Origin of the sequence: Streptomyces sp. NPDC058231 (genome assembly GCF_042882275.1) — a bacterium.
In the GTDB taxonomy this organism is placed as follows: Bacteria; Actinomycetota; Actinomycetes; order Streptomycetales; family Streptomycetaceae; genus Streptomyces.
Genome location: NZ_JBHVWN010000040.1, coordinates 37,199 through 78,536, shown reverse-complemented (window position 1 = coordinate 78,536; position 41,338 = coordinate 37,199). Strand labels below are relative to the sequence as shown.

At 72.2% G+C, this 41,338-nt stretch carries 39 protein-coding genes and 1 pseudogene; 21 read left to right on the top strand and 19 right to left on the bottom strand.

Annotated elements, in window-relative coordinates:
* Positions 1-237: 237 nt before the first annotated feature.
* Positions 238-1,521: a geranylgeranyl reductase family protein gene (locus ACFVXE_RS24630; RefSeq protein ID WP_389674145.1), complete on the bottom strand. Its 1,284-nt coding sequence runs from the start codon at positions 1,519-1,521 to the stop codon at positions 238-240.
* A 97-nt stretch (positions 1,522-1,618) separates the two neighbouring features.
* Here ACFVXE_RS24630 and ACFVXE_RS24625 point away from each other — a divergent pair, with 97 nt between their 5' ends.
* Positions 1,619-2,143 carry a GNAT family N-acetyltransferase gene (locus ACFVXE_RS24625; RefSeq protein ID WP_389674157.1) on the top strand — a complete coding sequence of 175 codons (525 nt, stop codon included), beginning with the start codon at positions 1,619-1,621 and terminating at the stop codon, positions 2,141-2,143.
* 133 nt (positions 2,144-2,276) lie between these two features.
* Here the strand turns inward: ACFVXE_RS24625 and ACFVXE_RS24620 are convergent, their stop codons facing one another.
* From ACFVXE_RS24620 to ACFVXE_RS24600, 5 genes are all read right to left on the bottom strand, one after another.
* Positions 2,277-2,969 (bottom strand): demethylmenaquinone methyltransferase, encoded by a 693-nt coding sequence (locus ACFVXE_RS24620; RefSeq protein ID WP_389674143.1) that lies wholly within the window; start codon positions 2,967-2,969, stop codon positions 2,277-2,279.
* A gap of 92 nt (positions 2,970-3,061) precedes the next feature.
* Positions 3,062-3,715, bottom strand: a complete 654-nt coding sequence (locus ACFVXE_RS24615) for a hypothetical protein (RefSeq protein WP_389674142.1) — start codon at positions 3,713-3,715, stop codon at positions 3,062-3,064.
* A gap of 7 nt (positions 3,716-3,722) precedes the next feature.
* Entirely contained in the window at positions 3,723-4,922 is a 1,200-nt protein-coding gene (gene mqnC, locus ACFVXE_RS24610) for a cyclic dehypoxanthinyl futalosine synthase (protein ID WP_389674140.1), read from the bottom strand.
* A gap of 107 nt (positions 4,923-5,029) precedes the next feature.
* Positions 5,030-6,757 (bottom strand): serine/threonine-protein kinase, encoded by a 1,728-nt coding sequence (locus ACFVXE_RS24605; RefSeq protein ID WP_389674138.1) that lies wholly within the window; start codon positions 6,755-6,757, stop codon positions 5,030-5,032.
* Positions 6,758-7,136: 379 nt separating this feature from the next.
* Entirely contained in the window at positions 7,137-8,015 is an 879-nt protein-coding gene (locus tag ACFVXE_RS24600) for a menaquinone biosynthetic enzyme MqnA/MqnD family protein (protein ID WP_389674136.1), read from the bottom strand.
* A gap of 389 nt (positions 8,016-8,404) precedes the next feature.
* Between ACFVXE_RS24600 and ACFVXE_RS24595 the strand changes: the two genes are divergently transcribed.
* The 4 genes from ACFVXE_RS24595 (at position 8,405) to ACFVXE_RS24580 (ending at position 13,405) form a co-directional block, all read left to right on the top strand.
* The gene (locus ACFVXE_RS24595; protein WP_037693088.1) at positions 8,405-8,608 is read left to right on the top strand and encodes a cold-shock protein; all 204 of its coding nucleotides are present in this window, start codon (positions 8,405-8,407) and stop codon (positions 8,606-8,608) included.
* A 170-nt stretch (positions 8,609-8,778) separates the two neighbouring features.
* A complete protein-coding gene (locus ACFVXE_RS24590; RefSeq protein WP_389674135.1) occupies positions 8,779-9,606 on the top strand; it encodes a MerR family transcriptional regulator in 828 nt (275 codons plus the stop codon).
* 460 nt (positions 9,607-10,066) lie between these two features.
* A complete protein-coding gene (locus ACFVXE_RS24585; protein ID WP_389674133.1) occupies positions 10,067-13,030 on the top strand; it encodes a BTAD domain-containing putative transcriptional regulator in 2,964 nt (987 codons plus the stop codon).
* Between the two features lie 195 nt (positions 13,031-13,225).
* Positions 13,226-13,405, top strand: a complete 180-nt coding sequence (locus tag ACFVXE_RS24580) for a hypothetical protein (protein ID WP_389674131.1) — start codon at positions 13,226-13,228, stop codon at positions 13,403-13,405.
* Positions 13,406-13,525: 120 nt separating this feature from the next.
* On the opposite strand, the gene ACFVXE_RS24575 is transcribed toward ACFVXE_RS24580, so the two are convergent.
* Positions 13,526-14,074, bottom strand: a complete 549-nt coding sequence (locus ACFVXE_RS24575; RefSeq protein WP_389674129.1) for a hypothetical protein — start codon at positions 14,072-14,074, stop codon at positions 13,526-13,528.
* 211 nt (positions 14,075-14,285) lie between these two features.
* On the opposite strand from ACFVXE_RS24575, the gene ACFVXE_RS24570 reads away from it, so the two are divergent.
* Positions 14,286-14,945, top strand: a complete 660-nt coding sequence (locus tag ACFVXE_RS24570) for a hypothetical protein (RefSeq protein WP_389674155.1) — start codon at positions 14,286-14,288, stop codon at positions 14,943-14,945.
* Between the two features lie 37 nt (positions 14,946-14,982).
* On the opposite strand, the gene ACFVXE_RS24565 is transcribed toward ACFVXE_RS24570, so the two are convergent.
* Together ACFVXE_RS24565 and ACFVXE_RS24560 are read right to left on the bottom strand one after the other, a co-directional pair.
* Entirely contained in the window at positions 14,983-17,376 is a 2,394-nt protein-coding gene (locus tag ACFVXE_RS24565; protein ID WP_389674128.1) for a PQQ-binding-like beta-propeller repeat protein, read from the bottom strand.
* 175 nt (positions 17,377-17,551) lie between these two features.
* A complete protein-coding gene (locus tag ACFVXE_RS24560) occupies positions 17,552-18,376 on the bottom strand; it encodes a VOC family protein (protein WP_389674126.1) in 825 nt (274 codons plus the stop codon).
* A 300-nt stretch (positions 18,377-18,676) separates the two neighbouring features.
* On the opposite strand from ACFVXE_RS24560, the gene ACFVXE_RS24555 reads away from it, so the two are divergent.
* Complete coding sequence (locus ACFVXE_RS24555) at positions 18,677-19,324, top strand: TetR family transcriptional regulator (protein WP_389674124.1); 648 nt, start codon at positions 18,677-18,679, stop codon at positions 19,322-19,324.
* Positions 19,325-19,457: 133 nt separating this feature from the next.
* Here the strand turns inward: ACFVXE_RS24555 and ACFVXE_RS24550 are convergent.
* Positions 19,458-19,790, bottom strand: a pseudogene (locus ACFVXE_RS24550) (nitroreductase family deazaflavin-dependent oxidoreductase); the annotation flags it as partial.
* Between the two features lie 29 nt (positions 19,791-19,819).
* On the opposite strand from ACFVXE_RS24550, the gene ACFVXE_RS24545 reads away from it, so the two are divergent.
* The 7 genes from ACFVXE_RS24545 to ACFVXE_RS24515 all read left to right on the top strand — a co-directional run bounded on the left by ACFVXE_RS24545 (position 19,820) and on the right by ACFVXE_RS24515 (position 25,197).
* Positions 19,820-20,083 carry a hypothetical protein gene (locus tag ACFVXE_RS24545; protein ID WP_389674122.1) on the top strand — a complete coding sequence of 88 codons (264 nt, stop codon included), beginning with the start codon at positions 19,820-19,822 and terminating at the stop codon, positions 20,081-20,083.
* A gap of 82 nt (positions 20,084-20,165) precedes the next feature.
* Positions 20,166-20,525 (top strand): DUF805 domain-containing protein, encoded by a 360-nt coding sequence (locus ACFVXE_RS24540; RefSeq protein WP_389674121.1) that lies wholly within the window; start codon positions 20,166-20,168, stop codon positions 20,523-20,525.
* 215 nt (positions 20,526-20,740) lie between these two features.
* Positions 20,741-21,427: a pyridoxal 5'-phosphate synthase gene (locus ACFVXE_RS24535; protein WP_389674119.1), complete on the top strand. Its 687-nt coding sequence runs from the start codon at positions 20,741-20,743 to the stop codon at positions 21,425-21,427.
* Between the two features lie 66 nt (positions 21,428-21,493).
* Complete coding sequence (gene htpX, locus ACFVXE_RS24530; protein ID WP_389674117.1) at positions 21,494-22,402, top strand: zinc metalloprotease HtpX; 909 nt, start codon at positions 21,494-21,496, stop codon at positions 22,400-22,402.
* Positions 22,403-22,414: 12 nt separating this feature from the next.
* A complete protein-coding gene (locus tag ACFVXE_RS24525; protein WP_389674116.1) occupies positions 22,415-22,999 on the top strand; it encodes a hypothetical protein in 585 nt (194 codons plus the stop codon).
* A 176-nt stretch (positions 23,000-23,175) separates the two neighbouring features.
* A complete protein-coding gene (locus ACFVXE_RS24520) occupies positions 23,176-23,766 on the top strand; it encodes a DUF1707 domain-containing protein (RefSeq protein WP_389674115.1) in 591 nt (196 codons plus the stop codon).
* Positions 23,767-24,006: 240 nt separating this feature from the next.
* On the top strand, positions 24,007-25,197 hold the full coding sequence (locus ACFVXE_RS24515) for a flavin-containing monooxygenase (protein WP_389674113.1): 1,191 nt from the start codon (positions 24,007-24,009) through the stop codon (positions 25,195-25,197).
* Positions 25,198-25,269: 72 nt separating this feature from the next.
* Here the strand turns inward: ACFVXE_RS24515 and ACFVXE_RS24510 are convergent, their stop codons facing one another.
* On the bottom strand, positions 25,270-26,592 hold the full coding sequence (locus ACFVXE_RS24510) for a UDP-glucose dehydrogenase family protein (RefSeq protein ID WP_389674111.1): 1,323 nt from the start codon (positions 26,590-26,592) through the stop codon (positions 25,270-25,272).
* A gap of 286 nt (positions 26,593-26,878) precedes the next feature.
* Between ACFVXE_RS24510 and ACFVXE_RS24505 the strand changes: the two genes are divergently transcribed.
* The gene (locus ACFVXE_RS24505) at positions 26,879-28,351 is read left to right on the top strand and encodes a sporulation protein (RefSeq protein ID WP_389674109.1); all 1,473 of its coding nucleotides are present in this window, start codon (positions 26,879-26,881) and stop codon (positions 28,349-28,351) included.
* Between the two features lie 3 nt (positions 28,352-28,354).
* On the opposite strand, the gene ACFVXE_RS24500 is transcribed toward ACFVXE_RS24505, so the two are convergent.
* Positions 28,355-29,695 (bottom strand): MFS transporter, encoded by a 1,341-nt coding sequence (locus ACFVXE_RS24500; protein WP_389674107.1) that lies wholly within the window; start codon positions 29,693-29,695, stop codon positions 28,355-28,357.
* Positions 29,696-29,861: 166 nt separating this feature from the next.
* Here ACFVXE_RS24500 and ACFVXE_RS24495 point away from each other — a divergent pair, with 166 nt between their 5' ends.
* Positions 29,862-30,194, top strand: a complete 333-nt coding sequence (locus ACFVXE_RS24495; RefSeq protein ID WP_389674105.1) for a hypothetical protein — start codon at positions 29,862-29,864, stop codon at positions 30,192-30,194.
* 21 nt (positions 30,195-30,215) lie between these two features.
* Here the strand turns inward: ACFVXE_RS24495 and ACFVXE_RS24490 are convergent, their stop codons facing one another.
* Together ACFVXE_RS24490 and ACFVXE_RS24485 are read right to left on the bottom strand one after the other, a co-directional pair.
* Positions 30,216-30,587 (bottom strand): DUF2809 domain-containing protein, encoded by a 372-nt coding sequence (locus tag ACFVXE_RS24490; RefSeq protein WP_389674103.1) that lies wholly within the window; start codon positions 30,585-30,587, stop codon positions 30,216-30,218.
* Positions 30,584-31,807 (bottom strand): MFS transporter, encoded by a 1,224-nt coding sequence (locus ACFVXE_RS24485; RefSeq protein ID WP_389674101.1) that lies wholly within the window; start codon positions 31,805-31,807, stop codon positions 30,584-30,586. The genes ACFVXE_RS24490 and ACFVXE_RS24485 overlap by 4 nt, the downstream gene beginning before the upstream one ends.
* 159 nt (positions 31,808-31,966) lie before the next feature.
* Between ACFVXE_RS24485 and ACFVXE_RS24480 the strand changes: the two genes are divergently transcribed.
* Complete coding sequence (locus ACFVXE_RS24480; RefSeq protein WP_389674099.1) at positions 31,967-32,956, top strand: GlxA family transcriptional regulator; 990 nt, start codon at positions 31,967-31,969, stop codon at positions 32,954-32,956.
* A gap of 223 nt (positions 32,957-33,179) precedes the next feature.
* Here the strand turns inward: ACFVXE_RS24480 and ACFVXE_RS24475 are convergent, their stop codons facing one another.
* Positions 33,180-33,695, bottom strand: a complete 516-nt coding sequence (locus ACFVXE_RS24475) for an ATP-binding protein (RefSeq protein WP_389674097.1) — start codon at positions 33,693-33,695, stop codon at positions 33,180-33,182.
* Between the two features lie 880 nt (positions 33,696-34,575).
* Here ACFVXE_RS24475 and ACFVXE_RS24470 point away from each other — a divergent pair.
* Positions 34,576-34,986: an HIT family protein gene (locus tag ACFVXE_RS24470; protein ID WP_389674095.1), complete on the top strand. Its 411-nt coding sequence runs from the start codon at positions 34,576-34,578 to the stop codon at positions 34,984-34,986.
* A 98-nt stretch (positions 34,987-35,084) separates the two neighbouring features.
* Here ACFVXE_RS24470 and ACFVXE_RS24465 read toward each other — a convergent pair whose 3' ends face one another.
* Positions 35,085-35,606: an EF-hand domain-containing protein gene (locus ACFVXE_RS24465; RefSeq protein WP_389674094.1), complete on the bottom strand. Its 522-nt coding sequence runs from the start codon at positions 35,604-35,606 to the stop codon at positions 35,085-35,087.
* A 94-nt stretch (positions 35,607-35,700) separates the two neighbouring features.
* A complete protein-coding gene (locus ACFVXE_RS24460; RefSeq protein ID WP_389674092.1) occupies positions 35,701-36,075 on the bottom strand; it encodes an STAS domain-containing protein in 375 nt (124 codons plus the stop codon).
* Between the two features lie 285 nt (positions 36,076-36,360).
* Here ACFVXE_RS24460 and ACFVXE_RS24455 point away from each other — a divergent pair, with 285 nt between their 5' ends.
* Positions 36,361-36,981, top strand: coding sequence for an RNA polymerase sigma factor (locus ACFVXE_RS24455; RefSeq protein ID WP_389674090.1), 621 nt, complete (start codon positions 36,361-36,363; stop codon positions 36,979-36,981).
* Positions 36,978-38,342: a maleylpyruvate isomerase N-terminal domain-containing protein gene (locus ACFVXE_RS24450; protein ID WP_389674088.1), complete on the top strand. Its 1,365-nt coding sequence runs from the start codon at positions 36,978-36,980 to the stop codon at positions 38,340-38,342. The genes ACFVXE_RS24455 and ACFVXE_RS24450 overlap by 4 nt, the downstream gene beginning before the upstream one ends.
* A 49-nt stretch (positions 38,343-38,391) precedes the next feature.
* On the opposite strand, the gene purU is transcribed toward ACFVXE_RS24450, so the two are convergent.
* Together purU and ACFVXE_RS24440 are read right to left on the bottom strand one after the other, a co-directional pair.
* Positions 38,392-39,270, bottom strand: a complete 879-nt coding sequence (purU, locus tag ACFVXE_RS24445) for a formyltetrahydrofolate deformylase (RefSeq protein ID WP_389674086.1) — start codon at positions 39,268-39,270, stop codon at positions 38,392-38,394.
* Positions 39,271-39,298: 28 nt separating this feature from the next.
* The gene (locus ACFVXE_RS24440; protein ID WP_389674153.1) at positions 39,299-39,745 is read right to left on the bottom strand and encodes a hypothetical protein; all 447 of its coding nucleotides are present in this window, start codon (positions 39,743-39,745) and stop codon (positions 39,299-39,301) included.
* A 174-nt stretch (positions 39,746-39,919) separates the two neighbouring features.
* Between ACFVXE_RS24440 and ACFVXE_RS24435 the strand changes: the two genes are divergently transcribed.
* The gene (locus ACFVXE_RS24435; RefSeq protein WP_389674084.1) at positions 39,920-41,200 is read left to right on the top strand and encodes an ABC transporter substrate-binding protein; all 1,281 of its coding nucleotides are present in this window, start codon (positions 39,920-39,922) and stop codon (positions 41,198-41,200) included.
* The last annotated feature ends 138 nt before the right edge of the window (positions 41,201-41,338 follow it).

Genomic DNA, 41,338 nt, shown 5'->3' with positions numbered 1-41,338 from the left:
ACTCGTGGGCGGGTATTTTTTTTTAGACGTCACATGTACCCCGGCGCGTTTGATCACGTCGCCGGGCGGCCGCTCCGGGCCGGGCAGGGCCGCCCCTTCGACGTGCGTGTGCGCGCCGTGGCCGGCCCGGACGGCGTCGTCGTCCGGCCGCTACGGCTCCGCCCCCGGCGCACGGTCCGTGCGCCGGGGGCGGATGGCTGCCGGGGCCCCCGACCGCAGCGGATCAGGGGGGAACCGTCACGAACTCGGAGCGACCTTCGCCAGACCGTTGATGATCCGGTCCATCGCGTCGCCACCCGTCGGGTCGGTGAGGTTGGCGAGCATCTTCAGCGTGAACTTCATCAGCAGCGGGTGCGTCAGACCGCGCTGGGTGGCGATCTTCATGACCTTCGGGTTGCCGATCAGCTTCACGAAGGCGCGGCCCATCGTGTAGTAGCCGCCGTACGTCTCCTTCAGGATCTTCGGGTAGTTGTGCAGGGCCAGCTCGCGCTGGGCCGGGGTCGCCCGGGCGTGCGCCTGGACGATGACGTCCGCGGCGAGCTGGCCCGACTCCATGGCGTACGCGATGCCTTCGCCGTTGAACGGGTTGACCATGCCACCCGCGTCACCGACGAGCAGCAGCCCCTTGGTGTAGTGCGGCTGGCGGTTGAACGCCATCGGGAGCGCGGCGCCGCGGATCGGCATCGTCATGTTCTCCGGGGTGTAGCCCCAGTCCTCCGGCATGGAGGCGCACCAGGCCTTGAGGACCTCGCGCCAGTCCAGCTCCCGGAAGGCGGCCGACGAGTTGAGGATGCCGAGGCCGACGTTGGACGTGCCGTCGCCCATGCCGAAGATCCAGCCGTAGCCCGGCAGCAGCTTCTCCTGGGGGCCGCGCCGGTCCCACAGCTCCAGCCACGACTCCAGGTAGTCGTCGTCGTGGCGCGGGGAGGTGAAGTACGTACGGACCGCGACGCCCATCGGGCGGTCCTCGCGGCGGTGCAGACCCATCGCGAGCGACAGCCGGGTGGAGTTGCCGTCGGCGGCGACGACGAGCGGGGCGTGGAAGGTGACCGGGGTCTTCTCCTCGCCGAGCTTCGCGTGCACCCCGGTGATGTGGCCGGTCCGCTCGTCGACGATCGGGGCGCCGACGTTGCAGCGCTCGTACAGCCGGGCACCCGACTTCTGTGCCTGGCGGGCCAGTTGCTCGTCGAAGTCGTCGCGCTTGCGGACCAGTCCGTAGTCCGGGTACGAGGCGAGGTCCGGCCAGTCCAACTGGAGCCGGACGCCGCCGCCGATGATGCGCAGGCCCTTGTTGCGCAGCCAGCCGGCTTCTTCGGAGATGTCGATGCCCATGGAGACGAGCTGCTTGGTGGCGCGCGGGGTGAGGCCGTCGCCGCAGACCTTCTCGCGCGGGAAGGCGGTCTTCTCCAGGAGGAGGACGTCCAGTCCCGCCTTGGCGAGGTAGTACGCGGTCGTGGAGCCGGCTGGGCCCGCCCCGACGACGATCACATCCGCGCTGTGTTCGGAGAGGGGCTCGGTCACGGTCGGATCTCCTGAAGACTCGAAATCGCGTGCCGCGCGGCACATGTCCCGTGCAGTCTATGGGGGCCTGCTGATCAACCTCCCGAAGGGCTCCCCGATGTCCACCATGCCTTCTGCCGGCCCCCGCGTACAGCTGCGTGTCCCGACCGACGAGGACGCCCTCGCCTGGCACCGGGTCTTCGACGACCCGGAGGTCATGGAGTTCCTCGGCGGCCGGCCGGCGGAGCTGTCGCTGTACGAGGAGTTGACCGCCCGGCAGCGCAGACACGATGCGGAACTGGGCTTCTGTCTGTGGACGGTGCTCGACGAGGACGGCGAGGTCCTGGGCTTCACGGGCGCGCAGCCGTGGCCGCGGACCGAGTACGGCCCGGTGGGCGAGATCGAGATCGGCTGGCGGCTCGGCCGCGCGGCCTGGGGCCGTGGTTACGCCACCGCCGCCGCGCGCCTCACGGTGGACCGGGTGCGCGCGGCCGGAGTCGGGCGGGTGGTCGCGACGATCGACCCGCGCAACGCACGCTCGATCGCCGTCGCCCGGCGGCTGGGGATGGACGGGGCGGAGAGCTTCACGACGCCCCGGGCGGGGCAGGAAGTGCGGTGCTTCCGGCTCGGACTGGACGCCTGAACCGGACGGGCGGCCGGCCGGCGCGGTCCGAGGGCCGGGACGGCGGACGGAGGGCGTTCCGTCACGAGCTGTACGGGGCTTGCGGACGGCACCGGCCGCGAGCCCGGCCCGGCCGCCGGAGACCGCGTCGGAGTCAGGGCCGTACGCCCCGGTGCAGCGCCACCACTCCGCCGGTCAGATTGCGCCATGCCACCTTCGACCAGCCAGCCTTCTGCAGCAGCTCGGCGAGCCCCGCCTGGTCGGGCCAGGCGCGGATGGACTCGGCGAGGTAGACGTACGCGTCGGGGTTGGACGACACCGCGCGGGCGACCGGCGGCAGCGCGCGCATCAGGTACTCGGTGTAGACCGTGCGGAACGGCGCCCAGGTCGGCTGCGAGAACTCGCAGATCACCACACGGCCGCCCGGCTTGGTCACCCGGTGCAGCTCGCGCAGCGCCGCTTCCGTGCCCTGCACGTTGCGCAGTCCGAAGGAGATCGTCACCGCGTCGAACGTCTCGTCGCGGAACGGCAGCTTCGTGGCGTCGCCCGCGGTGAAGGGCAGCCAGGGGTGGCGCTGCTTGCCGACGCGCAGCATGCCGACGGAGAAGTCGCACGGCACGACGTAGGCGCCGGTCGCGGCGAACGGCAGCGAGGACGTCGCCGTCCCCGCGGCGAGGTCGAGGACCTTCTCCGCCGGGCGGGCGTCCACCGCCCTGGCGACCTCCCTGCGCCACAGCCGGTCCTGGCCGAGCGACAGCACGTCGTTGGTGAGGTCGTAGTTCGCCGCCACGTCGTCGAACATCGAGGCGACTTCGTGCGGCTGCTTGTCCAGGGATGCTCGGGTCACCCACCCATTCAAGCAGCCCGGCCCATCTCACCTCGCGCCGGTCGTGCGCAACGAGGGGTTGGTGGGCGCCGCGGGGCCCGTCCGCTCCGCGGCTACCGCCGCCGGTACACCAGCCGCCCGCCCAGCACCGTGGCCACGCACGCCGCCGCCCCCGCCGCGCACAGCGTCCGCTCGTCGGGTACGTCGAAGACGGCGAGGTCGGCGCGCCCGCCGACCACGAGCGGGCCGTGCACCGTGCCGGGCAGGTCGTGGCCCTCCACGAACGGGTCCAGGCTCGGTTCGCCGGTCAGGACACCGGGGGCGCCGAGGGCCGGGACCTCGGTCAGCCCCGCACGGTCCACGGCGGTGCGTACGGCCGGGTCGTGGAACCGGCCGGCGAGGTGCGTGGTGCCGTGCCGCAGCATCCGCTGCAGCCCGCGCCGTACGCTGCCCGCCCGCCGCGCCGTGTCCAGCTCCGGCGCCAGCCGGGCGAACGCCTCGCCCCACAGCGGCTGTCCGCCGAGTTCGTCCGCCTCGCGCGGGTCGGGGTGGTAGCAGCGGGTCAGCAGCCGGACGGCGTGCCACTGCCGGAGACCGGGGGTGAGGACCCCCGGCCACTGGCGGACGCGGGCCGCCGGATGGGCGGCCACGATCTCCTCGTACGGCCCGAGGGCGACGATGCGGTCGCCGTCCACGGCGACCGCGCCGTGCCTGACGGCCGCCGCGCCGACCGGAAGAACCAGCGGCGCGGCGTGAACGGTCAGCAAACCGGCCTCAGTTGGCGTTGAGGAGCTTCAGCTCCGGGTGCGCGGTGCCGCCCTCGATCGCGGTGGACGAGATGTGCGAGGCGACGCGCTCGTCGACCGGGTCGTTCGCCGGGTCGTCGTGGACGACGATGTGCTCGTACGTCGTGGCGCGCTGCGCCGGTACCCGGCCCGCCTTGCGGATCAGGTCGATGATCTCCAGCCGGTTGGAGCGGTGCTTGGCGCCGGCCGAGGAGACGACGTTCTCCTCCAGCATGATCGAGCCGAGGTCGTCCGCGCCGTAGTGCAGCGACAGCTGGCCGACCTCCTTGCCGGTGGTCAGCCAGGAGCCCTGGATGTGCGCCACGTTGTCCAGGAAGAGCCGGGCGATGGCGATCATCCGCAGGTACTCGAAGAGGGTGGCCTGCGTCCGGCCCTTCAGGTGGTTGTTCTCCGGCTGGTACGTGTACGGGATGAACGCCCGGAAACCACCCGTCCGGTCCTGCAGGTCGCGGATCATCCGCAGGTGCTCGATGCGCTCGGCGTTGGTCTCGCCGGTTCCCATCAGCATGGTGGAGGTGGATTCGACACCGAGCCGGTGCGCCGTCTCCATGATCTCCAGCCAGCGCTCGCCGGACTCCTTGAGCGGGGCGATCGCCTTGCGCGGCCGGGCCGGCAGCAGCTCGGCGCCGGCGCCCGCGAAGGAGTCGAGGCCGGCGGCGTGGATCCGCTGGATGGCCTCCTCGACGGAGACCTTGGAGATCCGGGCCATGTGCTCGATCTCGGAGGCGCCCAGCGAGTGGATCACCAGCTGCGGGAACGCCTTCTTGATCGCGGCGAAGTGTTCCTCGTAGTACTCGACGCCGTAGTCCGGGTGGTGGCCGCCCTGGAACATGATCTGCGTGCCGCCGAGTTCGACGGTCTCCGCGCAGCGGCGCAGGATGTCGTCGAGGTCGCGGGACCAGCCCTTGGCGGTGTCCTTCGGCGCGGCGTAGAAAGCGCAGAACTTGCAGGCCGTGACGCACACGTTGGTGTAGTTGATGTTGCGCTCGATGATGTACGTCGCGATGTGCTCCGTACCGGCGTACCGGCGGCGGCGCACGGCGTCGGCCGCCGCGCCCAGCGCGTGCAGCGGCGCCGACCGGTAGAGGTCGAGGGCCTCCTCCGGAGTGATCCGGCCGCCTTCGGCGGCTCGGTCGAGGATGGGCTGGAGGTCGGCCTTCTCGGTCACCGGGCTGTCACCTTTCGGCGGTTTTTCAACGGATCTACGGACGGTTCAGCCTACGCCAGCCCCTTCCGGGGTCACGGCCTCCCCCACTCCCTGCCGCGGAGGGCCCGTCAGCCGCCGGACCGGCTGAGCGTGCCGTACGGAAGTCCCGCGCCCCGCTCCTCGGACCGGAAGCGGAGCGTGCCGTCGTCGGCGAGGGTGAAGACGACATCGGTGGTGGTGTCGGTGCACAGCCCGGCGGTGCCGGGGCGGTCCGGGTCGGCGCGCTCCCGGAGCGTCAGTTCCTCGGCGGTGCCGGAGGAGAGCCGCGCGATGCTGTTGCAGCTGACGGTCACTCCGAGGGTGGAGACGGTCGTGTTCATGCGGACCACGTCCGTGCCCTTCTTCCCTTCGGTGAACACCGCGGTGAGGGTGCCGTGCGGCGCCCCGGTGGTCTTCTCCGTCAGCGGCCCCTTCCAGGTGCCGACGAACGTCCGGGGCAGCGCGGTCACCCGGTCGGTGCCGCCGGGCACCTGGCCGTCCGCCGGGGCGGAGGGCCCGGTGGACGACGTGCCGGGCGCGGGCTGGGCGACGCTGCCGTGGTCCGTGTCGCCGCCGCCGGTGCCCGGCAGCAGGTCGAGGAGGAAGGCGCCGCCGACGGTCACGGCGGCGAGCGCGCCCGCCACGGCGAGGGCGACGGTGCAGCTGAGACTGCGGCCGCGGTTCGGGCCGGCCGGTCCCGAGTCCGCGCTGACGGTGACGGAGACCCGCGGGTCGGAGGTCCGGGGGCCGGGCAGTCCGGGGCTGCTTCCCTCCGCCCCGGACTGCCAGAACGTCCGCGCCGCCGGGGCCGGTTCGACGGGCGGCCCGAACACGCCGAGCGCGGCGCCGTCGCCCGCGGGGCCGCCGGCGTCGAGCGAGGGGTTGCTGAACGGCACCGGGCCCGACTGCACCGGCGCCTCCTGCGGCTCCAGGTCCAGCAGCGCCACCGCCGAGCGGCTGACCTCGCGCACCAGTGGTCCGGGCAGCCAGCCCGCCGCCACCAGCGCGGCCGCTCCGTCCGGCGCCAGCCGCCGGGCGAGTTCCGTCGGGGTGGGCCGCAGGCCCGGGTCCTTCGCCAGGCAGCCGGCGATCACCTCCCGCAGCTCGCCCTCGATGTCGCCGAGTTCCGGTTCCTCGTGCACCACCTTGTAGAGGAGCACCGCGGAGGAGTCGCCGAGGAAGGGGGCGGCGCCCGTCGCCGCGTACGCGAGTACCGCGCCGAGCGAGAAGACATCGGCCTCGCCCGAGATGTCCAGGCCCCGGATCTGCTCGGGTGCCATGTAGCCGGGCGAGCCGACCGAGACCCCGGTGGAGGTGAGCGAGGCGGTGGCGTCGATGGCGCGGGCGATGCCGAAGTCGATCAGCCGGGGGCCGTCGAGGGCGAGCAGGACGTTGGACGGCTTCACGTCACGGTGGATGAGTCCCTGGCCGTGCACGGCGGCCAGCGCCTCCGCGAGCCCGGCACCCAGGGTCCGTACCGACTGTTCGGGCAGCGGACCGTGCTCGGTGACCGCGGCCGACAGCGGCGGCCCGGCGACGTAGCCGGTGGCCACCCACGGCACGGGTGCGTCCGGATCGGCGTCCAGCACGGGCGCCGTCCACTGCGCCCCGATCCGCCGGGCCGCGTCCACCTCGCGCCGGAACCGGGCGCGGAACTGCTCGTCGAGTGCGAAGTGCGGATGGACGACCTTGACCGCGACGGTGCGCCCTCCGGCGCTGCGTCCCAGATAGACCCGGCCCATGCCGCCCGCACCGAGCCGGCCGAGCAGCCGGTAGGCGCCGATGGTGAGCGGTTCGCCGGCTTCCAGCGGCTGCATGCGGACTCCCCCTGTGGACCGGCCGGACCTCGATCCGAAGCCTAGGGGGCGGAGGTCGTGCGCTCACAGAGAAACCATCCACCGATTTCGCCCCTATCGGAACGAACCGCGGTTTTCGACACCGTGAAAGGCGTGAATGCGTCGTTCCCCGGAACGAATCCGGGAGTCGACCGGGACCCGCCCCGGACGCCATCCCCTATTCGGGATACGGCGTGCGGGGCGTCCGGCCGCGGCATTCGCGGCATTCGCCGGAAAGGAATCCGCGGGATGACGCGATAAACAACGGCGGGGGCGCGGAGAAGCCCGAAAAAGGTTCAGGATTCACCTATATCTTCGGCCTTTCCCCGCGCACACCGCCCGGCGCCGGACCGGCCGTGGATCAGTGGTCGAGCAGCTCGACGTCCACGTCCGCCGGGAAGCCGGTCGTGGCCCCGGTCCGGCGGGCGAACTCGCGCACGCCCGACAGCTGGGCGGGACCGAAACGGAAGTCCAGCGTCGTGAAGTACCGCTCCAGCAGCTCCGCGTCGAAGACCTCCCAGCGCGCCGCCGTCTCCGCGACCTTGGCGACCTCTTCGAGGGACAGGTCGCGCGAGGCGAGGAACGCCCGGTGCACCTCCTCCACCATGGCCGGGTGCTCGGCCAGGTAGTCCTTGCGGGCCGCCCAGACGGCGAAGACGAACGGCAGCCCCGTCCACTCCTTCCACATCTGCCCCAGGTCATGGACCTGCAGACCGAGCCGCGGCGCGTCGTGCAGCGAGGCGCGCAGTGCGGCGTCGCCGATCAGTACGGCGGCGTCCGCCTCCTGCATCATCACGCCGAGGTCGGGCGGGCAGGTGAAGTAGTCCGGGGTCACCTCGTACCGCTCGGCGAGCAGTAGCTGGGCGAGGCGTACGGAGGTGCGCGAGGTCGAACCGAGCGCCACCCGTGCGCCGTCGAGCTGCTCCAGCGGCAGCTGCGAGACGATCACGCACGACATGACGGGCCCGTCGCAGCCGACCGCGATGTCGGGGAAGGCGACGAGCTGATCGGCGTTGCGCAGGTACTCGACGAGAGTGATGGGCCCGATGTCGAGGTCACCGCGTACCAGCTGCTCGCTGAGCTTCTCCGGGGTGTCCTTCGACAGCTCCAGGTCGAGCAGGGTCCCGGTCCGTGCCAGGCCCCAGTAGAGAGGGAGGCAGTTCAGGAACTGGATGTGGCCGACGCGCGGCCTGCTGCGACGGTCGTCGCCTGCTGCGGGAGAGACGGTTGAATTGTCCACATCGCGAGGCTAGACCTGTACGGGGATCCGCCTGCCACCGGGGCTCGGGGCCCGCCCCCCGGAGCGCGTCCCGCCCCACCCCCGAAAGTCCGCCCGACACGCCCCAGAGCCGGTTCCGCGGACGCCTCCGCACCACCCGGACGACACCTCCGGGACACCCTCGGACCCCCGTCCCGGCAGGCTCCTCGGCGCGGCAATCAAACATCCGAGTGAAGTGATCTTTCCCTCTACCCTTCCGCGCACACTGCATGCTAGGCTCGGCGCCAAGTTGCAGTTTGGTTTCCCTTGCAGTACAGAGCCTGCGGAGCATGTAACCCGCAGGCTTTTGTAGTTTTCAGACTTCTTTGCAGGTTCTGGAGCAGGGCAACCCTTTGGCCCAAGGAGGGCTTATGGCTACCGGAACCGTCAAGTGGTTCAACGCTGAAAAGGGCTTCGGCTTCATCGCCCAGGACGGCGGCGGCCCGGATGTCTTCGTCCACTACTCCGCGATCAACGCGTCCGGGTTCCGCTCCCTCGAGGAGAACCAGGTCGTGAACTTCGACGTCACTCAGGGGCCGAAGGGCCCGCAGGCTGAGAACGTCAGCCCGGCCTAGTTGCCCGGGTCGGCCGATCGCGGCCGGCATGCAGTACCCAAGGAGCCCCGCTCCTCCGCCTCGGCGGAGGAGCGGGGCTCCTGCCTTTCCCTCCTGGCCGATCCCTTCCCCTCCGCCTCACCGAGGTGCTTGACCTTGACACCGTGTGAAGCCGTGCACTGGGAGACGCCATGTTCACCATCGGAGACTTCGCCAGGTACGGACGCGTGTCGGCCCGGATGCTGCGCCACTACGACGCCGTCGGCCTGCTGACTCCCGACCGCACCGACCCCGCCACCGGCTACCGCTTCTACGGCGCCGCCCAGCTCGCCCGTCTCAACCGCATCATCGCTCTGAAGGATCTCGGCTTCACGCTCCAGCAGGTGCGGGCAGTCCTCGACGAGCAGGTCGGCTCCGAGGAGCTGCGCGGAATGCTGCGCCTGCGCCATGCGGAGCTGGCGGCCGCCATGGCGGAAGCGGCGGCACGGCTGGCACAGGTCGAGGCGAGGCTCCGGTCGATCGAGAGCGAGGGGCGCATGCCCACCGACGAGGTTGTGATCAAGAACGTTCCGGCCGTACGCGTGGCGGAGCTGACCGGGACGGCGGCGAGCTACCGGCCGCAGGACATCACTCCGGTGATCGGACCGCTGTACGACCGGTTGTTCCCGCTGCTGGAAGCGGCCGGCGTCAGGCCCACCGGGCCCGGCGTCGCGCGGTACGAGGACGCACCGGACGGCGCTGGCACCATCGTCGTGCACGCCGGGGTCACGGTCTCCGCACCGGCCGGACCGGTCGGTGACACCGGTGTCACGGTGGTGGAGCTGCCCGCGTTCGAGGCGGCGACCATCGTCCACCGCGGTTCGATGGACGGGGTCCTCGCCACCGAGCAGACGCTGGCCCGCTGGCTGGACACCCACGGGTACCGGTCGCTCGGTTACACCAGGGAGATCAACCTGGAGTGCCCCGAGGACCGGGCGGACTGGGTGACGGAGCTCCAGGAGCCGGTCGCCAGGGTCTGACCGCTCCGGGACGGACCACGACAGCGGTACGGGGAACGGCAAGGGTGCGGGGACGTGGGACCGGGCGGTCCGCGTCCCCGCACATCCGCGTACGGAGCACCCGGGCAGGGCGCCGCTTCGCGTGCGCGCCGGCGTGCCCCCGCGACGGTCCCCGGGACGTCCCCCTCGCACCGCCGCGCGGCGAGCTGACGCGCCCTCACCCGTGGTGCGGCGAACCCGACTTCGAAACGTTGTCGAGGGCTTGTGCAGAGCGTCACCCGCTGCTGACGCGTCCGCCCCCGACAAGGCAGACTGTTGACCGCGATACCAGCGGTAGCCCGTCATCCGGACACACTCGGACCACATCGGCGCAACGACGTCCATTCCGGGCGGGACCACCGGCGAATCATCAGGATCGGCAGCACCAGCGGGACCGGCGCGACCGGCATGACGGGCGGGGCGAGCAGGACAGGGGGCATCAATGGACCGTGACCACGGGCCACGTGTGCGCGTTCCGGAGCAGCGGGCTCCGCAGCAGCCGACGGCCGGGACCGGACTGTGTTTCGCCGTGCTCGGCCCCGTACGTGTCTGGCGCGACGGCGAACCGCTGCCCTCCGGCTCGCCGCAGCAGCGCGCGCTGCTGGCCGCGCTGCTGCTGCGCGACGGACGCACGGCCACCGCCGCCGAACTCATCGACGCCATCTGGGGCGAGGAGCCGCCGTCCCAGGCGCTCGCCGCCGTACGCACGTACGCGTCCCGGCTGCGCAAGATCCTCGACCCGGCGACGCTGATCAGCAACGCGGGCGGATACGCGCTACGGCCCCGGGCCGACGCTCTCGACCTCACCGCCGCGCAGGAACTGGCCGCCGAGGCCGAGAAGGCGCGGGCGGGCGCCGACCGGTCCCGGGCCCGCGCCCTGATCAACGACGCACTGGCACTGTGGGACGGCGAACCGCTCGCCGCCGTGCCGGGGCCGTACGCCGAGAACCAGCGCACCCGGCTGGAGGAGTGGCGCCTCCAGCTCACCGAGACACGGCTCGACCTGGATCTGGAGGCCGGCTGCCACGCGGAGGTGGTCTCCGAACTCACCGCGCTCACCGCGGCGCACCCGCTGCGCGAGCGGCTGCGCGAACTGCTGATGGTGGCCCTGTACCGCAGCGGCCGCCAGGCGGAGGCGCTCGCCGTGTACGCCGACACGCGCCGGCTGCTCGCCGACGAACTCGGTGTGGACCCGCGCCCGGAGCTCTCGCAGCTCCAGCAGCGGATCCTGCGGGCCGACGAGGAACTGGCCCACACCGCGGACGAACCGTCCGCCGCGCCCGCGGCGGTCCGGCCGGCCCAGCTCCCTGCGACCGTTCCCGACTTCACCGGCCGCGCCTCCTTCGTACGCGAACTGGGCAACCGGCTGGCGACGGCGGAGGGTTCGGTCATGGCCGTCTCCGCGCTGGCGGGCATCGGCGGCGTCGGCAAGACGACCCTCGCGGTGCACGTCGCCCACCAGGCGCGCCCGCACTTCCCGGACGGCCAGCTCTACGTCGACCTGCAGGGCGCGGGGGCCCGCGCGGCGGAGCCCGAGACGGTGCTCGGCGCGTTCCTGCGGGCGCTGGGCACCGCGGACTCGGCGATCCCCGACACCCTGGACGAACGGGCGGCGCTGTACCGCTCCACGCTCGACGGCCGCCGCATCCTGGTCCTCCTGGACAACGCCCACGACGCGGCCCAGATCCGCCCGTTGCTCCCCGGCACGGCAGGCTGTGCGGCCCTGGTGACCAGCCGCGTCCGGATGGTCGACCTGGCCGGGGCCCACCTGGTGGACCTGGATGTGATGTCCCCGGAGGAGGCGCTCCAGCTCTTCACCCGGATCGTCGGCGACGAACGGGTCGGATCGGAGCGCAAGGCGGCCCTGGACGTGGTCGCCGCGTGCGGTTTCCTCCCGCTGGCCATCCGCATCGCCGCGTCCCGTCTGGCCGCCCGCCGCACCTGGACGGTCTCGGTCCTCGCGGCCAAACTCGCGGACGAGCGACGCCGCCTGGACGAGCTCCAGGCGGGCGACCTGGCGGTCAAGGCCACGTTCGAACTGGGCTACGGCCAGCTCGAACCGCAGCAGGCCCGCGCGTTCCGTCTGCTGGGCCTGGCGGACGGCCCGGACATCTCCCTCGCGGCGGCCGCGGCGCTGCTGAACCTGGAGATGCATGCGGCGGAGGACGTACTGGAGTCCCTGGTCGACACGTCGCTCCTGGAGTCGGCGGCGCCGGGCAGGTACCGGTACCACGACCTCGTACGGCTCTACGCGCGCGCCTGCGCGGAACGGGACGAAGAGCCGCCGGAAGAGCGTGAGTTCGCGCTTTCGCGGCTGCTGGACTTCTATCTGGCCACCGCGGCGGGGGTGTACGCGCTGGAGCGGCCGGGGGACCGCACGATCAGCCACCTGGCCCGGACGGAACACCCCGGGCTGACGTTCACCGACCACAGCCGGGCTCTGGACTGGCTCTACTCCGAGGCCAACGCCCTTCTGGCGTGCGTCCAGCAGAACGTCGCCCCCGGAACCGTCCGGCGGGCGGTGGACCTGCTGCTCGCCGCCAAGGACCTCGCGGAGTCGGGCGCCAACTCCCGGCAGTTCGAATCGGCTGCGACGACGGCGAGGGACGCCGCGGCGTCCCTCGGGGACTCACGCGCCGAGGCCCGGGCACGCACCACACTGGCACAGGTGCACAGCATGGCCGGCCGCTTCGACCCGGCCGAGGCCGAAGCCCGGCAGGCGATGGTGCTCGCCCCCTCGACCGACGACACGTGGACCCACTGCAACGCCCCGAACGAGCTCGGCATCATCGCCGGTTACCGCAATCAGCTCGACGAGGCGGAAGTCCTGCTCCAGCAGACCATCGCCGCGTTCCGGGCCGACGGCAACCAGGCGGGTGAGGCGAGCGCCCTGTGCAACCTGTCCCGGGTGCACCTGGCCATCGGGCGGACCGCGAGCGCGGTCGAACTGGCCGGCCGGGGCGTCACCCTCTACAACCGGATGGGTCTCACCCTGCGGCTGGCGAACGGCCGCTACGCCCTGGGGCTGGCGCTGGCTCGCGCGGACCGGCAGGACGAAGCCGAGGCGCGCCTCTCGGAGGCGCTGTCCGTCTTCCGGGAGAGCCGGCAGCGCCTGTGGGAGGGGATGACGCTCTTCCGCCTGGCCGAGGTCCATCTCGCCGCGGACCGCCCGGCCCGGGCCGCCACCCTGGCCGAGCAGGCGCTGACCGTACTGCTCCACATAGGAGGGGAATGGCGCCGCGCGAATGTGCTCACCGTGCTCGGCCAGGCCCTGCACGGCATCGGGCAGCCGGACCGGGCGACCGTCTGCTGGCAGGAGGCCCTCTCGGTCTTCGACCGGCTGAAGGCACCCGAGGGCGACACCGTCCGCAAGCTGCTCAGCCCGGCGGCGGCAAACGGACGCTGACCGCGCGTTCATCATTCGTTTATCGGGGCCGGGCACTCTCGTACCTGTCGATGCGTCGCGTCGGGGGGCAGACGATTCGACGGTGGAACCGCGCACTAAGGTGAACGGCTCCGAACAGCCCGTCCGGCAGCCCACGGGGGAGCAGCCGGACGGGCTTCGCCGCCTATCAATGCGCCAAGCAACGGAGTTCACGACATGAGCGACGCCAAGAAGATCGAGATACCCGTACCGACGTCCGGCACCACGGGCGATGCGAAGCCCGAGGACAGCCACATGACCGGCGAGCCCGTGGTCAAGCCCCTGGACAGCCACATGACCGAGGAACCCGAGATCAAGCCCCTGGACAGTCACATGACGGGTGCCGATCCGCGATAAGCCATTCGGCGGGGTACGGGGGAACGGCCGCGGCGGCGCGGAGGGGGAGCCGTCGCGGCCGCCGCACGTCCGCGCCCGCCGGCGCAGTCTCCTCCCCCGCTCCCGCCCGCGGCTGCGTCGTCAGTAGCTGAGCGTGGCCTCGACCCGGCACTTCTTCACCCGGGACACCTTGCCCGGGTTCTCCATCCGCACGGAGAGGGTCCGGCTCGCGCCTCCCTCGACCTCCACCGTCGCCTCGCCGGTGTCGATGGTGTTGCCGGCCGCGTCGAGGAAATCGACGTCGACGTCGTACGTGCGGGTGCCGGACGCGACAGCCGTGAGCCGGACCGTGGAGGAGGTCACGGCGCGCCGCTTGCCCTTGCGGGGCCGGGCGCAGCGGACCACGCCCACCTGGGGCGCCTCGGACGTGGTGGCCTCCGGAGTCGGGCTCTCGTACGAGGAGTTGCCGGACGAGCCGCTTCCGTAGCTGTCGTCGTCATCATCGTCGTCATAGCTGCTGTGGTGGTAACTTCCGTTGCTCTTGTGCGAGTTGGAGCAGCCCCCGCCGCTGCTGCCGCTCGAACCGTGCCTGCCGCCGCGGCTCCTGCCATGGGCCGATGTGGAGAAGCCCGTCAGCGCGAGCACGACCACCACCAGGACGGCCGAGAGTTTCAGATGCTGCCGCATCATCGATGCAGCCCCCCTTGCGTTGTTGTCATGTTGCTGTCGAACGACCGCGCGACACCGTAACGCATGGTGCGTTGGACGGGGCCGTGCGCACGGCCCGCCCCTGGTGGCGGAGGGCAGGAGGCGGGCGTAGCGTCGACGCCGAGAGCGGTGCCGATGCGCGACGCCGGTCCGCACGCCCCCACCAGGCCGATGCACGCCCAGGAGGCCGATGATGATCCGCAGCGTCCTCGGCTCGGTCGTCGCTCTCGCCGGAGCGGCGGCCGCCGCGCTGAGCCCCTTCCGTGGCTGGTACGACGGCCGCCTCGGGCGGCATTACCGCATTGCGGACCTCTTCGACGGCATCGGCGGCACGCACCCCGGGCTGTGGGGGTCGATGTGGCTGCCGCTGCTCTTCGCGGCCGTGGTGACGGTGGTGGGTGTGGTGGTGCGGTCGCGGCTGCTGGTCGCGCTCGCGGGCGTGGTCGCGCTCGGCTTCACGGTGCTGTGGACGGTGCGGCTGGGGCAGGCGACCGGAAGCGTGGCGGTGGCGGCGGACGGGTCCGGGCTGCAGCTGGGGGTGGCGTACGCGGCGGGGGGCGGGGCCCTGATGCTGCTGGGGGCCGCGCTGCTGCCGGGACGGCGGGGCGGGCGGCTGCGGCGCTCGGACCGGAACCGGCCGTACGCGGCGCCGGGGGCGGAGGATCCGGACACGTGGCCCCCCACGCAGGAGCCGGGGCCGTCGGTGCAGACGAGTCCGTGGCCGGAGCCGGAGACCGACCCGTACACCGGGCCGGACCCGTACACCGGTCCGCCCGCGCGGGCGGACCAGGACACGGCGCCGTATCCGGTGCAGGAGGAGGGCCGCGACCCGCGCCACCCTCCCCGGCCCTGAACCGCGCACCGGCCCGCCGGACCGGGCCGGCGAAGCGCTACGCCCGGGCGCGGTTTCCCGTACCCGTCCCCTTGAGCGCGTCCAGCGCGTACACGCAGCGGTCCTTGCTGCATGCGTACACCACGCCGCCCTGGGCCACCGGCGATCCCGTGATCTCCCCGCCCGTGGCGAGCTTCCACCGCAGCTGACCGCCGGCCGCGTCCAGCGTGTAGAGCACATGGTCGGCGGAGCCGAAGTGGACCCGGCCGTCGGCGACCACCGGGGCGCCGACCAGTTCGCCGCCCGCGGCGAACCGCCACTTCGGGGTGCCCGTCACCGCGTCCAGTGTGTAGAGCGCGCTGCCGCTGCCCACATGGACGTTGCCCGCCGTCACCAGGACCGGCTCGACCGACTGGCGCGCCTCCGTCGCGATGCGCCACCGGTCCTTGCCGGTCGTCGCGTCGAGCGCGTACACCGTGCCGAGGTAGTCGGCCAGGTACACCCCGCCGCCGGTGACCGCCGGCCCCGGCGCGAAGGCCGGCGGGGAGAGGAAGACCGCGGGCGACTCGAAGTGCCACCGCACCCGGCCCGACGCGATGTCCACGGCGAGGACCCGGGTGCCGGCGGCGACGTACGCGTAGCCGTCCTGCGCAGGTGTCACGCGCACCGGCACGCCGCCGCAGGAGGCCGCGTCACCGATCGGGTACGACCAGCGCTCGACGCCCGTACGGGCGTCCACCGCGCGCAGCCGGGCGTCCTGCCACAGGTACACCATGCCGTCGTGGATCGCGGGCCCGGCCTCCGGGGACTCGAAGTCGGTCTGCGCCCCGGACGTCTCCCACAGCTTCTCGCCGGTGGACGCCTCCCACGCCTGGACGCCTCCGCCGCGCGTGCCGGTGACGACCGTGCCCCGGTCGGCCTTGAGCGAGTACACCCAGGCATCCGTCTGCAGCCGCCACCGCTCGGCACCGGTCAGCGCGTCCAGCGCGTACAGCGAGGGGCCGTCGGAGCCGTGGATGCGTCCCCCGTCGAGCGCCATCGACCAGGCGACGTCACGGGTCTTGAACTGGCGCCGCCCGTTGCCCACGTCCAGGGCGTGCACCTCGAACGACGTCACGTACAGCAGGTCCCCGGCGACGACCGGCGTACCCCACACGTCGTTCGACATCCGGAACCGCCAGGGCCGCCAGCGGTCCGGTTCGGCGGGGACCGCATCGGGGGCGTGCGCAGGGGCGGGCAGCGGGACGGACGGGGCAGCGCCGTTCAGCCCGGCGGGTGGGCGCACCCACCCGGTCGCGGGACCGGCCTCCGCGCCCGCCCGGGCGCGTGCGTCCACGGCGCGCGGCCCCGGCCCGATCGGCACCTTCGCCCCGGGCAGCCGCACCGGACCGCCCTCGTCCATTGCCGCACCCCGAACGGGCGGGGCGACCGGGGACGGCGGTCTCGCTCCAGCGCCGCTGCGCCACCCCGACTCCCACTCCGCGCCCGGCGGCTGCTGGGGCGGTGGCGGCATCGGGGCGGGCGCCGGAGCGACCTGAGCCGGAGCGGCCGTGCGCCCTCCGCCGCGGCGCTGCTCGATCATCGCGGTGGCGGACATCGGCAGCCAGGCCGACGCCGTACCGCTGTCGTCGCTGCCGGAGGCGAAGAGGTGCGGGGCGAGCTGGGCCTGCAGATCGGCCGGGCTGGGCCGCAGCCCGGCGTCCATCTGCATGCAGGACTCGATCAGGGGCCGCAGATCCGCGGGCAGCCCCTCGACGTCGGGCCCCTCCCGCAACAGCATGAAGACCGTCTCGACGGGATTGGCCCCGTGGAACGGCGCATGCCCGGTCGCGGCGAAGACGAGCGTCGAACCGAGCGAGAACACGTCGCTCGCACCCGTGACACTGCGCGAGTCCCTCGCCTGTTCCGGCGACATGTAAGCGGGGGTGCCGACCGCCACATTGGTCATGGTCAGCCGGGTGTTGGAGACGCCGGACGCGATCCCGAAGTCGATCACCCGCGGGCCGTCCTCGACCACCAGCACGTTCGACGGCTTCAGGTCGCGGTGGACCAGTCCGGCGCCGTGGATGGACTGGAGCGCCTCGGCGATGCCGGCCGCCAGCCAGCGCACCGCCTGCGTCGGCATCGGACCGCACTCATTGACTATCTCTTCGAGCGAGGGAGCCGGCACATACGCGGTGGCGAGCCACGGGACGGCTGCGCGCGGATCGGCGTCCACGACGGCCGCCGTGTAGAAGCCGCTGACTGCGCGGGCGGCTTCCACCTCACGGGTGAAGCGGACCCGGAACAGCTGGTCCTCGGCGAGCTCCGTACGCACGGTCTTGATCGCCACCCGCCGGCCGGACGCCGAACGGGCGAGATAGACCAGCCCCATGCCGCCGGCCCCGAGCCGTCCCAGCACCTCGAACGGGCCGATCCGCCTCGGGTCGTGCTGCGTCAGCTGCTCCACCACTTGCCTGCCACCTCCCCGTACGGACCTCAGGAACAGAGATCCGCGAAAAACCGCCCCTGTGCAGCGTCTCACCACTGGGCACCACCCGGCGGTGCGCACCCCGATTGTTCCTGGCTGGGACGATGGTTGCGAACCCGGGGCCGGATCGGGGTGTCACCTGTCACTCTGCCCTCTGTCAGGACGCCGGGGGCTGAAGTACGGCGAACACGGCGCCCTGATTGTCGTGCAGAACCGCCATCCGCCCGTACGGGATGTCGAAAGGCGCCGCGGGGACCCGGCCGCCGAGCCGGACGGCGCTCTCGGCGATGGCGTCGCAGTCCGCGACGGCGAAGTAGCTGAGGAAGTAGCTGGGCATCTCCGCCGGAAAGGCGTCGGTGATGACGCCGCGCCCGCCGACCGCGGTGTCGGGCCCGGGTTCGGTGCCCTCCGGGGACCACACCCGGAAGTCGACGCCGGACCCGGCGGCCCCTGGATCACCGGTTCCGGGCTCGTCGGCCCCCGGCTCGCCGAGGTCGGTTCCGCGGAAGCCGAACACCGTCTCGTAGAAGGCGTCGACGCGGTCCTTCTGCCGGGTGTAGACCTCGGTCCAGCAGAAGGAGCCCGGCTCGTTCTGCTTCTGGAACCCGCTGCGGTCGCCCGCCTGCCAGAGTCCGAAGACCGCGCCGCCGGGGTCGGCGGCCTGCGCGAGCACCCCGTGCCGCCCGGCCCGTACCGGTTCGGTGATCACCTGACCGCCCTGCTGCCGGATCAGTGCGACGGACGCGACGATGTCGTCGGTGGCGAAGTAGATGCCCCAGGCGGTCGGCATGCGGCCGTCCTGCTTGGCGGCGAGAGCGGCGACGAGCTCGCCGTCGCTGAGGGCGTCCGCGTACGCGCCGCCGGCGACGTCACCGGCCCGGAAGGTCCATCCGAAGAGCTCACCGTAGAAGCGCTTGCCCGCTTCGAGGTCGGGGAGCTGCACATCCACCCAGCACGGCGCGGAGTGCGCGAATGCGGCCATGGGCCCGGACCCTTCCCTGAGAGTGACGCCCGTCACACCCAAAGTAACCGCGCATCGCCTGCACCGCGCAGCGACCATCCACCGTCGAACGCATTCTCGATATCGGAGTTCCTTGCATCCCGCGTCACGGAAAGTTATCCACGGAAGTTGTCCACAGGCTGTTGATAACACAAACGAGGCTGTGGATCGTGCCCGTCGAAAACCGGCCACTTCCGCCACATCCACCCCACCGCACCTGCGGAACTCCCCATTTGCAGTCGGCCGAATCGCGCTCCGATCACCCCTCGGTAAGCTGACGGCATGACAGGACAAGTACGCACCGTCGACGGCCGCGTAGCCGGTCGACGCGGACAGGCGACGCGGCAGAAGCTGCTCGACTGCCTCAGCGAGATGCTCAGCTCCTCGCCGTACCGGGACGTCAAAGTCATCGACGTAGCCCGGAAGGCGGGGACTTCACCCGCGACCTTCTATCAATACTTCCCCGACGTCGAGGGCGCCGTCCTTGAGCTCGCCGAAGAAATGGCCAAGGAGGGTGCCGGGTTGACCGAACTGGTCGCAGGCCGCTCCTGGATCGGCAAGGCCGGATGGCAGACCTCCGAAGAGCTCGTCGAGGGGTTCCTCGACTTCTGGCGGCGCCACGACGCGATCCTGCGCGTGATCGACCTCGGTGCCGCCGAGGGCGACAAGCGGTTCTACAAGATCCGCATGAAGATCCTCAACTCGGTCACCAACTCCCTTACCGATGCGGTGAAGGAGCTCCAGACCAAGGGCAAGATCGACAAGGACGTCAGCCCCGCGGCGATGGCGGGCTCACTGGTCGTGATGCTGGCCGCGGTCGCCTCGCACCAGAAGGGCTTCCAGACCTGGGGCGTCAAGCAGGCCGAACTCCGGCCGAACCTCGCCCTGTTGGTGCATCTGGGCATCACCGGCAAGAAGCCGGCGAGGTAGCGCCGGCCCTCCCGCTTCTCAGCACTTCCCGTACTGAGCACCGCACGGCAACCCCGTGCTGCTCATGTCCTGTCTCACCGGCGGCGGATCACATCGAGTGGTCCGCCGTCGGCGTGTCCGGACACCCTCCGCGTCACGGGGCGTCCCGCCGCCGCAGCCGGAAGAGCCGGATCTCCCGCTCCACCCGCGCCTGATACGTGGCGTAGGGCGGCCAGAACCTCACCGTCGCCCGCCACGCCTCCTCCCGTTCCGCACCCCGCAGCATCCGGGCCCGCACCGGCAGGTCCCGCCCCCTCCAGCTGATGACCGCGTCGTCCGGATGGACGAGCAGGCTGGCGGTCCAGGCAGGATGACCCGTACGGCCGAAGTTGCTGCCGACCAGGATCCAGCCGGCCCCGCCGCCCTCGGTGAGCCACTCAGGGACGCAGGCCGGCGGAGTGGTCGGGCGGCGCGTTCGCCGGGAAGGGCCGCACCGGTACGTCCGGCGAACTTCCGGTGAACACCGACGAAGGTGGGCTTTCGGCCTGCCATCCTGGGATGCGAAGGCTGCTCCTGCTGGCGGAATCGGTCCGCCGACTCCACCGCGGATCAGGCAATCGGCAGGTCAGAAAGGTGGACGGCGGCCTCGCCCACCCGACCGTGACCTCGGGGGACGGGTGGCCGGTTTCTGTTCCCCGGGGACGTCCGCACCAGGACGGGGCCGAGAGGCCGGAATCCGGATCGGCACTGCCCGAGAGCGCTCTCTTCATAACTTTTTGACCCGGGCACTTCAAGCCTCTAGGTTCTGCCGTCCAGGCTCGGTCCAGCGAGGACGAGCTTCCATCGTCCTTGGGGGGACACAGTGCACTGGTATCTCGATGTTCTGAAGAAGTACGTGGTGTTCAGCGGCCGTGCGCGCCGCCAGGAGTACTGGATGTACGTGCTGTTCACCATCATCGCCGCCATCATCGTGGCGGTGATCGACGCGGTGCTCGGCACGTCTCCGGTCATCGTCGCGATCTACTACCTCGCCGTCCTGCTGCCCAGCCTCGCTGTCTTCGTGCGCCGCCTGCACGACACCGGCCGCTCCGGCTGGTGGCTGCTGCTGGTGTTCGTCCCGTTCGTGGGCGGGATCACGCTGCTCGTCTTCGCGTGCCTCGAGGGCGAGCGCAGCGCGAACGCGTACGGCCCGGACCCGAAGTCCGCGTACTCCCCGGCCTAGGGAGTCCCGCGGCCGGCCCACCGTCCGGCCGCCCGGACCACCGCATGACCGCATGACCGTGCGCCCACCGCTCTGGGCGCACACCGCACAGGGCGTCGCCCGGCAACCCACTGCCGGCCGACGCCCTGTGGGCGTTCCGCCCCGGTCGCAGGCCCGGGGACCCTCGTCGCCCCGGCGCCGGGGAAACCCCGCCCCTGCGGGCATGATGGGGCCGCATGACCGATATGACGTCCGATCCGCGCTCCGCCCGGCGGGCCTTCCAGGAGCTGCTCCATGCCCAGCGCGTCTGGGACGTGGATCTCCCCGCCTTCGACGCGGCCGCCGCGCCCCGGACCCCGCTCCCCCTCTTCCACGCCTGGTTCGCGCAGGCGGTGGCCGCCCGGCAGGCCGAGCCGCACACCATGACGCTGGCCACCGTCGACGGCGAGGGGCACCCCGACGTGCGGACGCTGATGCTGCACGACGCCGACGACCGCGGCTGGCACTTCGCCACCCACTCCACCAGCGCGAAGGGCCGGCAGCTCACCGCCCACCCGCACGCGGCTCTCGGCTTCTACTGGCCGGCGCTCGGCCGGCAGGTGCGGGTGCGGGGCCCGGTCACCGCCTGCACCCCCGACGAGAGCCGAGCCGATCTGCACGTGCGCTCGACCGGGGCGCTGGCATCGGCGCTGGTGGGGCGGCAGAGCGAGGTGCTCGGCTCGTGCGAGGAGCTGGAGCGCGCCTCGGACGCCGCCTGGGACCGGGCGCGGGCGGAACCGGAGGCGGACGTGGCGAGCTGGACCCGGTACGTGGTCGAGCCACGGGAGGTCGAGTTCTTCCAGGGCGACGCACGGCGGCAGCACGTACGGCTGCGCTACCGGCGGGACGGCGGCGAATGGACCCGCGAGCTGCTCTGGCCGTGACCGTCCGATCCGATTCGCACCGGAGAGGAGCACTATGGGATTCAGGTGAGTCGCTGGAGGCATTCCATGACACGAGCCCGTTCCCGTTACGCCCCCGATCGCGGTCTGACCACCCGCATGGTCACGACCATGTTCCTGATCGGACTGCTGTACGTGGTCCTGGTGGGCGTGCTCCTCGCGGTGCTGCGGGGCGCCTGGCCGATCATTCTGATCTTCACCGGTGGTCTGTTCATCGCCCAGTTCTGGTTCAGCGACCGGATCGCCGCCTTCAGCATGGGCGCCCGCGAGGTCACCCCCGAGGAGGCGCCCGAGCTGCACGGCACCATCGACCGGATCTGCGCCCTGGCCGACATGCCGAAGCCCCGGGTGGCCATCGCCCGGAGCGACGTACCGAACGCCTTCGCCACCGGCCGCGGCGAGAAGAGCGCCCTCGTCTGCGCCACCACCGGGCTTCTTCGCAGACTGGAGCCCGAGGAGCTGGAGGGTGTCCTCGCCCACGAGATGTCGCACGTCGCGCACCGGGACGTCGCCGTGATGACGATCGCGTCGTTCCTGGGCGTCCTGGCCGGCATCGTGACCCGCGTCGCCCTCTGGGGCGGCTTCTCCCGCAGCCGCAGCAACGACCCCCTCGGCATCGCGATCCTGCTGATCCCGCTGATCAGCGCCGTCGTGTACTGCCTGAGCTTCCTGCTCACCCGGCTGCTGTCGCGGTACCGCGAACTCTCCGCCGACCGCGCCGCCGCCCTCCTCACCGGCCGCCCCTCCGCGCTCGCCTCGGCGCTCACCAAGGTCAGCGGGCAGATGGCCCGGATCCCGACGGAGGACCTGCGGAAGGCGGAGCCGTACAACGCCTTCTACTTCGTCCCGGCGTTCTCCTCCAAGGAGAGCCTCAGCCGGCTGCTCTCCTCCCACCCGACCCTCGAAAAGCGTCTCGACCAGCTGGCCCGCATCTCCGCCGAACTCGCCCGCCCGTGAAGGAGTCCGTCCGTGGGTCTGCTCGACACGATCCTGGGCCGCAGCAAGCCGGTCCGCCCCGACCTCGATCAGCTCTTCGCCGTACCGTCCGCCGCACTCACCCTCCAGGCAGGCGCGGGCTTCGTCCCCACCGGCCTGGGTTCGGTCTGCTTCGCGGGGGTGGAGGGCGGCACCTTCGCCCGGATCCAGCAGGACGTACGCGAGCTGCTGGACGCGGACACGGACCGGGGCGGGATCCCGGTGGAGTTCAGTCATGACGCGTACGGCTACACCTGGCTGCTCGCCAGGCACTCCACCGACGACACGGCCGCCCTGGTCAATGACCTGCACGCGGTCAACACGCTGCTCCAGGACGGCGGCTTCGGACCGCAGCTGCTCTGCTCACTGATCGGCTTCCGGGACGCCCAGGGGCGCTCGCTGGCGCTGGTCTACCTCTACAAGCGCGGCACGTTCTACCCGTTCGCTCCGGTGCCCGGCGGCGCCGAGAAGCGTGACAACCAGCTGGAGCTGCAGATCAGCGCGGTGCTCGGCGACGATCTGCGGGTGGAGAAGGATCTCGCCCGGTGGTTCCCGGTCTGGGGCGCGCCCGGCCTGTGACCTCAGGTCGACGCGCGCGGCACGGACCGGGCGGACGACGGACACGGTCCGCTGAGCCTGCCCGGTGGCCTGGGACAACTGACCGCCCGGTCCGAGCGGTTCGGGGCGGCCGGCGCAGGTCATCGGCGTACGGATCCGCGTGCCGGGCGCCCGGCCCACTCCGTATCATCGGCTCCATGACTCCTGAGCGCCCGGAATCCGTCAGTGTGCTGCGCGCCTCCGACGCCGACCGTGAAGAGGTGGTGGAGCGGCTCCAGGAGGCGGCGGCCGACGGCCGCATCGACCTCGACGAACTGGATACCCGCCTGGGGCAGGCGCTCGCCGCCAGGACACTCGCCGAGCTGGAACCCCTCACCGCCGATCTGGCTCCCGTGCCGCAGGACGCGGGCGAGCCACTGATCATTCAGGGCGGCGTGCACGGAGTGACACGGACCGGGCGGTGGAAGGTGCGCGCGCGCATCGTCGTGGACGGCGGCATGGGCGGCGCCAAGCTCGACTTCACGCAGACCGGGACCCGGTTGCGCGAGATCGAGCTGGAGGCCGACGGCGGGATGGGCGGGGTCACCGTCGTCGTTCCCCGGGGCTGGGCGGCGGAGACCGACGAGGTCCGGCCCGGCATGGGCGGCCTCAAGGACCGGGTGCGGGGCGAGAGGCTCCCCGGCGCACCGCTGATCCGCATCTCCGGCTCCGGTGGCATGGGCGGCCTGACCATCCGCCACCCCGGCCTCTGGCAGCGCTGGAAGATGCGGCGCGCCGACCGGCGCTGAGCCGCCCGCCCCGCGCCCCCGCCGCCATCCGCGGACCACGCCTCCCGTCCGCCCGCTCACCACCGTGCCGACCGCCTTCGCACGTAAGTTTTTTGACATCACGTCAGCTGGAAGGTTCCGGCCCGTCCGCACAGAAGATGTGCGGGACCTGGGCCGAAGGCGCACACCCGTGATCAATTCGGAATCGATTCCGGTCTTGGCCGAGACCCATCAAGTGAGCGCGCGATTACGCTCCGAACCATGCCCGACAGCAACTCTGCCGCCGGTGGTCCCGGCCCCGCGCCCACCGACATCACCGAACACCGGCCCGTCTACGTCATCGGCGGCGGCCCGGGGGGCCTGGCCGCCGCTGCCGCCCTGCGCGCGCAGGGGGTGAGGACCGTCGTACTGGAGAAGTCCGAGAACGTCGGCGCCTCCTGGCGACGCCACTACGACCGGCTGCATCTCCACACGACCCGGCGCTGGTCCGCGCTGCCGGGGCTCGCGATGCCGCGCCGGTTCGGGCGCTGGGTCTCCCGCGACGACGTGGTGCGCTACCTGGAGAAGTACGCCGAGCACCATGGGCTCGAGGTGGTGACGGGCGTCGAGGTGTCCCGTATCGACCGGGCGACGGACGGCACCGGCTGGCAGCTGACCGCGAGCGGCGGCCGGGTGCTGACCGGTCGGGCGGTCGTCGTGGCCACCGGCTTCAACCACACCCCTCGGATCCCGGACTGGGCCGGCCGCTCCACGTTCACCGGCGAGTTCGTGCACGCCTCGGACTACCGCAGCCCGGCCCCCTACGCGGGCAAGGACGTCCTCGTCGTCGGCATCGGCAACACGGGCGCGGAGATCGCCGTGGACCTGGTGGAGGGGGGTGCCTCCCGGGTACGGATCGCGGTGCGCACCGTCCCGCACATCGTGCGGCGCTCGACGGCGGGCTGGCCGGCACAGGCGACCGGCATCCTGGTCCGCCGGCTGCCGGTCAGGCTGGTCGACCGGGCGGGCCGGCTGATGGCCAGGGCCGCCGTGCCCGACCTCACCGAACACGGCCTGCCCCGCCCGGACACGGGCCTCTACTCGCGGGTCAAGGACGGCGCCATCCCGGTCCAGGACGTGGGGCTGATCGACGCGGTGCGGGGCGGCCGGGTGGTGCCGGTGCCGACGGTCGGCTCGTTCGACGGCGACACGGTGGTACTGGCGGACGGGACGCGGATCACGCCGGACGCGGTGATCGCCGCGACCGGCTACCGGCGCGCGCTCGAAGGGCTGGTCGGTCACCTCGGAGTGCTGGACGGCCGGGGCAGGCCGGTGGCACACGGCGGCCGCACCCCGAAGCAGGCGCCGGGTCTGTACTTCACCGGATTCACCAATCCGATCAGCGGCATGTTCCGCGAAATGGCCCTGGACGCGGAGAAGATAGCCAAGCGGCTGGCGAAGCGGACCGGCTGACCCCGCGGTCCGTGCCCCTGCGGCCGCGTTCCTCGGCCCGGCGCCGGCCACCGCGCCCCACCGGACAACCGCTCACGGGCGGCCCGGCGCGCGTACGGTCCAGCCCGCCGCGCGCCACCGGTCCGCGTCCAGGGTGCCGCGGCCGTCGACGAGGACGGGCCGCGCGACCCGGGCGGCGATCCGGGCCGGGTCGAGGGCTGCGAACTGAGGCCATTCGGTCAGGTGCAGCAGCACCTCGGCACCCTCCGCGGCGGCCACCGGGTCGTCGGCGCAGCTGAGTTCGGGGCGGGCCTTGCGGGTGTTGTCGAGGGCCCTGGGGTCGGTGACGGTGACGCGGGCGCCCAGCCGGTGCAGCGCCTGTGCCACGGCCAGGGCGGGAGAGTCCCGGATGTCGTCCGTGCCGGGGCTGAAGGCGGCGCCCCAGACGGTGATCCGCCGGCCGGCCACGGTGCCGTCGCACTGTTCGCGGACGATTTCGACCACCCGCTCACGCCGCCGGATGTTGATGGCGTCGACCTCGTCGAGGAAGGCCAGGCCCCGCTCGGCGCCGAGCAGTTCGGCCGCTCCGGCACGGAAGCCGCGGACGTCCTTGGGGAGGCATCCGCCGCCGTAACCGAGTCCTGGACGCAGTGCACCCCAGCCGATGCGCGAGTCGTGGCCGAGTGCGTGGGCGAGCCGGTACACGTCCGCGCCCGTTGCCTCGCAGAGCTCGGCCATCGCGTTGATGAAGGAGATCTTGGTGGCGAGGAAGGCGTTCGCGGCGGACTTGATCAGCTCGGCGGTGGGCAGGTCGGTGACGACCACCGGTGTGCCCGCGTCGGCGAGCTCCGCGAAGCACTGCCGGAGCACGGTCTCGGCGGTCGACCCGGCCGTGTCGACGCCCAGGACCAGCCGCTCGGGACGCAGGGTGTCCCCGACGGCGTGCCCCTGGCGCAGGAACTCCGGGTTCCAGGCGACCTGTACCGAGGTGCCGGCGGGCGCGTCGGTGTGTACGAGGTCGCGGACACGGTGTGCGGTGCCGACCGGGACGGTGGACTTGACCGTGACGACGGCGGGGCGGTCCAGATGCGCCGCCAGTTCGCTCACGGCGGTGAAGAGGTGGCTCAGGTCGTAGCTCCTTCCGTCGGCCCGGAGCGGGGTACCGACACCGATGAAGTGCAGGTCACCGAAGGCGGCGGCCTCCGGGTACGAGGTGGTGAAGCGCAGCCGGCCGGTGCCGGTGTGCCTGGCCAGCAGTTCGTCCAGACCGGGTTCGTGGAACGGCGCCGCCCCGGAGTTCAAGGCGGCCACCTTGTCCGCGTCGGTGTCCATCCCGAGGACCTCGTGGCCGAGTTCGGCCATGCAGGCGGCGTGGGTGGCGCCGAGGTATCCGCAGCCGATGACGGTGAGTTTCACTGGATTGTTCCTTTCAGGGACGGAAGGATCCGGGTCCGGGGCCCCTCCGGACGCAAGCGGCATCCGGGGTCCGGACGGACGGGGCTCCACGGCCTCATCACACCGGGCCGGGCCCGCCCCCGGGGAGGGCTCGCAGGGGGGCTCACAGCTCGCGCGCACCGTCCGTCCCGCCCGGCGCGGGGATACGCTCAATGGCCCATCGGGCGTCCCGGCCCCCGTGCGAGCGGCCTTCCGCCGCGCACGGCGGTCCGCGCGCCCGGTACGGCAACCGGTCGAGGGGAACGTCGTGGCAACGGCAGTACGCAGGATCCGTCCGCCCAACGCGGAGCTGGCGCGGCTGGTCGAGAGTTCCGGTGCGAGCCACAAGTCCCTGGCCCTGCGGGTCAACCAACTGGCGCGTGCGGAGGGCCTGGAGAAGGACTACTCGCACACGTCGGTCGCCAACTGGTGCCGACGCGGCATGATCCCGAAATGGCCGGTGCCGAAGCTCCTGGCGCAGGCCATCGGCGAGCGGCTGGGGCGGCCGGTGGGCCTCGGCGAGATCGGGATGGGCGAGACCGGGACGCCGGACGCCGGACTGGGGTTGGATTTCCCGCGAGACCCCGCCGACGCCGTGCGCGTCGCCACTTCGTTCTGGAGCTCCGTGAACCGCCGCGACTTCCTGGCCGGAACCGGCTTCGCCGCGTCCGCGTTCACCGTGCCCGTCACCCGGTGGCTCGTCGCGCCGGCCGACGGGAGCGCCGATCGCGCGGGCGGCAAGCAGGTGGGCCGCGCCGATCTCGAAGAGCTGCGGGAGGCCGCCGCGGACGCCCGCCGCTGGGACTCGAAGTACGGCGGCGGCAGTTGGCGGGCCGACTCGGTCACCCACTGCCTCGAACACCGGGCCGCTCCGCTGCTCCAGGGGTCGTTCGCCGACGACGTCGGCCGTGAGCTCTTCTCCGTGACCGCCGAGCTGTCCCGGCTGGCGGGCTGGACCGCGTTCGACACCGGCCGGCACGAGGTCGCACAGCGGTACTTCATCCAGGCGCTCCGCCTCGCCCGGGCGGGCGGCGACGTACAGCTGGGCTGCTACGTACTGACCACGATGGCCATGCAGGCGCTGCTTCGCGGTTTCGCGACCGAGGCGGTGGACATGGCCCAGGGCGCGGCCGAGCGCGCCAAGGGCCGGGCGGCGCCGAGGGTACTGGCGTTCACGGCGCTGATCGAGGCGCGCGCCCACGCGCGCGAGGGCGATCAGCGGGCCGCGTCCCGGGCCCTCGCGGCGTCCGAGAACCTGCTGGGCCGGGCGGCGGACGGGCACGGCGACGAACCCGTCTGGATCGACTTCTACGACCACGCCCGGCTGTCCGCGGACGCCGCCGAGATCTACCGGGATCTGAAGAACCCCAGGGCGGCTCTGGCGTGGAACAGGCGGGCCGCCGCCATGCCGTCCGGGGTCTTCACCCGCTCGGTCGGCATGCGGCTGGCGATCGTCGCCGCCGCCCACCTCCAGGCCGGCGAGCTCGACCGGGGCCTGGCCCTGGGCAACCGGTCGGTCGACGTCCTGTCCCGCGTCCGGTCGAGCCGGGCCCTGGACTACGTGCGGGAGTTCGGCGCCGCACTCGCCCCCTGGGGCCGGGAACCGGCGGTGCGGGAATTCGTCCGCCGCGCCCGCAGCGAGCTGGGGGCCGAGGTCCGACCGGCGCCCGGTCCGGCCGGTGGTCCGCCGCTCCGCCGGCCGCGCGAGGCGACCGGCCGGCCTCCGGGACGGTCCCGGTGACGGTCACCCGGCGGCCACCGCCGCCATCGGCTCCGCGGGCTGCCGCTTCCGCCGGATCATCAGCGCCATCAGCGCCGCCGTCGCGCACAGCGCCCCCGCCGCGTACCAGACCACGTTGTACGAGCCGAACCTGTCGCGAGCCACACCTCCCAGGAACGCCACCAGTGCCGCGCCCACCTGGTGGGAGGCGAGGACCCAGCCGAAGACGATCGAGCTGTCCTCGCCGTACTGCTCGCGGCAGAGGGCCAGCGTCGGCGGGACCGTGGCCACCCAGTCCAGGCCGTAGAACACGATGAAGAAGACCATCGGCGGACGCACGGTCGGTTCCATCAGCATCGGCAGGAAGAGCAGCGAGACACCGCGCAGCGCGTAGTAGACGGCGAGGAGCCGGCGGGCGTCGATCCGGTCGGTGAGCCAGCCGGAGAAGACCGTGCCGACGATGTCGAAGACGCCGATGACGGCGAGCAGCGAGGCGGCCGCGGTGATCGGCATGCCGTGGTCGTGGGCGGACGGCACGAAGTGCGTGCGGATCAGGCCGTTGGTCGAGGCGCCGCAGATCGCGAACGACCCCGCGAGCAGCCAGAACGGTCCGGTGCGGGCCGCGTCGAGGAGGACGCGCACGGTCCGGCCCGCAGCGCCCCGGGCCGGCGCGGGCTTGGCCACGAATGCACCCCCGTACGGAGCCAGGCCCACATCGGCCGGGTGGTCGCGCATCAGGAGCCAGACGAACGGCACGACGACGAGTGCCGCCAGTGCGACGGTCACCGAGGCCGGGCGCCAGCCGTGGTGCGCGACGATCCAGGCGCACAGCGGCAGGAAGACGAGCTGGCCGGAGGCTCCGGCCGCGGTCAGGATGCCGGTGACCAGGCCGCGCCGCGCGACGAACCAGCGGTCGGTGACCGTGGCCGAGAAGGACATCGCCATCGAGCCGGTGCCGAGGCCGACGAGCACGCCCCAATAGATCATCAGCTGCCAGGCGGCCGTCATCCAGACGCTCGCCAACGCGCCTGCCGCGACTGCGGAGAGCGCGACGACCACGACCCGGCGGATGCCGAACCGGTCCATCAGCGCGGCGGCGAACGGCGCCGTCAGCCCGTACAGCGCCATGTCGATCGAGACGGCCAGCCCGATCTCCCCGCGCGACCAGCCGAACGAGGTGCGGAGCGGGTCGATGAGGAGGCCGGGCAGCGAGTTGAACGCGGCGCCGCCGATGATCGTCACGAAGGTGACGGCGGCCACGATCCAGGCGCGGTGGATGCGCCGCCGGGGCTTGCGGGGAGACGGCGTGCGGGCCGGCGGACGGCCGGCGTCCCGGGCGGCTGCGCTGTCGATTGTCTGGGTCACGTCACCCAGCATCCGGTCCCCGGGCAGCCGTCACGAGTGGCCGGGAGGACATGCTTCGCAGGGATCGGGCCAACCGGGCGGGCGTACGATCACTCGCGTCCGGGCGCGGTCATGACAGCCGACCGCCCCGGCGGGCCGAACGAACCGATCGAACCGGGGGTTTCTCATGCAGTGGGTCGCGCGTCAGCAGTTCCACCACCGTTCCGCACTGATGCAGGGGTGGGGCGCCGCGCTCCTCCTGGTGTCCGTCGGGCTGTGGATCTGGCTGGCGTTCCTGCTGACGGACCAGGCGGACGCGTACTGCTACCGCGTCACCATGGAGTGCAAGGTGATCTCGGGGTGGTCCGAGCAGATCATCGTCCTGGCGCTCTCCGGGCCGCTCTCCGTCCTCGGCTCCGCCCTGCTGGTCGGCGGCAGTGTGCGCCGGCAGACCAGTGCGCATGTCCTCCAGGTCATCGAGATGCAGGAGTCCGAGGAGCGCGCGCGGAACAAGCGCTGACCGGCCAGGGGCCCGGCGCGCTCACCGAGCGGGCCGGGCCGCCGTCCCGCGGTGCACGGCCCAGGCCGCCGCCGCCCCCACCACGTACCAGAGCAGGTCCGGCGCATTGAACGTCGAGCCCAGCACCAGGCGCGCCACCGCGCTGTGCCGGGACAGCTCACCGGGCACCCCGGTCAGCTGCGACAGCTCCACCGCCCAGCTGAACGCCAGTGCCGCCCCGGCCGCGGTCACCGGCCTGGCGCGGGGCGCGATCATCAGCACCAGGGCGTGAACCAGCACCGTGTAGAGCGCGTCCCCGGCGTACTTGGCGAAGTCGCCGCCCGCCGCTGCCCGGATCCCGAGCCCGGCCGCGACCGTCAGCGCCGCCGCCCCCGCCGCTACAGCCCTGTTCATCCGATCCGCTCCAGACGGCGGATCGGGCGGACCACCAGCAGCACCCCCACCACCAGCGCGTTGATCACCGCTCCGGCCAGCAGCACCTCCGGTGCCCCGACCGCGTCCGCGGCCGGCCCGGCCAGGGCCCGGCCCGCCGCGACCATCAGCAGCGAGCCCGCCACGTCGTACGCGTGCAGCCGGTTCAGGGACTCCGGCGGGACGTGCGTCTGCACTGTCGTCGACCACATCACGAGCCAGAACGCGAACGCCGCGCCCGCCACGAACTGCCCGGCGGCCAGGGCGGGTACCGGCATCCCCAGCCCCAGCACCACCATGTTCAGGCACACCCCGGTCAGCGCGACCGCGCCCGCCGCGAGCGGGCGACGCGGCCTCAGCCGCAGGGCCAGCAGACCACCGACCACACTGCCCGCCCCGTTCACCGCCATGATCACGCCGTACGCCCCCGAGCCGTGCGCCTCGGTCACCTCGACCGCGGTCAGCGGGAGCATCGGGCCCATCACCGTGAATCCGTAGACCGTCCAGATCGCGATCACCCCCCACAGCCAGCTGCGCGCCTTGAACTCCCGCCATCCATCGATCAGTTCGGCCGTCATGGTGCCCCGCGGCGTCTCGTCCGACCGGTTCGGGGCGAGGCGCAGCAGGAAGAGACAGACGGCCGACACGGCAAAGGTCGACGCGTTGGCCACGTACACCGCTCCGGCGTTCGCCAGCCCGACCAGCAGCCCCGCGAAGGCGGGTCCGGCCATCGTCATCAGCGCCTCGGAGACCCGCAGCACCGCGTTGCCGCGCTGCACGTCCAGAGCCACCCGGGGCACGGTCGACGCGACGCCCGGCTGGAAGAGGGCCGCACCGACGCCGGCCACCGAGCTCAGGGCGTACACCGCCCACAGCGGCGGGTTGCCGGCCGCGAACGAGACGGCCAGCACGGACGCGCCGATCAGCCGCAGCACATCGGCGATGATCATCATCCGGCGTGGGGTGAAGCGGTCCGCCAGCACTCCGCCGAAGAGCACGAACAGCGCCAGCGGGGCCATCCAGGCGGCCAGCGCGTAACCCACCGACGAGTGCGGCCGGCCGGCCCCCAGCAGACCGGCGGTGAGTGCGACGGGAATCATGCCGTCACCGAGGAGCGCGACGGTACGCGCGAGGAAGAAGAGCCGGAAGTTGCGGTTCCAGAGCTCGCCCGCCGGCCGGCCGACGTCCGGGTGCACGCTCATCGACGACAGGACGGCCGAAACGTCCCGAGGAGGCGTCCGGTGGGGTGCGCCCGCGCGGTCCGCGCCGGGAATGTACTCGCGCTCTGCTGACTTTTCCTTCACATCAGTGACATGTATCAGCTTAAGGTCTATACCACTAGAGCAGACAGGGAGCCCGCCGTGCCGCACCGAGTCGTCGTCCTGGCCCTCGACGGGCTGCTCCCCTTCGAACTCGGCATCCCCCAGCGGATCTTCGGCCTGGCGCGCAGCTGCGAGGCCGGTGACCGGGGCAGCAGTCTGTACGAAGTCGTGACCTGCTCCGTCCGCGCACCGGGACCGGTCAGCACCGACGCGGACTTCACGGTCATGGTCCGACACGGGCCCGAGGCGCTGGCCGCCGCCGACACCGTCGTCGTCCCCGCCTCGTACGAACTCGGCCCCGTCCACGACGAGGGCAGGCTGACGGACGAGCTCGCGGCGGCGTTCGCGCACATCAGGCCGGGCACCCGGCTCGTCTCGATCTGCACGGGCAGTTACGTCCTCGCCGCCGCCGGGTACCTCGACGGGCGCCCCGCCACCACGCACTGGTCCTCCGCCGACCACTTCCAGCGGCTGTTCCCGCAGGTCCGGGTCGATCCCGACGTCCTGTTCGTCGACGACGGGGACGTCCTGACATCGGCCGGGGTGGCGGCCGGGATCGACCTCTGCCTGCACATCGTGCGCCGCGACCACGGCACGGCCGTCGCCAACGACGTCGCCCGCAGCACGGTCGTGCCGCCGCACCGGGACGGCGGGCAGGCGCAGTACATCCGGCGCCCGGTCCCCCAGGCGCAGTCCGCGACCACGACCGGCGCGAGGGCCTGGGCGCTCGGCAGGCTGGACCGGCCGATCCTGCTGCGGGACATGGCCCAGCAGGAGTCGATGAGCGTACGGACGTTCACCCGCCGGTTCCGCGACGAGGTCGGGATCAGTCCCGGCCAGTGGCTGACCCAGCAGCGGGTCGAGCGGGCGCGGGCACTGCTGGAGTCCTCGGACCTGTCGGTCGACCAGGTGGCGCAGGAGTCGGGGTTCGGCACGGCGACATCGCTGCGGCAGCACATCCAGACGGCACTGGGCGTGTCACCGACGTCCTACCGGCGGACGTTCCGGGCGGGGGCGGGGGGCCGCTGAAGGCGCGCCGGCGCCGGTTCCGTAGCTGTCCGCGAAGTCCCGCGGAACAGTCGGGGGACGGCCCGCAACGGCTGGTGGCGTCACGGTGCGGGACGGGGATCCGCCGCCAAGTCCGCCTCCGCTCCTTGGCGTTGGGCGGGCGGATGGGGGCAGGATGCGACCGGTGTCCGGATCCGCGCACGTCGGACCGGAAGTCCTCGGTACGGCGGAGGAGTTCGCCTGCTCAGGCGTGATGTGTGACGGCGTGCGACGGCTCGTGGCCACCGGTGTGCTGGGCGCCGATGACCGCTGTCGCCTGGCCGTGCGTACCCGGCTGCAGCTGCACCACCGGCGCGCCCCGGTCCACCTCGCACCAGATCTGCTTCCCGGCCCCCTCGGGCTGCCAGCCCCAGCGGTCGGCCAGGCCGTCGACCAGTTCCAGGCCCCGGCCGCCGGTGTCCTCGCCCTCCGCGTGCCGCTGGCGCGGCGGGCGGCAGCTGGTGTCGGCGACCTCGACCCGTACGGTCCCGGCCGCCCCGGCGGCTCCCGCCGAGCCGAAGAGCATGCGCAGCACGGCCGGACAGCCTGTGTGGACGACCGCGTTCGTGACGAGCTCCGAGATCAGCAGGATGAGCGTCTCGGCCAGCGGCTCGTCGTCCCTTATCCCGGACCCGACCAGTCTCGACCGCGCCCACCTGCGAGCTCGCCCGACTTCCGCGGGATCCGGCCCGACTTCCAGCTGAACCTGAAGCACCTGCACCGCTCACACCATCCGAACCGGCGGACACATCGCCTCGCGCCTCCTCAGGGTCACGGAACGTGATTCCCTTGCGAGACAGCATGGTTGACGTACAGTCACCGCAACAAGCGCTTCGGGCATATTCCAGCGCGAAGGAGTACGCGTGGTGCATACTGTGCGACGCGCGTCACGGCGAGTCGAACAGCAGCGCACCGAAGCCGCGGGGACCGCTCCCCGGGCAGGCCGGGCGCCTCTGCGAGGAACGCGAGCAGGGCACCCCGTCCGGACCGGAGTCACCCCAGGGGCAACACCCGGATCGCCAGGTTCCAGAACCACTCGCATTCAACGGAGCGTACCTGAGCCGAGGGCAACTGCGGCCCGTGACGAATCACGCAAAGGACACAAGCCGGTATCGGCACATACCGACTGCGCTCCGTGACTCCGCAGCGTGAACCTCAGGGGCCCCCGCGTGACGAACCCGCACTCGGCGCCGCTCCGTGCCGGCCATCACGGCTACGGCCGCCCCGGGCCGGCCGCCGGGTGTGCGGACGGACCCCGGCCGCCCGGGTGAGGCCCGTGCCGCCACGCACCCGGAGGCGGTCCCGCGCACCGCGGACGGCCCGCCGACGAGCGGCCCGGTACCCGCGATCCGACGGCCGTGCGCACCGCCACCGCGGGCCGGCCCGGTGCGCACCGGTCGTCGTGCGCACAACCGACCGACCGCCCGGGAGACCGTGGCCGATCCGAACGGCTCGCTCCCACGGGCGTGTTGGACGGCTGTCCGGCGCCGGTGCGGCCGGCACCGTCCACCGTCCCGGGCGGTCCTTTGCCGCGTGGGCCACGCGCTCACCGGCGGAAACCGGGTGGCGGCCGTCGTTCACCTGCCGCCAGGATCCGGCGGATGAACTGTGTCTTCTGCACCCTGATACGGGAGGGCTCGGCGCGGTGGGTCTTCCGCGGGCCGGTGGTCTCCGCGTTCGCACCGCTGGAGCCTCTCGCCCCGGGGCACACACTCGTCGTCCCGAACGCCCATTTCGCGGATCTCTTCGACACCCCGCCGGACGTTCTCGCGGAGACGACGGAACATGTGCGCCGTCTCGCGGAGGCGATGCGCTCCGCCCTCGGGGCCGGGGGCGTCAACCTTCTGCACGCGAGCGGCCCGGGATCCCAGCAGTCCGTGCCCCACCTGCATGTCCATGTGGTGCCGCGCTGGCCCGGCGACGGATTCACGACCTGGCCGGGCGAGAGGTCCGGACACCGGCTCGACGGCGACGCCGTCGACCTGCTCGCCGCGGCGACGGCGGGCGGGTGACGGACGGCCGGGGAACGGACGGTCCGAAAAGGGCGCGGGCACGGACGGTCCGGGCACGGCCCGGCAGGACGCCGGGGCCGCACCGGTCCGTGACGTGTCTACGCGTCCGGCTCGATCACCGTGAAATAGACGGCGAACGCGGCAACCGCGTCGTCCTCGACGATCCGGCCGTCGTGGTCGGTGTCCAGGCTCCGTGCCGCCAGACCCGCCGATTCCTCGCTCGCGCCCAGCACCTTCAGCGCCCGCTCCACTGCGGGCACCGCGGCCGAACCGCTGTCGTCGTTGTCCGCCACGGCGATAGCCGCCCGCAGGAACGGCCGGGCGATCTCCGCGAAGCGCTCGGGGTTGTCACGCAGCCGTTTCACGGCCCCGCCCACGAACTCCTCACGGGTGACGCGCTGGTCCCCGTCGACATCGGCGATGCCTGCCATGCCCTGCCAGAACGCCTCGGCCCCGGTGTAGAGCGCCTGCCCCTTGTCGCAGCGGGCCGCCGTACCGAATTCGGTGAGCAGCCGGGCCGCGGCCGCGTTGAAATCCGCGCGATCGATGTATCCGTTGCCGTCCTGGTCGAAGGCGGCGAACCGGAAAGCGATCTTGCGCTCATACTCTGCGCTGTCCATGCGGGGAGCGTACGACGCCGACAGCCGTCACGTGTCACTTACGCGCGCCGCCGGTGTTACAACCTGGTCCTCACACCGGGGTGGTGGATACGTTTCAGGCCGACAGCGGCCGGGCTTCGTCGTCGACCGCCTCGTCCCAGTCGCCGTAGACGTCGAACAGACGACGCACGCCGAGGGCGGCGAGCACCCGGTTGACGTGAGAGCCCTCCTCCGCACCGCGGGCCGGCAGGACCAGCCGCAGCCGGCCACCGCAGGAACGCATCAGACGGCGGGAGGCGATCAGCACGCCGACGCCGCTCGAATCGCAGAAGAACACCTCGGAGAGGTCGAGCACCACGTCGTGACGCCCTACGGCGACCGCGTCATGGACGGACTGCCGGACCACGGGCGCCGTCACCAGGTCCAGTTCGCCGCGTATGTGCAGCACCGTCCACACGCCCTGTTCGGTCTCGGCCACTTTCAGAGTCACGCGACTGGCCTCTCGTTCCAGGCGATCCGGGCGTCCGGCGATCCGGAATTAACTGTTCCTCCTCGCGGCTGCCCCACCGGGCGGCCCCGAAACACCGCTCCGCACAGCAGGACCCAGACGGTTTCCGGCAGAAATGATCGCTTCAGGTCCGATTCCAACGCCCCGGGTCGCCGCATTCACTACCATCCGGGACGTTCCAGGGGGCGTACTTGCCGCAAAGACACGTACATGGTCACGACAGCCGACTACATTCGATGTGACGAGGGGTACAGGGCTGGGGGTCCTATGGCGAAAGACACACCGCCCCGCTGGGACCGCAGGATGCAGCAACGGCTGGCACGCGGCGAGGCGGCTGCCCTTGGCGAGCTCTACGACCGTTTCGCCTCGCTGGTCCACAGTCAGGCGCACCGGATGCTCGACGACGAGTCCGCGGCCGACCTGGTCACCCGCGAGGTCTTCGCCCATGTGTGGGAGAACCCCGACGCGTACGACCCGAAGCAGGGCTCGATGCGGGCCTGGGTGGCCCGGCTCACCCACCGCCAGTCCGTGCGGCGGCTGCGCGACGCGGAACCCTCCCCGTTCTCCCGGGTGTACGAGGACGGCGGCGAGAACGACGGGGGCGAGGCCGCGGACTCCGCGGCCCGGCAGGAACTCGAGGAGCGGGTGCGGCGGGCGACGGCCTCGGCCCGCGCCGACTACATCGTCGCCTCCATGCCCGCGCCGCTGCGGGCCGCGCTGGAGCTCGCGTACATCCAGCGCAGGGACTACCGGCAGACCGCGGCCGACCTCGGGGTCACCGAGGCCGAGGCACGCCGCCGCCTGCGGCTCGGGCTGCAGTTGCTCTCCACCGCCGCCGCCCGCCCCCTGGAAGGGTCTTCGCCGCCCGGATACGGACAGACCCTGTGACCGGCCCCGACGACACGAACGGACACGACGACGAGGTCTGGGGTGCCCGGCGCATACCGGGCCCGCGGGCCGCGGCGGACGACTTCGACCTCGGCGCCGTGCCGACGGCAGCCCCGGCCCAGGCCTCCGGACCGGAGCCCGGGCCTGCGGAGCCCGGACCTGCGGAGCCCGGACCTGCGGAGCCCGGACCGGAAAAGGAACCTGCGGTGACGACGGCAGCGCCGGCCCCGGTGCTCCCGCACCGCATCCTCAAGTCCCTGCTCGGTGCATGGGCCCTGGCGGCCTGTTCCGCCGAGGAGGCCGAAGCGATCGAGGTGCACCTCCCCGGGTGCGCCGCCTGCGCGGACGAGGCACTGCGGCTGCGCGACGCGGTCGGCCTGCTGCACACCGACCGCAGCCTGGACCTGGACCCGATGCTGCGCGCCCGGGTGCTCGAAGGCTGCCTGAGCCGCCGCCCCGCCAAGATCCCGGTGCCGGAGTGGGCCGCCCCGTACGACGCGGAGACCGCCCGGCTCGACGCGCTGCTCCGTGACATCGGCGACGCCGAGTGGCACGCGCCGGTGCGGCTGAAGTGGTTCGAGGGCGAGCGGCAGGTGAACCGTAAGACCACGGTCGCCGGTGTGATCGGCCATCTGATGACCGTCGACGGGCTGGTCAGCACCGCCCTCGGCCTGGACGACCCGCTGAGCGGCGGCACGGGGGCACGCGGCGACGGTCCCGTCCCCGGCCTCCCGCTCGCCCCCACCGCGCGCACCGAGACGTACTGGTCGGCCGCCCGGCGTCCGCCCACCAGGGCCGTCCGCGGTCCCTGGCGCGACCAGAGCCACGCCCTCATCCGCACGGTGTCGTTCGCCGGCCGCGGGGTCGACGAACTCTCCGTCTCGTACGGGGACTTCGCCCTCCCGCTGCAGGACTCCCTGCTGGACCGGGCGTTCGAGTGCTGGGTGCACGGCGGCGACATCGCGGACGCGGTGGACTACCCGTACGAAGCCCCGTCCGCCGCCCACCTCCACCGGATGATCGACCTGGCCGCCCGGCTCCTCCCGGCCGCCCTCGCCGGACGCCGCACGGCCGGGCTCGCGGCGCCCGCCCGCCACCTGGTGACGGCGGGATCGCCCGGCCGTTCGCTCCACCTGGAGATCGAGGGCTCGGGCGGCGGCAACTGGTACATCGCGCTGGACTCCCCGGCGGCGCTCGGCTCGCCCGACCACGCGGTCGCCCAGGTCGCGCTGGACGGCACGGAGTTCTGCCAGCTGGTCGCGGGCCATGTGTCGCCCGTCGAGGCGGCTGCGGGCCAGGAGGGTGACCGCGAGGCGATCCGCGACGTGCTGTTCACGGCGGCGTCGCTCAGCCGGCTGTAGGCGGACGCCGCACCGGGCGGTCGCGGGCGGCCGTCGCGGGCGGGCCGCCCTAGGCGAAGATCACCGTGCGGCGGCCGTTGAGCAGGATGCGCCGTTCCGCGTGCCACTTCACCGCGCGGGCCAGCGCCTGGCACTCCACATCGCGTCCGATGGCGACCAGCTGGTCCGGCGTGACACCGTGCCCGATCCGCTCGACCTCCTGCTCGATGATCGGCCCCTCGTCGAGGTCGGCGGTCACATAGTGCGCCGTCGCGCCGATCAGCTTCACCCCACGGGCGTGCGCCTGGTGGTACGGCTTCGCACCCTTGAAGCTGGGCAGGAAGGAGTGGTGGATGTTGATGATCCGGCCGCTGAGCTGCTTGCACAGGTCGTCGGAGAGCACCTGCATGTAGCGGGCGAGGACGACCAGCTCGACGTCCTCCGCGCGGACCAGCTCCAGGAGCTGCGCCTCCGCGTCCGCCTTGGTCTCCTTCGTCACGGGGATCTGCAGGAACGGGACGTCGTACGACGCGGCGAGCTCGGCGAAGTCCATGTGGTTGGAGACGACGGCCGCGATGTCGACCGGCAGGCCTCCGATGCTCGCACGGAACAGCAGGTCGTTGAGGCAGTGACCGAACTTGCTGACCATCAGCACGATCCGCATGCGGTCCGCGGCCCGGTGGATCTGCCAGTCCATCCGGAACGAGTCCCCGATGGCGGCGAAGCTGGCCCGCAGCTTGTCCGCGGTCACCGGCGCGGGCGCCGAGAAGTGGACGCGCATGAAGAAGAGACCCGTGTCGTGGTCCCCGAACTGCTGACTGTCCTCGATGTTGCAGCCCGTCATGAAGAGATAACTCGACACGGCATGCACGATGCCCTGTTTGTCCGGGCACGAGAGGGTGAGGACGTACTGCTCGGGGGTGGTCTCAGCAGGCTGCGGCACGGTCATCCCCGTAGCGTGCCACACCACCGCCGGTTCAGGCGGTCCTGGTCATGATGCGGAGCACGTCGAGTGAGCGTGGCGGGGTGTCGGGGTCCTCGCCGTCGTTGGAGGCGAGCAGCACATGCGCCTCCCGGGTGGCCCGGACGGCCTCCGGCCAGCCGTGGTGCTCCAGATAGGCGGAGACGGGGGCGTCCGCGCCGACCTGGTGCATGATGCGCAGCACCCGCAGCACGGCGACGTCGACGAGAGCGGCCTCGCCGGAGTCGCGGAAGACCGTGCCGACGTATTTCTCGGCGGACCAGTTGTCCAGCCAGGTGTCCTCCACCAGGCGGTAGACGGCGTCGGTGACGTCGCCGTACCCCTCCCGGCCGGCCAGCCAGCACTCGTGATGGAAGACGGGGTCGGAGAGCATGTGCAGCGCCGAGCGCACATTGCTGCGCCAGCGCCACCAGGGAACGTCATTGAGCGGCATGCCGCCCATGGTGGAGGAGCGACGGCCGCGACGGGAAGAGTTCTCCGAACCTTGCTGCACGGTTGTCGATCGTACGTTCCCGTCGTCCGGGCCCGAACGGACCCCCGTAATTCACCTGGTCGTCACCGAGCGTTGAGCGAAGCACACAGTGGCGTTACCCCGGACGCGGAAATGTTCACGCACATGACCGGATGGCGACGCCTCACCTCCCCCCGCCCCTACAGACTCCTCACATGTACGGCGGCGGTTGGGGCCTTGCTGATGACCGGCTGCGGTGTACTCCCTGGGGCATCGGGGGGCTCCAGGGAGCCCATCACCGTCGTGACCTGGGCCCCCGGCGGGTCCACCGGTCCCGACTCGGTGAACATGGCGGGCATGACCGCCATGGCGAGGGCCTACGCCCGCTGGGCGGACAACAACGGCGGACTCGACGGGCACAAGCTGCGCGTCGTCACCTGCGACGAGCAGGACACCTCGATCGGCGCGGGTGACTGCGCCAGGCGGGCGGTGTCGGAGAAGGCGGTCGCGGTCGTCGGCTCGTACAGCCGGCACGGCTCCTCCTTCATGGCGTCGCTGGAGGCCGCCGGGATCCCGTACATCGGTGGCTACGGAGCGTCCGACGAGGAATTCACCAGCTACGACTCGTACCCCGTCAACGGGGGCCAGGCGGCGCTTCTGGCGGGCAACGCCAAGCAGCTCGCCCGCAGTTGCGACCAGGTGTCCGTGGTGCGGCCCGACACGCTGGCCGGCGACGGCCAGGCCTGGCTCCTCAACACCGGCCTGAAGGAGGAGAAGCGGCCCGCGCCCGCCGACATCCGGGCGGCGGAGACGGCCACTTCGTACGACGAGGCGGCCGGACAGGCGCTGGAGGGTGCGGGGAAGACCGGCGGGTGTGTGACGGCGGTTCTCGGCGACCGTACGCCGACGTTCTTCGACTCCTTCCGCCGCCTCGAACCGTCGTACGGGAATGTGCGGATCTCGTCCGTCCTCGGCAGCATCGGGCAGCCGCTGATCGACAGCACCGGCGGCCGGAACGGCCCCTTCGAGGGGGCGTACGTCACCGGCTGGTACCCCGAATCGGGGGACGCCCGCTGGGACGGGATGCGCGAGGTGATCCGGAAGCACGCGTTCGGTGACAACCGGATCGACCCGGACGACACGGGTGTCCAGACGACCTGGATCGCCTACACGGCGCTGAAGGGGATCGTGGCCGCGATCGACGCTCCGGAGATCACCGCGGGCAAGGTCTCGGTCGCCCTCAACCGCGGTACCCGGGTCGACACCGGCGGTCTCACTCCGGTGCTGCGATGGCGGTTCGAGGACATGCTCGGCTCTTCGGCGTACCCGCGGATCGTGAACCGGAAGGTGAATTTCCAAGTGGTGCGGAAGGGGCGTCTGGTAGCAGAGAAGAAGGGGTTCGTCGATGTGACGGCCACACTCTCGGAGGCCAGCGCCAAGGGGTGAGCGCCGCCCGAAACCCTTGGCGGCCCGACGGGCCGGGGCGCGGGGGGGCGCCCCCCCCGGCGGCGGGTGCGAGCCCCGCCCCCGCCGACAGGCGGGAGCCGCCCGACACCGCCCGCCCCGCAAAAACCACCGACGGTG

Bases quoted from the DNA above. Each gene is read 5' to 3' on its own strand.
- ACFVXE_RS24625 (WP_389674157.1), top strand. From the start codon at position 1,619: ATGTCCACCATGCCTTCTGCCGGCCCCCGCGTACAGCTGCGTGTCCCG.
- ACFVXE_RS24605 (WP_389674138.1), bottom strand. From the start codon at position 6,757: ATGCAGCCGCTGGAAGCCGGCGAACCGCTCACCATCGGCGCCTACCGG.
- ACFVXE_RS24595 (WP_037693088.1), top strand. From the start codon at position 8,405: ATGGCTACCGGAACCGTCAAGTGGTTCAACGCTGAAAAGGGCTTCGGC.
- ACFVXE_RS24590 (WP_389674135.1), top strand. From the start codon at position 8,779: ATGTTCACCATCGGAGACTTCGCCAGGTACGGACGCGTGTCGGCCCGG.
- ACFVXE_RS24585 (WP_389674133.1), top strand. From the start codon at position 10,067: ATGGACCGTGACCACGGGCCACGTGTGCGCGTTCCGGAGCAGCGGGCT.
- ACFVXE_RS24580 (WP_389674131.1), top strand. From the start codon at position 13,226: ATGAGCGACGCCAAGAAGATCGAGATACCCGTACCGACGTCCGGCACC.
- ACFVXE_RS24575 (WP_389674129.1), bottom strand. From the start codon at position 14,074: ATGATGCGGCAGCATCTGAAACTCTCGGCCGTCCTGGTGGTGGTCGTG.
- ACFVXE_RS24570 (WP_389674155.1), top strand. From the start codon at position 14,286: ATGATCCGCAGCGTCCTCGGCTCGGTCGTCGCTCTCGCCGGAGCGGCG.
- ACFVXE_RS24560 (WP_389674126.1), bottom strand. From the start codon at position 18,376: ATGGCCGCATTCGCGCACTCCGCGCCGTGCTGGGTGGATGTGCAGCTC.
- ACFVXE_RS24555 (WP_389674124.1), top strand. From the start codon at position 18,677: ATGACAGGACAAGTACGCACCGTCGACGGCCGCGTAGCCGGTCGACGC.
- ACFVXE_RS24535 (WP_389674119.1), top strand. From the start codon at position 20,741: ATGACCGATATGACGTCCGATCCGCGCTCCGCCCGGCGGGCCTTCCAG.
- htpX (WP_389674117.1), top strand. From the start codon at position 21,494: ATGACACGAGCCCGTTCCCGTTACGCCCCCGATCGCGGTCTGACCACC.
- ACFVXE_RS24520 (WP_389674115.1), top strand. From the start codon at position 23,176: ATGACTCCTGAGCGCCCGGAATCCGTCAGTGTGCTGCGCGCCTCCGAC.
- ACFVXE_RS24515 (WP_389674113.1), top strand. From the start codon at position 24,007: ATGCCCGACAGCAACTCTGCCGCCGGTGGTCCCGGCCCCGCGCCCACC.
- ACFVXE_RS24495 (WP_389674105.1), top strand. From the start codon at position 29,862: ATGCAGTGGGTCGCGCGTCAGCAGTTCCACCACCGTTCCGCACTGATG.
- ACFVXE_RS24490 (WP_389674103.1), bottom strand. From the start codon at position 30,587: ATGAACAGGGCTGTAGCGGCGGGGGCGGCGGCGCTGACGGTCGCGGCC.
- ACFVXE_RS24485 (WP_389674101.1), bottom strand. From the start codon at position 31,807: ATGAGCGTGCACCCGGACGTCGGCCGGCCGGCGGGCGAGCTCTGGAAC.
- ACFVXE_RS24470 (WP_389674095.1), top strand. From the start codon at position 34,576: ATGAACTGTGTCTTCTGCACCCTGATACGGGAGGGCTCGGCGCGGTGG.
- ACFVXE_RS24465 (WP_389674094.1), bottom strand. From the start codon at position 35,606: ATGGACAGCGCAGAGTATGAGCGCAAGATCGCTTTCCGGTTCGCCGCC.
- ACFVXE_RS24455 (WP_389674090.1), top strand. From the start codon at position 36,361: ATGGCGAAAGACACACCGCCCCGCTGGGACCGCAGGATGCAGCAACGG.
- purU (WP_389674086.1), bottom strand. From the start codon at position 39,270: ATGACCGTGCCGCAGCCTGCTGAGACCACCCCCGAGCAGTACGTCCTC.
- ACFVXE_RS24440 (WP_389674153.1), bottom strand. From the start codon at position 39,745: ATGGGCGGCATGCCGCTCAATGACGTTCCCTGGTGGCGCTGGCGCAGC.
- ACFVXE_RS24435 (WP_389674084.1), top strand. From the start codon at position 39,920: ATGACCGGATGGCGACGCCTCACCTCCCCCCGCCCCTACAGACTCCTC.